General features: G+C 62.9%; 49 protein-coding genes (2 of these 49 only partly in view). 19 read left to right on the top strand and 30 right to left on the bottom strand.

Going from position 1 to position 57,139, the window contains the following annotated elements; all coding sequences use genetic code 11:
• From ACFY9W_RS07785 to ACFY9W_RS07760, 6 genes are all read left to right on the top strand, one after another.
• On the top strand, positions 1–1,393 hold the 3' portion of the coding sequence (locus ACFY9W_RS07785) for an ABC transporter substrate-binding protein (RefSeq protein WP_391128012.1). 443 nt of this gene lie to the left of the window's left edge; only the last 1,393 of its 1,836 coding nucleotides appear in the window; the start codon falls outside the window, past its left edge; the stop codon is at positions 1,391–1,393.
• Position 1,394: 1 nt separating this feature from the next.
• Positions 1,395–2,468: a microcin C ABC transporter permease YejB gene (locus ACFY9W_RS07780; RefSeq protein ID WP_027608722.1), complete on the top strand. Its 1,074-nt coding sequence runs from the start codon at positions 1,395–1,397 to the stop codon at positions 2,466–2,468.
• A gap of 1 nt (position 2,469) precedes the next feature.
• A complete protein-coding gene (locus ACFY9W_RS07775) occupies positions 2,470–3,489 on the top strand; it encodes an ABC transporter permease (protein WP_201199712.1) in 1,020 nt (339 codons plus the stop codon).
• Position 3,490: 1 nt separating this feature from the next.
• Positions 3,491–5,122 carry a dipeptide ABC transporter ATP-binding protein gene (locus tag ACFY9W_RS07770; protein WP_391128008.1) on the top strand — a complete coding sequence of 544 codons (1,632 nt, stop codon included), beginning with the start codon at positions 3,491–3,493 and terminating at the stop codon, positions 5,120–5,122.
• 584 nt (positions 5,123–5,706) lie between these two features.
• A complete protein-coding gene (locus tag ACFY9W_RS07765; protein ID WP_391128006.1) occupies positions 5,707–5,949 on the top strand; it encodes a hypothetical protein in 243 nt (80 codons plus the stop codon).
• 156 nt (positions 5,950–6,105) lie between these two features.
• Positions 6,106–6,369: a DUF3077 domain-containing protein gene (locus ACFY9W_RS07760; protein WP_391128003.1), complete on the top strand. Its 264-nt coding sequence runs from the start codon at positions 6,106–6,108 to the stop codon at positions 6,367–6,369.
• Positions 6,370–6,690: 321 nt separating this feature from the next.
• On the opposite strand, the gene ACFY9W_RS07755 is transcribed toward ACFY9W_RS07760, so the two are convergent.
• Complete coding sequence (locus tag ACFY9W_RS07755; protein ID WP_391128001.1) at positions 6,691–7,128, bottom strand: hypothetical protein; 438 nt, start codon at positions 7,126–7,128, stop codon at positions 6,691–6,693.
• Positions 7,129–7,211: 83 nt separating this feature from the next.
• On the opposite strand from ACFY9W_RS07755, the gene ACFY9W_RS07750 reads away from it, so the two are divergent.
• Complete coding sequence (locus tag ACFY9W_RS07750; protein ID WP_391127998.1) at positions 7,212–7,595, top strand: MerR family transcriptional regulator; 384 nt, start codon at positions 7,212–7,214, stop codon at positions 7,593–7,595.
• A gap of 11 nt (positions 7,596–7,606) precedes the next feature.
• Here ACFY9W_RS07750 and ACFY9W_RS07745 read toward each other — a convergent pair whose 3' ends face one another.
• Positions 7,607–8,770: an ATP-binding protein gene (locus ACFY9W_RS07745; protein ID WP_391127995.1), complete on the bottom strand. Its 1,164-nt coding sequence runs from the start codon at positions 8,768–8,770 to the stop codon at positions 7,607–7,609.
• A gap of 192 nt (positions 8,771–8,962) precedes the next feature.
• Here ACFY9W_RS07745 and ACFY9W_RS07740 point away from each other — a divergent pair, with 192 nt between their 5' ends.
• Both ACFY9W_RS07740 and ACFY9W_RS07735 read left to right on the top strand, forming a co-directional pair.
• Positions 8,963–11,893 (top strand): aminotransferase, encoded by a 2,931-nt coding sequence (locus ACFY9W_RS07740; RefSeq protein WP_391128250.1) that lies wholly within the window; start codon positions 8,963–8,965, stop codon positions 11,891–11,893.
• A 74-nt stretch (positions 11,894–11,967) separates the two neighbouring features.
• The gene (locus ACFY9W_RS07735; protein ID WP_391127992.1) at positions 11,968–12,873 is read left to right on the top strand and encodes a LysR substrate-binding domain-containing protein; all 906 of its coding nucleotides are present in this window, start codon (positions 11,968–11,970) and stop codon (positions 12,871–12,873) included.
• A gap of 77 nt (positions 12,874–12,950) precedes the next feature.
• Here the strand turns inward: ACFY9W_RS07735 and ACFY9W_RS07730 are convergent, their stop codons facing one another.
• The 6 genes from ACFY9W_RS07730 to kdpF form a co-directional block, all read right to left on the bottom strand.
• Positions 12,951–13,646 (bottom strand): response regulator, encoded by a 696-nt coding sequence (locus tag ACFY9W_RS07730; RefSeq protein ID WP_391127989.1) that lies wholly within the window; start codon positions 13,644–13,646, stop codon positions 12,951–12,953.
• Positions 13,643–16,303: a DUF4118 domain-containing protein gene (locus ACFY9W_RS07725; protein ID WP_391127986.1), complete on the bottom strand. Its 2,661-nt coding sequence runs from the start codon at positions 16,301–16,303 to the stop codon at positions 13,643–13,645. The genes ACFY9W_RS07730 and ACFY9W_RS07725 overlap by 4 nt, the downstream gene beginning before the upstream one ends.
• Positions 16,304–16,460: 157 nt before the next feature.
• Positions 16,461–17,012 (bottom strand): potassium-transporting ATPase subunit KdpC, encoded by a 552-nt coding sequence (gene kdpC / locus ACFY9W_RS07720; RefSeq protein WP_391127983.1) that lies wholly within the window; start codon positions 17,010–17,012, stop codon positions 16,461–16,463.
• A gap of 10 nt (positions 17,013–17,022) precedes the next feature.
• The gene (gene kdpB, locus ACFY9W_RS07715; RefSeq protein ID WP_391127980.1) at positions 17,023–19,077 is read right to left on the bottom strand and encodes a potassium-transporting ATPase subunit KdpB; all 2,055 of its coding nucleotides are present in this window, start codon (positions 19,075–19,077) and stop codon (positions 17,023–17,025) included.
• A 9-nt stretch (positions 19,078–19,086) separates the two neighbouring features.
• Positions 19,087–20,781 (bottom strand): potassium-transporting ATPase subunit KdpA, encoded by a 1,695-nt coding sequence (gene kdpA / locus ACFY9W_RS07710; RefSeq protein WP_391127977.1) that lies wholly within the window; start codon positions 20,779–20,781, stop codon positions 19,087–19,089.
• Positions 20,782–20,790: 9 nt separating this feature from the next.
• The gene (gene kdpF, locus ACFY9W_RS07705; protein WP_003251485.1) at positions 20,791–20,880 is read right to left on the bottom strand and encodes a K(+)-transporting ATPase subunit F; all 90 of its coding nucleotides are present in this window, start codon (positions 20,878–20,880) and stop codon (positions 20,791–20,793) included.
• Between the two features lie 316 nt (positions 20,881–21,196).
• Here kdpF and ACFY9W_RS07700 point away from each other — a divergent pair, with 316 nt between their 5' ends.
• The 3 genes from ACFY9W_RS07700 (at position 21,197) to ACFY9W_RS07690 (ending at position 25,231) form a co-directional block, all read left to right on the top strand.
• Positions 21,197–21,694 carry a sigma-70 family RNA polymerase sigma factor gene (locus tag ACFY9W_RS07700; protein WP_391127973.1) on the top strand — a complete coding sequence of 166 codons (498 nt, stop codon included), beginning with the start codon at positions 21,197–21,199 and terminating at the stop codon, positions 21,692–21,694.
• A 54-nt stretch (positions 21,695–21,748) separates the two neighbouring features.
• Positions 21,749–22,720, top strand: a complete 972-nt coding sequence (locus ACFY9W_RS07695; protein ID WP_391127971.1) for a FecR domain-containing protein — start codon at positions 21,749–21,751, stop codon at positions 22,718–22,720.
• A gap of 96 nt (positions 22,721–22,816) precedes the next feature.
• Positions 22,817–25,231: a TonB-dependent siderophore receptor gene (locus ACFY9W_RS07690; protein WP_391127968.1), complete on the top strand. Its 2,415-nt coding sequence runs from the start codon at positions 22,817–22,819 to the stop codon at positions 25,229–25,231.
• 233 nt (positions 25,232–25,464) lie between these two features.
• Here the strand turns inward: ACFY9W_RS07690 and ACFY9W_RS07685 are convergent, their stop codons facing one another.
• The 8 genes from ACFY9W_RS07685 to ACFY9W_RS07650 form a co-directional block, all read right to left on the bottom strand.
• Positions 25,465–26,505: an AI-2E family transporter gene (locus ACFY9W_RS07685; protein ID WP_391127965.1), complete on the bottom strand. Its 1,041-nt coding sequence runs from the start codon at positions 26,503–26,505 to the stop codon at positions 25,465–25,467.
• Positions 26,506–26,517: 12 nt separating this feature from the next.
• A complete protein-coding gene (locus ACFY9W_RS07680; RefSeq protein WP_391127962.1) occupies positions 26,518–27,312 on the bottom strand; it encodes a DUF4892 domain-containing protein in 795 nt (264 codons plus the stop codon).
• Between the two features lie 109 nt (positions 27,313–27,421).
• On the bottom strand, positions 27,422–28,276 hold the full coding sequence (locus ACFY9W_RS07675; RefSeq protein WP_391127959.1) for an alpha/beta fold hydrolase: 855 nt from the start codon (positions 28,274–28,276) through the stop codon (positions 27,422–27,424).
• Entirely contained in the window at positions 28,273–29,061 is a 789-nt protein-coding gene (locus tag ACFY9W_RS07670; RefSeq protein ID WP_391127956.1) for an alpha/beta fold hydrolase, read from the bottom strand. The genes ACFY9W_RS07675 and ACFY9W_RS07670 overlap by 4 nt, the downstream gene beginning before the upstream one ends.
• A 92-nt stretch (positions 29,062–29,153) precedes the next feature.
• A complete protein-coding gene (locus ACFY9W_RS07665; protein WP_391127953.1) occupies positions 29,154–29,540 on the bottom strand; it encodes a hypothetical protein in 387 nt (128 codons plus the stop codon).
• A gap of 99 nt (positions 29,541–29,639) precedes the next feature.
• Positions 29,640–30,098: a phosphohistidine phosphatase SixA gene (gene sixA / locus ACFY9W_RS07660; RefSeq protein ID WP_391127950.1), complete on the bottom strand. Its 459-nt coding sequence runs from the start codon at positions 30,096–30,098 to the stop codon at positions 29,640–29,642.
• Positions 30,095–30,442 carry a DUF4389 domain-containing protein gene (locus ACFY9W_RS07655; RefSeq protein ID WP_391127947.1) on the bottom strand — a complete coding sequence of 116 codons (348 nt, stop codon included), beginning with the start codon at positions 30,440–30,442 and terminating at the stop codon, positions 30,095–30,097. Before ACFY9W_RS07655 ends, sixA begins: the two co-directional genes overlap by 4 nt.
• 35 nt (positions 30,443–30,477) lie before the next feature.
• Positions 30,478–31,503, bottom strand: coding sequence for an NAD(P)H-dependent glycerol-3-phosphate dehydrogenase (locus ACFY9W_RS07650; protein ID WP_391127945.1), 1,026 nt, complete (start codon positions 31,501–31,503; stop codon positions 30,478–30,480).
• Positions 31,504–31,743: 240 nt separating this feature from the next.
• Here ACFY9W_RS07650 and ACFY9W_RS07645 point away from each other — a divergent pair, with 240 nt between their 5' ends.
• The 5 genes from ACFY9W_RS07645 to fabB all read left to right on the top strand — a co-directional run bounded on the left by ACFY9W_RS07645 (position 31,744) and on the right by fabB (position 38,664).
• Positions 31,744–33,891, top strand: a complete 2,148-nt coding sequence (locus tag ACFY9W_RS07645) for a TonB-dependent receptor domain-containing protein (RefSeq protein WP_391127942.1) — start codon at positions 31,744–31,746, stop codon at positions 33,889–33,891.
• Positions 33,891–34,781, top strand: coding sequence for an ABC transporter substrate-binding protein (locus tag ACFY9W_RS07640; RefSeq protein ID WP_391127939.1), 891 nt, complete (start codon positions 33,891–33,893; stop codon positions 34,779–34,781). Before ACFY9W_RS07645 ends, ACFY9W_RS07640 begins: the two co-directional genes overlap by 1 nt.
• On the top strand, positions 34,778–36,709 hold the full coding sequence (locus tag ACFY9W_RS07635; protein WP_391127936.1) for an ATP-binding protein: 1,932 nt from the start codon (positions 34,778–34,780) through the stop codon (positions 36,707–36,709). The genes ACFY9W_RS07640 and ACFY9W_RS07635 overlap by 4 nt, the downstream gene beginning before the upstream one ends.
• 207 nt (positions 36,710–36,916) lie before the next feature.
• Positions 36,917–37,432: a 3-hydroxyacyl-[acyl-carrier-protein] dehydratase FabA gene (fabA, locus tag ACFY9W_RS07630; protein ID WP_391127933.1), complete on the top strand. Its 516-nt coding sequence runs from the start codon at positions 36,917–36,919 to the stop codon at positions 37,430–37,432.
• An 11-nt stretch (positions 37,433–37,443) separates the two neighbouring features.
• Positions 37,444–38,664 carry a beta-ketoacyl-ACP synthase I gene (gene fabB, locus ACFY9W_RS07625; RefSeq protein WP_391127930.1) on the top strand — a complete coding sequence of 407 codons (1,221 nt, stop codon included), beginning with the start codon at positions 37,444–37,446 and terminating at the stop codon, positions 38,662–38,664.
• 175 nt (positions 38,665–38,839) lie between these two features.
• Here the strand turns inward: fabB and ACFY9W_RS07620 are convergent, their stop codons facing one another.
• Positions 38,840–39,844 (bottom strand): amidohydrolase family protein, encoded by a 1,005-nt coding sequence (locus ACFY9W_RS07620; RefSeq protein WP_391127927.1) that lies wholly within the window; start codon positions 39,842–39,844, stop codon positions 38,840–38,842.
• Positions 39,845–39,961: 117 nt separating this feature from the next.
• On the opposite strand from ACFY9W_RS07620, the gene ACFY9W_RS07615 reads away from it, so the two are divergent.
• Positions 39,962–40,825: a pirin family protein gene (locus tag ACFY9W_RS07615; protein WP_391127925.1), complete on the top strand. Its 864-nt coding sequence runs from the start codon at positions 39,962–39,964 to the stop codon at positions 40,823–40,825.
• A gap of 117 nt (positions 40,826–40,942) precedes the next feature.
• On the opposite strand, the gene ACFY9W_RS07610 is transcribed toward ACFY9W_RS07615, so the two are convergent.
• The 4 genes from ACFY9W_RS07610 to ACFY9W_RS07595 form a co-directional block, all read right to left on the bottom strand.
• Complete coding sequence (locus ACFY9W_RS07610) at positions 40,943–41,668, bottom strand: dienelactone hydrolase family protein (RefSeq protein WP_391127922.1); 726 nt, start codon at positions 41,666–41,668, stop codon at positions 40,943–40,945.
• 78 nt (positions 41,669–41,746) lie between these two features.
• A complete protein-coding gene (gene htpG, locus ACFY9W_RS07605; protein ID WP_391127919.1) occupies positions 41,747–43,651 on the bottom strand; it encodes a molecular chaperone HtpG in 1,905 nt (634 codons plus the stop codon).
• Positions 43,652–43,721: 70 nt separating this feature from the next.
• Complete coding sequence (locus ACFY9W_RS07600; RefSeq protein WP_391127916.1) at positions 43,722–44,204, bottom strand: hotdog domain-containing protein; 483 nt, start codon at positions 44,202–44,204, stop codon at positions 43,722–43,724.
• Positions 44,201–44,677, bottom strand: coding sequence for a hotdog fold thioesterase (locus ACFY9W_RS07595; RefSeq protein WP_391127913.1), 477 nt, complete (start codon positions 44,675–44,677; stop codon positions 44,201–44,203). Before ACFY9W_RS07595 ends, ACFY9W_RS07600 begins: the two co-directional genes overlap by 4 nt.
• 154 nt (positions 44,678–44,831) lie before the next feature.
• Here ACFY9W_RS07595 and ACFY9W_RS07590 point away from each other — a divergent pair, with 154 nt between their 5' ends.
• Positions 44,832–45,134 (top strand): hypothetical protein, encoded by a 303-nt coding sequence (locus ACFY9W_RS07590; RefSeq protein ID WP_391128247.1) that lies wholly within the window; start codon positions 44,832–44,834, stop codon positions 45,132–45,134.
• A gap of 67 nt (positions 45,135–45,201) precedes the next feature.
• Here ACFY9W_RS07590 and ACFY9W_RS07585 read toward each other — a convergent pair whose 3' ends face one another.
• The 9 genes from ACFY9W_RS07585 to sdhA all read right to left on the bottom strand — a co-directional run.
• The gene (locus ACFY9W_RS07585; RefSeq protein ID WP_391127910.1) at positions 45,202–45,951 is read right to left on the bottom strand and encodes a DUF599 family protein; all 750 of its coding nucleotides are present in this window, start codon (positions 45,949–45,951) and stop codon (positions 45,202–45,204) included.
• Between the two features lie 320 nt (positions 45,952–46,271).
• On the bottom strand, positions 46,272–47,585 hold the full coding sequence (gene brnQ, locus ACFY9W_RS07580) for a branched-chain amino acid transport system II carrier protein (RefSeq protein ID WP_391127907.1): 1,314 nt from the start codon (positions 47,583–47,585) through the stop codon (positions 46,272–46,274).
• Between the two features lie 482 nt (positions 47,586–48,067).
• Positions 48,068–48,952, bottom strand: a complete 885-nt coding sequence (gene sucD, locus ACFY9W_RS07575) for a succinate--CoA ligase subunit alpha (RefSeq protein WP_003254203.1) — start codon at positions 48,950–48,952, stop codon at positions 48,068–48,070.
• Complete coding sequence (gene sucC / locus ACFY9W_RS07570; protein WP_003254205.1) at positions 48,952–50,118, bottom strand: ADP-forming succinate--CoA ligase subunit beta; 1,167 nt, start codon at positions 50,116–50,118, stop codon at positions 48,952–48,954. Before sucC ends, sucD begins: the two co-directional genes overlap by 1 nt.
• 172 nt (positions 50,119–50,290) lie before the next feature.
• Positions 50,291–51,727, bottom strand: coding sequence for a dihydrolipoyl dehydrogenase (gene lpdA / locus ACFY9W_RS07565; RefSeq protein WP_284356601.1), 1,437 nt, complete (start codon positions 51,725–51,727; stop codon positions 50,291–50,293).
• A 93-nt stretch (positions 51,728–51,820) separates the two neighbouring features.
• Positions 51,821–53,044: a 2-oxoglutarate dehydrogenase complex dihydrolipoyllysine-residue succinyltransferase gene (gene odhB, locus ACFY9W_RS07560; RefSeq protein WP_391127902.1), complete on the bottom strand. Its 1,224-nt coding sequence runs from the start codon at positions 53,042–53,044 to the stop codon at positions 51,821–51,823.
• 42 nt (positions 53,045–53,086) lie between these two features.
• Positions 53,087–55,918 carry a 2-oxoglutarate dehydrogenase E1 component gene (locus ACFY9W_RS07555; protein WP_391127899.1) on the bottom strand — a complete coding sequence of 944 codons (2,832 nt, stop codon included), beginning with the start codon at positions 55,916–55,918 and terminating at the stop codon, positions 53,087–53,089.
• Between the two features lie 245 nt (positions 55,919–56,163).
• Positions 56,164–56,868, bottom strand: a complete 705-nt coding sequence (locus tag ACFY9W_RS07550) for a succinate dehydrogenase iron-sulfur subunit (protein WP_012315348.1) — start codon at positions 56,866–56,868, stop codon at positions 56,164–56,166.
• A gap of 11 nt (positions 56,869–56,879) precedes the next feature.
• A protein-coding gene (gene sdhA, locus ACFY9W_RS07545; RefSeq protein ID WP_346643265.1) for a succinate dehydrogenase flavoprotein subunit crosses the window boundary here: on the bottom strand, positions 56,880–57,139 show its end. Its footprint extends 1,513 nt past the window's final position; 260 of the gene's 1,773 nt are visible here — the last part of the coding sequence; its start codon lies off the right edge, out of view; it ends in the stop codon at positions 56,880–56,882.

Raw genomic sequence — 57,139 nt, 5'->3', positions numbered from 1 at the left:
CAAGGACGGTGCGCCGCTGTACCGCCAGTACTATGCCGACGTCGCCGAGGTGGTCGCCGAAGACCCGCTCAAGGTGTTGTTCACGTTCAAGCACAAGGGTAACCGCGAGCTGCCGTTGATTCTCGGCCAGCTACCCGTACTGCCCAAACACTGGTACGAAAATCGCGACTTCAACCGCGGCAACCTGGAGATCCCGCTGGGTAGCGGGCCTTACAAGGTCGCCGAGGTGAAGGCCGGGCGCTCGGTGCGCTACGAGCGGGTCAAGGACTACTGGGCCAAGGACCTGCCGATCAACCGCGGGTTCTATAACTTCGATGCCATGACCTTCGACTCCTACCGCGACACCACCGTCGCCCTGGAGGCACTCAAGGCCGGCGCCTTCGACTATGCGCTGGAAGTCAGCGCCAAGAACTGGGCCACCGCCTACAACGTACCCGCCGTGCGCGACGGCCGCCTGATCAAGGAAGAGCTGCCCAATGGCAACCCTACCGGCATGCAGGGTTTTATCTTCAATATCCGCCGCCCGGTGTTCCAGGACGTGCGTGTGCGCCAGGCCCTGAGCCTGCTGCTGGACTATGAGTGGACCAACAAGCAGCTGTTCAACGGCGCCTACACCCGCACCGGCAGCTACTTCGACAACTCGGAAATGGCCGCCCACGGCCTGCCCAGCCCGAACGAGTTGAAAATCCTCGAACCGCTGCGCGGCAAAGTCCCTGAGCAGGTGTTCTCCGAGCCCTTCAAGAACCCGGTCAGCGACGGCAGCGGCATGATCCGCGAGCAGCAGCGCCAGGCCTACAAGCTGTTGCAGGAGGCTGGCTGGAAGATTGTCGACGACAAGATGGTCGACGCCCAGGGTAAACCGGTAAGCATCGAGTTCCTGCTGGCACAAACCGAGTTCGAACGCATCCTGCTGCCATTCAAGCGCAACCTTGCCGACCTCGGCATCGACCTGAACATCCGCCGGGTGGACGTTTCCCAGTACATCACCCGCCTGCGCTCACGTGACTACGACATGATCGTCGGCGGTTACCCGCAGTCCAACTCGCCGGGCAACGAGCAGCGCGAGTTCTGGTCCAGCGCCGCCGCCGACAACCCCGGCAGCCGCAACTTCATCGGCCTGCGCGACCCGGCCATCGACCAGCTGGTGGAACAGCTGATCAACGCCGACTCGCGCCAGAGCCTGGTCGACCATTGCCGCGCCCTCGACCGCGTGCTGCTGTGGGGCTACTACGTGATCCCCAACTGGCACATCAAGACCTGGCGCGTGGCCTACTGGAACCACATCGGCCACCCGAGCCTGTCGCCCAAGTACGATATCGGCATCGACACCTGGTGGATCAAGCCCGGGGTAACCCCGGCGGTCAGCGAAACCCCTGCGGACGAGGCCAACTAAGATGCTGGCCTACATCCTGCGCCGCCTGCTGCTGATCATCCCGACCCTGTTCGGCATCCTGATCATCAACTTCATCATCGTCCAGGCTGCCCCCGGCGGCCCGGTCGAGCAGATGATCGCCAAGCTCGAAGGTTTCGAAGGTGCCACCAGCCGCATTGCCGGTGGCGGCGCCGAAGTGTCCGTTGCCGGTTCCAACTACCGTGGTGCCCAAGGCCTGGACCCGGCACTGATCGCCGAAATCGAACGCATGTACGGCTTCGACAAGTCGCCGCCCGAACGCTTGTGGATCATGATCAAGAACTACGCCCGGCTGGACTTCGGCGACAGTTTCTTCCGCGATGCCAAGGTCGTCGACCTGATTATCGAGAAAATGCCAGTGTCGATCTCGCTGGGGCTGTGGAGCACGCTGATCATGTACCTGATCTCGATCCCGCTGGGCATCGCCAAGGCGGTGCGCCACGGCAGCCACTTCGACGTGTGGACCAGTTCGGCAATCATCGTCGGCTATGCCATCCCGGCGTTCCTGTTCGCCATCCTGCTGATCGTGCTGTTCGCCGGCGGCAGCTACTTCGACTGGTTCCCGCTGCGTGGCCTCACCTCCAACAACTTCGACGAGCTGAGCACCACCGGTAAAGTGCTGGACTACTTCTGGCACCTGGTGTTGCCGATTACCGCGCTGGTCATCGGCAACTTCGCCACCATGACCCTGCTGACCAAGAACAGCTTCCTCGACGAAATCAACAAACAGTACGTGGTCACCGCCAAGGCCAAAGGCCTGAGCCGGCCAAGGGTGCTGTATGGCCATGTGTTCCGCAACGCCATGCTGCTGGTAATCGCCGGCTTCCCATCCGCCTTCATCGGCATTTTCTTCACCGGCTCCTTGCTGATCGAGGTGATCTTCAGCCTCGACGGCCTGGGCCTGATGAGTTTCGAGGCAGCCATCAACCGCGACTACCCGGTGGTCTTCGGCACCCTGTTCATCTTCACCCTGCTGGGGCTGGTGGTGAAACTGATCGGCGACCTGACCTACACCCTGGTCGATCCACGCATCGACTTCGCCAGCCGGGAGCACTGACATGGCCTTGTCCCCCCTCAACCGCCGGCGCTTCGAGCGCTTCAAGGCCAACCGCCGTGGCTGGTGGTCGCTGTGGCTGTTCCTGATCCTGTTCGGCCTGAGCCTGGGTGCCGAGCTGATCGCCAACGACAAGCCGATTGCCGTGCGTTACGACGGCGAGTGGTACTTCCCCGCGTTCAAGCGCTACCCCGAAACCACCTTCGGCGGTGAATTCCCGCTGGAAGCCAACTACAAGAGCCCGTACATCCGCGAACTGCTGGCAAAGAAAGACAGCTTCGTGCTGTGGGCGCCCATCCCCTTCAGCTACCAGAGCATCAACTACGACCTGCGCGTGCCCGCGCCAGCGCCGCCCTCGGCGGACAACTGGCTGGGCACCGACGACCAGGGCCGCGACGTACTGGCGCGGGTGATCTACGGCTTCCGCATTTCGGTGCTGTTTGCCCTCACGCTGACTGTGGCCAGCTCCATCGTCGGCGTTATCGCTGGCGCCTTGCAGGGCTTCTACGGCGGCTGGGTCGACCTGGCCGGGCAACGCTTTCTGGAGATCTGGTCCGGCCTGCCGGTGCTGTACCTGTTGATCATCCTCGCCAGCTTCGTGCAGCCCAACTTCTGGTGGTTGCTGGGCATCATGCTGCTGTTCTCGTGGATGAGCCTGGTGGACGTGGTACGCGCCGAATTCCTGCGCGGGCGCAACCTGGAATACGTGCGCGCCGCCCGCGCCTTGGGCATGCGCAACGGCGCGATCATGTACCGGCACATCCTGCCCAACGCCATGATCTCGACCATGACCTTCATGCCGTTCATTCTCACCGGCGCCATCGGCACCCTCACCGCCCTGGACTTCCTCGGCTTCGGCCTGCCCGCCGGCTCGCCGTCGCTGGGCGAGCTGGTAGCCCAGGGCAAGTCCAACCTGCAGGCCCCGTGGCTGGGCATCAGCGCCTTTGCCGTGCTGGCGCTGATGCTGAGCCTGCTGGTGTTCATCGGCGAATCCGCCCGCGATGCCTTCGACCCGAGGAAGTGACATGAGTGAACAGAACCTGATCGAAGTGCGGGACCTGGCTGTGGAATTCGTGACCGGGGACCAGGTGAACCGGGTGGTGGACGGTATCAGCTTTGACATCCGCAAGGGTGAAACGCTGGCGCTGGTGGGTGAAAGTGGCTCGGGCAAGTCGGTCACCGCGCACTCGATCCTGCGCCTGCTGCCCTACCCACTGGCCCGCCACCCCAGCGGCAGCATCCGCTACGAAGGCAAAGACCTGCTGCAGCAGAACGAGAAGACCCTGCAGCGCATTCGCGGCAACCGCATCGCGATGATCTTCCAGGAGCCGATGACCTCGCTCAACCCGCTGCACTGCATCGAAAAGCAAATCAACGAAATCCTGTTGCTGCACAAGGGCCTGACCGGCAAGGAAGCAACTGAGCGAACCCTGGAGCTGCTGGAGCTGGTCGGCATACCCGAACCGCAAAAGCGTTTGAAGGCCCTGCCCCACGAGCTGTCGGGCGGGCAACGCCAGCGGGTGATGATTGCCATGGCGCTGGCCAACGAGCCTGAATTGCTGATTGCCGACGAACCGACCACGGCGCTGGACGTGACCGTGCAGTTGAAGATCCTCGACCTGCTCAAGGAACTGCAAGCGCGCCTGGGCATGGCGCTGTTGCTGATCAGCCATGACCTGAACCTGGTGCGCCGCATCGCCCACCGCGTATGCGTGATGCAGCGTGGGAAGATCGTGGAGCAGGCCGAATGCGCCACGTTGTTCAACGCCCCACAGCACCACTACACGCAGATGCTGATCAATGCCGAGCCCAGCGGGCTGCCGGCGCATAACCCGGTGGGCGCGCCGCTGCTTGAGGTGGATGACCTCAAGGTGTGGTTCCCGATCAAGAAGGGGCTGCTGCGGCGCACGGTTGACCATGTAAAGGCGGTGGACGGGGTCAACTTCAGCCTGCCGCAGGGGCAAACGCTGGGCATTGTTGGCGAGTCCGGGTCGGGCAAGTCGACGCTCGGCTTGGCGATCCTGCGCTTGATTTCCAGTCAGGGCGGCATCCACTTCCACGGGCAGAACCTGCAAGGGCTGAACCAGAAGGCAGTACGGCCGCTGCGGCGGGAAATGCAGGTGGTGTTCCAGGACCCGTTCGGCAGCCTGAGCCCGCGCATGTGCGTGGCAGACATTGTGGGTGAAGGGTTACGCATTCACGGCATTGGTACCGCGCAAGAGCAGGAAGCGGCGATTGTTGCGGCACTGGAGGAAGTGGGGCTGGACCCGCGTACGCGGCATCGCTATCCGCATGAGTTCTCGGGTGGACAGCGCCAGCGCATCGCGATTGCACGGGCGCTGGTATTGAAGCCTGCGCTGATTCTGCTGGATGAGCCTACGTCCGCGCTGGACCGTACGGTGCAACGGCAGGTGGTGGAGTTGCTGCGTAATTTGCAGCAGAAGTACAACCTGACGTACCTGTTCATCAGCCATGACCTTGCGGTGGTGAAGGCGTTGAGTCACCAGTTGATGGTGATCAAGCATGGGCATGTGGTGGAGCAAGGGGATGCGCAGGCGATCTTTCATGCGCCGCAGCATCCGTATACGCGGCAATTGCTGGAGGCGGCGTTTTTGGAGGTTGAGGCTGGTTCGTCTGAAGCCTTGCATCGCCCTTGAGATCGAGCGCCGCCCGCGCGGCGCATCGCGAGCAAGCTCGCTCCTACATTTGTCTCGGGCCAGTATCGCCTGTGCCAATGCGCGCGACCGCCTTGTTTGTTCGACACGATTTCGAGGTGGACGCCAAGGGGCCGCGCGCGTCTGCCTCAGGATTAACTGGCCCGAAACAAATGTAGGAGCGAGCTTGCTCGCGATGCGCCGCGCGGGCGGCGCTCGATCTACGCAACACCGCAAAAACCAAGGCAGGCACCTCGCGGCCCTGATGCAATCGGGTGCAGAACGCCCTGCATGTCAGATTTAACCCCTTCCCTGTAGGCCATTTCCCAAACATACTCCTGCCGCGTATTTTCCGTTGCGGCTGCTCTGGCAGGGCTCTAGTCTCGGTCTGTCGTTGCTCATCAACGACACGGCTTTGACAGGCCGTAACGGTATTATGCGTACGGCTTGCCTGTTATGGCGGCTGTACTTGGGGCACGCTTGCGTGCGCCGGAACTTGCATAGTCCGCCGGTCTGTCAACCCATGTACAGCTGCCACCCAACTGTTTGACAGCAGGAAGGGGCAGCCCCATCAAAGGTACTATGCGATGTTGAAGATTGTCCCCGATCCACCCCACACCCCCCATTCCCTCGAAGACACCCTGATCCAGGCCACCGACTACGCGCTATGCGCAGCCACCGTGGTGCATCAGGCCTTGCTGCTGCAACCCAAATCACCGGCCTCGATCCTGATGATGACCTCAATGCATGAACTTGAGGCGCTGCGGGCTTTGCTTGAGTCGGCGTTGGCTCAGGTACAGATGCCTGCGGAGCCTCGGACTTCGCACTGAGGCTTGATTGATGTGTTGCCTGGGCTGGCCTCTTCGCGGGCACGCCCGCTCCCACAGGTACTCTGCAAGCCTTGAAGCCTGTGGTGATCCTGTGGGAGCGGGCTTGCCCGCGAAAGGGCCAGCCCAGGCAGTCGAGAATTTTCAGGGGATACAACAATGACCACAGAAGACACCCACTTCACCGTCGGCAAAACCACCTTCTGCCAAGGCGAAAACGGCACCCACCCACTGTTCCGCATCGAACCCGGCATCCCGTGCAGAGACGCCCGCGAGCAATCTTCGGAGCTGATGGGCTACGTCCGCGAACTGACCATCACCGGCCTGATGGACGAGAAACCGATGATGATCTGGGCTGCGCACTACCTGAGCGCAATGGCCAATGCACTGATGGATGACGCCGAACTGGGCATGATGCGCTGAGCATGTGGTTGCCCGGGATCAACTGGTAGGCGCCCTTCGAAAGCCAGCCACTCTCCGGGCAACCTACGCCTATGCGAAAGGCGAAAACCCACCGGGATTCGACTATGCGTTCAACCTGGAATATGGCCGCCGCTACACCGATGCCATTCCATTCCTGGCCTCCTTGCGGCACGCACTCGACAAGGAAACACGCAAACGCATGACCCGGTAGCGCAATCACTGTGGGAGCGGGCGTGCCCGCGAACACCGGCATGGCCGGTGCCATCCATCGCATCGCCTGCTTCGCGGGCTTGCCCGCTCCCACAGTGATCGCGTCAGCCCTCAGGTTTCGCGCAATACAGTTGCATCCACAGGGCTAGCGTGTGCCCGTGATACAGGTGCCGACTGGGCAATCGCCCACAGCACCTCCATCACCAGCACACCCCAGATCAACGCTGAAGCCCCATTGAGCAGCGCATACACCTGCCACGTTGAAAACAGTACCCTCCCCGCCGCATCGTAACGACCAAACAGCTGCTCCGGATGCCGAATCCGCAACCACGCCCACACGCACACGATCGACCCCATCAGGTTGGCCATCATCATGTGCATCGGTTCAAACACTGGTATCCCACCTGCCAGCCCAAGCGTGCCATTCAACCCGCTCAACCACCCATGCAACAGGGCAAAACTCCACGGCGTCGCAAAGCCGATGGTAACGACCAGGTCGTAGATGCCGCTGGCGCGCACCAGCTTGCGATACTGCGTGTTACTCCACATGTTCACTGCCCTCCCAATCAACGAAGGCAGCAGGCTAAACCGTGGAGTATGCTCCAAGGTCAAGCCCGAACAAGGATAAGACCGTGCGTATAGGTGAGCTCGCCCAGGTGTGTGGCATCAGCCGTGACACCCTGCGTTTCTATGAAGAGCGAGGGCTGATTCGGGCCCGCAGGTTGGCCAACGGCTACCGCGACTACCCGGATGAAACCGCGCAGTTGGTGATGTTCATCCGCACAGCACAGCGCCTGGGCTTCAGCCTGAACGAAATTGGCAGCAACGTGGAGCAACTGTGGCAGTCCGCCGAGCCGGACCGCGCAGTGGAGGAATTACTCCGCGACAAGCTGGCACTGGTTGAGCAACGGCTTGAGGAGTTGCAGCTGTTAAGAGCGACGTTGATGCAGCGGTTGACGCTGGCCTGCCCGTTGCGGTCAGCTCATGTCGAACCTCAGGCACCCAGCTCGCGGTAGCAGTGCGGGACTCAAAGGCGCCTCAACAGATCCTGCCGCTCACGCCAGATTTCCTGCACGAAGGGGTCAGTCACCCCGTAGACCCCATGCCCGCGGCGCATGATCAGGTTGGCTGCCAGTAACTCGTTGGCAACCGGCTGTATCTCTTCAACCCGAACTTCGCGCCCCACGACTTTCGAGTATTCGGCTGCCGCTTCATTGGAAAACACCCCACGCACGTCACCTTCAGCCGATGCAATCCGGGCGAAAATCGCTTCAGCCAAAACGCCCAGCTCTTCTACCTTCATCAGTTCCAGGTCGGCAGCAGCCGAACGCAAAGTGGCTGCGATGACTGGCAGCAAATCATCCGGCCCAGCACCCGACGCAGGCGAATGGATCAACTGACGAAGTGCACGAATGAACTCCTCTGGCCTGCTACCCAGCGTTTTGAATGCGAGCGCAGCAACATCCAGCGACGGTAAGTTGTCCAGCCCGTCATTCGCCAGCCGCTTGAGCCAGAATTCGACATAATCCCTGCCCAGTACCGGATAGGGCACGTTGGTAGCGCCAGCAAAAGCCTGGTTACGTCGAGCGGTCAATTCGTTGACCATCGCCCGGTGAGAGCCGGTACCGATAAACAGGAAATGCCCCGGTGTGTCAGGTCGCGGGTTGATGGCATCACGTGCAGCCTTCAACGCCAGCATCATCTGCTGCCCGTCCTCGGTGGTAATCGCTTGCTGTACCTCATCGATAACCAGCACGACGTCCGTCCGGGCTTGGTCGACGACTTCAGTCAGCGCCTCTGCCAGCGTCACGCCACCCTCAGTGCCCAAGGAATCGAGGTTGAATCCAAACTTGAGCCCGGCCATTTCGACTGCCGCACCCCGCAAGGTTTTCAGTTTCTGCAAGAACGCCGAGCCTGGGTGCTGCAGATCAGCAAGGGCTTTACGTACCGCTGCAAGGACAAGTGCCACAGGACTGGTCTGAGTATCGCTCCAGAGATCGACGTAGATCACCAGCGCACCCATTTCCTCCAATGCAGGGATCAAGTCGTTTTTCAGGAACGTGGTTTTGCCAGTGCGGCGCAGCCCCGAAAAGAACAAACCGGATCGCAGCCCGATATCCAGAGCAGACGGTTTCAACAGCTGCCTGGCCATGTCGGCAGCCAGTTCGCGGCGCGGAAATAGATCCAACATGGTTTTATCCAGAATTATTGAATACCAATAATTATTGGCAGAGAATAATTTTATGTAAAGTCACGCGCACTGCCATGCAGACACGATGAAGCGGGCTGTAATCAATTTTACTGACAACAATCGTCTTTCATCATCAGCCAGATCGGGCATAAATTCTCCTCCGTCCACTCCCAGCAGCAACGGTAGAGCCTCATATCCAGCCCACAGCACCCGTCCGCTTCCCCTGCCCTGACCACGCTGATCAGCCGTTCCGGCCTGCCCAGCCCCTCACTCAGCGAAACCCAGGCACACGCTGTATTGCAGGCGCACTATGGTCTCGACGGTGACCTGACGGCGCTGGGTAGCCAGCAGGACCTGAACTACCGCGTGGACGCACCCCAAGGCCGCTATGTGCTCAAGGCCTGCCACGGCAGCTATGCCCGGCTTGAGCTGGAAGCACAGCACGCCGCACTGGCCTACCTGCGCGAACTGGGCTTGCCGGTACCCGCCGTGCGCCACGCCGGCAACGGCGAGGGCTTGCTGGCACTGGACATCGACGGTCAACCCCTGCGCCTGCGCCTGCTCGACTACATCGAAGGCCAACCGTTGACCCGCCTCAAACACCTGGAACCACGCCTGATGGCTGAACTGGGCGGGCTCTGTGCGAAGCTGGACAGAGCGCTGGTCGACTTCGATCACCCCGGCCTTGTGCGCACCCTGCAATGGGACCCACAACATGCCCAGGCGCTGATCGACCACCTGTTGCCGGTGCTGCACGACAGCGGGCAACGCGCCCGTATCGAAAACGCCACTCGCCAGGCCTGCGTGCGCCTGTCGCCGCTGGTTGACCAACTGCCAATCCAGCCCGTGCACCTGGACATCACCGACGACAACACCGTCTGGGCTCGGGATGCCCAGCGCCAGTGGCAACTGCAAGGTGTGATCGACTTCGGCGACCTGCTGCGTACCTGGCGCATTGCCGACCTGTCAGTGACCTGCGCAGCCTTGCTGCACCACGCCGAGGGCAACCCGCTGCGCATCCTGCCGGCGATCAGCGCCTACCAGGTGCTCAACCCGCTGACCGAGGCCGAGCTACGCGCCCTGTGGCCACTGGTGATCAACCGCGCTGCGGTACTGGTGTTGAGCAGCGCGCAGCAACTGGCCGTGGACCCCGGCAACCAGTACACCCGCGACAACGTGGCCCATGAATGGGAAATCTTCGACACTGCCACCGCCGTGCCTTTCGCGCTGATGGAGGCCGCCATCCTGCAAGCGGCAGGCTTGCAACTGCACGTTCCAGACTTGAACCGGTGCGCCCTCCTGCTACCCGAGCTGGCCGGGCAGGCTGTAACACGGGTGGACCTGGGTGTACTCAGCATCCATTGCGAAGCGGGCAATTGGGAGCAACCCGGTTTTGACCAGCGCCTGCTGACCTCGCAAACGGCCCCGGCCTGCACCCTGCACGGGCAGTATCGCCTGTCGCAAACCCATATCGACCGGCCCGAAGAGCCCGCTACCTGCGCCCTGGGCGTTGAGCTGCATGTACCCAACGGCAGCCAGGTGCAAGCGCCAGAAGCTGGCACCTGGCAGCGCCATGGTGACGGCCGCGGTTGCCTGCGAACCGCGCACTGGGCCTTGTGGCTGCAGGGCCTGGAAGATGCCCCCGCCGATGGGCAGCCCGTGGCAAAGGGCCAGTCGCTTGGCAATAGCTGCGGTTTCCTCAGCGTACAGCTGTGCCTGGACCTCAGCATCCAGCCACCCTTCTTCGCCACCCCGTCCCAAGCCGATGCCTGGCTGGCCCTGTGCCCGTCGCCAGCCGCGCTGCTGGGCCTGGACTGCGATGCCGACCCGCTGCCCGACCCACAAGCCCTGCTGGCCCGCCGCGACGCCAGTTTCGCCCGTTCGCAGAAGCACTACTACGCGCAGCCACCGCACATCGAACGCGGCTGGCGCAACTACCTGATCGACATGCAGGGCCGCTCGTACCTGGACATGCTCAACAACGTCGCAGTGCTGGGCCACGGCCACCCGCGCATGGTCGCCGAGTCGGCGCGCCAGTGGTCGCTGCTGAACACCAACTCGCGCTTCCACTACGCGGCCATCACCGAGTTCTCCGAACGCCTGATCGATCTGGCACCTGAAGGGTTCGACCGGGTGTTCATGGTCAACAGCGGCACCGAGGCCAATGACCTGGCCATTCGCCTGGCCTGGGCCTACAGCGGCGGGCGCGACCTGCTGAGCGTGCTGGAGGCCTACCACGGCTGGTCGGTGGCCACCGACGCCATCTCCACGTCGATTGCCGACAACCCGCAAGCCCTTGAAACCCGCCCGGACTGGGTACACCCGGTCGAGGCGCCGAACACCTTCCGCGGCCGATTCCGCGGTGCCGACAGCGCGGCTGACTACCTGCGTGACGTCGATGCCAAGCTGGCCGACCTCGATGCCCGTGGCCGCCAACTCGCGGGCATCATCTGCGAGCCCGTGTACGGCAACGCTGGCGGCATTTCGTTGCCAGCGGGCTACCTGCGCGATGCCTACGCCAAGGTCCGCGCCCGTGGTGGCGTGTGCATCGCCGACGAGGTGCAGGTGGGTTATGGCCGCCTGGGCGAATACTTCTGGGGCTTCGAAGAGCAAGACGTGGTGCCCGACATCATCACCATGGCCAAGGGCATGGGCAATGGCCAACCACTGGGCGTGGTCATCACCCGCCGCGAAATTGCCGAAGCGCTGGAGGCCGAGGGTTATTTCTTCTCATCGGCCGGTGGCAGCCCGGTCAGTTGCCGCATCGGCATGGCGGTGCTGGACGTCATGCAGGAAGAAGGCCTGTGGAACAACGCCCGCGACACCGGGCGCTACTTCAAGGCACGCCTGCAAGCACTGGTCGACAAGCATCCGCTGGCTGGCGCGGCACATGGGTCGGGCTTCTACCTGGGGCTGGAACTGGTGCGCGACCGCGAAACCCTGGAGCCGGCCACAGAGGAAACCATGGCCCTGTGCGACCGCCTGCGTGAGCTGGGTATCTTCATGCAACCCACCGGCGACTACCTGAACATCCTCAAGATCAAGCCGCCAATGTGCACCACCCGGGCGAGCGTGGACTATTTTGTCGACAGCATTGACCGGGTGCTGGGCGAAGGGCTGTAGGGGATTGTGGCGTAGGCCGTTGGGTGTTCATACTTTTCGGCCTCGATGCTCCCTCGTTATCAGGTTTTCTGACAATGGCCTTTTCCAGCGACTCCCTGGCAATCTTCCTCGCCGTGCTTGATGCCGGGTCGTTCTCGGCCGCTGCGCGCAAGCTGGGCCGTGTACCCTCGGCCGTGAGCATGGCAGTTGCCCAGCTCGAAGCAGAACTGGACCTGGTGCTGTTCGACCGGGCCACACGCAAGGCCTTGCCCACCAGCGCCGCACTGGCCCTGGAACCGCAGGCCAGGCAGGTGATCTGCCAGCTCAACCTGCTGGACGCGCAGGCCCTGCAACTGCACAAAGGCCTGGAAAAGCGCCTGACCATCGCCATGGCGCCCGAATTGCAAACCGGCCGCTGGAGCAAGCCACTGGAAATCCTCGCCCAGGAGTTCCCTAGCCTGGAAATCGAAGTGCGTTCGGCCACGCAGACCGAAGCTGTGCGCCTGTTGCATGAAGGTAGCGTGCAACTGGCGCTGGTGTTCGAGCGGCCCGGCATCGACGAGCGTGAGTCATTCCTGGAAGCCGGCAGCCAGTTGCTGGTGGCCGTTGCCTCCCCCCGCCACCCCGCCGGGCAAAACAGCGGCACGCCATTGCCTGAAGAGGCCTTTGCCGAACAGCGGCAGATCATCGTGGCCTCGGGCAAGGCCACCGGGTCTGACCCGCGCATGGTGCTGTCGCGACGCATCTGGCTGACCGACAGCTACCTGGCCACGCTGGACCTGGTGCAGTCCGGCCTGGGCTGGGCTTACCTGCCGCAGCCACTGGTGGAGCCGCTGATTGCCTCGGGCGCACTGGCCGAGGTGCGCTTCGACAACATGGCCAGCCGCCTGCGGCTGTGGGTGGACATCATCTGGATCAAGTCGCGGCCGCTTGGCCTGGGGGCAAGGCGCTACCTGGACGTGATGCGTCAATGCTTCGAAACAGAATCCCCGAGGTCCTGAGCGAAACCCGACTACTCTTCGAGCAAACCAATGATTCGCGGGTAACCACGCTCCCACAGGGTCGGCGTGGATCCATATCAAACGGCCGGCGCCACCAACCTGTACCCCACGCCCGCCTCGGTAATGATGAACCGAGGCGCGGTGGGGTCATCACCCAGTTTCTGGCGCAGGTGCCCGACCACAATCCGCAAGTAATGGGTGTCTTCCACATGGGTCGGCCCCCAGATGTCCTTGAGCAACTGCTGTTGGGTAATCACCCGCCCCGAGTGCCCGGCCAACATCGCCAGTAACGCATATTCCTTGCGCGTCAGCGCCACCTCGACGCCTTCCAGCGTCACCCGGCGAAAGGCAAAGTCCACCGTCAGCGGCCCGAAGCTGGCCGCCACTTCCGAACCACCGGCCTGCGGTACCTGGCGCAGCAAGGCCCGCACCCTTGCCAGAAACTCCTGAATGCCAAACGGCTTGGTCACGTAGTCGTTCGCCCCGCCATCCAGCGCATCCACCTTCTGCACTTCACTGGCGCGGACCGACAGCACCATCACAGGCACCGCACTCCACTCGCGCAGCTCCCGCAGCACCTGCTGGCCATCCATGTCCGGCAGGCCCAGGTCGAGCACCACCAAGTCCGGCTTGCCCAGTGCCGCCTGGGCCAGCCCCTCTTCACCGGTAGCGGCTTCGATCACCTTGTAGCCCTGCGAGGCCAGGCTGATGCGCAGGAACTTGCGGATCTGCGGTTCATCGTCGATGACCAACAGGGTGGCGGACTGGCTCATGGGGTTTCGGTTTCGCTTTCGGCTTCAGGTTGAGGGGGCAGCGGCAAGCATAGAGTGATGCCGGTGCCCTGGCCATCAATGCCTTCGCCTACCAGGATCTGCCCGCCATGGGCGCCGATCATACCCTGGCAGATGGCCAGGCCCAGGCCAGTGCCCTGCCCGCCCCGGTCACCACGGGCGGCGGTGTAGAACATGTCGAAGATCTTCTCGCGGTCGGCCACCGGAATGCCAGGGCCTTGGTCAAGGACGGCAAGACGCAACTGCATGTCCTGCACCGATACGTGCAGCTCAAGCCGGCCATTTGCCGGCGAGAAGCGTGCCGCGTTTTCCAGCACATTGACCAGCGCCTGTTCAATCAGCGCTGCATGCACGAACAGCAGCGGCAGCTCGGCCGGCACATCAGTGTGCACGCGCAACGGGGCGAGTACTACGCGCAGGCGGTTGAGCGCACTGCCGACGATGTCGCCCGGCGCCACCCAGTCGCGCGCCAGCTTGAGGCCGCCGTGGCCCAGGCGGGTCATGTCCAGCAGGTTCTGGATGTAGCGGTCGAGGCGCTCGGCTTCGTTGCGGGTGCCTTCCAACAGCTCGCGGCGGTCTTCCGGCGGGATGGCGTCGCCCAACGCCAGCAAGCTGTCGATACTGCCACGCATGGCGGTCAACGGGGTGCGCAAGTCGTGGGAAACGGACGCCAGCAAGGCACTGCGCAACTGCTCGGTTTCGCCATGCAGCCGTGCGGCCTCCAGTTGCTCGGCCAGGCGGGCGCGGGCCAACGCTTGTGCCAGCGGCTGGCCAAGGGCGGTGAGCAGGCGCCGGCGCGGGTCGCTTAGCGGCTGACCGGAACGCGGGCGAACACCGAGCAGCGCCAGGGGTTGTTCGTCTACCGCCAGCGGCCACCACCACCAGCGGCCATTGGGTAGGGTGTCACTGCCATGCCCGGCGGCCTGGCCATGCTGCCAGGCCCATTGCGCGGCGGCGCGTTCGTTGTCGCTAAAGGCGTGGGCTTCACCACTGGCCACGTGCAGCTGGCCTTCGGCGTTGCGCTCCAGCAGGCACACCTGCATATCCTGCCAGCCATCCAGATGCTGGCCGGCGGCATTGAAGACGGCCTGGCGGTCGGTGGCCACCGTCAGCCGGCGTGACAGGTCGAGCAACTGGCTGGTTTGTGCCTGCGTCTCGCGCAGCGCCTGCAACTGCCGGCGCTGGCGGGCAGCCAGGTTGCCGGTGAGCGCAGCCATCAGCAGGAAGAACACCAACGTCAGCACGTCTTCTTCGCGCTGGATGCTGAACGAGAAATTGGGCGGGATGAACAGGAAATCGTAGGTAAGAAACGACAGCGCGGCGCAGGCCAGCGCTGGCCCCAGGCTGCTGCGTACCGCCACCAGCAACACCGCTGCCAGGAACACCAGCGAGATGTTGGGCAGTGCCAGCACACTCGACACCGCCCAGGACAGCCCCGCCGCCATGACGGTGGCCAGCAGCGCCAGCAGGTAATGCCGCCATACCCACACCCGCCGCACCGCCGAACGCGGCGCCTGGGGCTGCACATCGCGGTCCAGCACGTTGATTTCCAGGCCATGGCTTTCACGCAACAGCCGCGCGGCCACACCGGCACCGAACAAGCGCCGACGCAGGCGGTCGCGGGACTGCCCCACCAACACCAGGCTGGCCCGCCGTTCGGCGGCATGCTGGATCAAGGTGCGCGCCACTTCGCCGGCACGCAGCAGCACCACTTCCCCACCCAGGCGCTCGGCCAGTTGCTGCGCAGCCTGCAAACGATGGCGTGCGGTTTCGTCACGCAGGCGGCCGTTGTCCACATGCACCAGGCTCCAGGGCAGGTGGCGGCGCTGGGCTACGCGGCTGGCATGACGCACCAGGCGCTCGGCTTGGTCGTCACCATCAACGCCAACCAGCAACCGGCCACGCAAGGCCGGGGCCTCCTGGCCGCGCTGGCGATAGCCGTGGGCCAGGTCGGCATCCACCTGGGCGGCAGCGGTCTGCATGGCCAGCTCGCGCAGGGCGGTCAGGTTGGTTTGTGAGAAGTACGCGTCGATCGCGGCCCGCGCCTGCTCTGGCACGTACACCTTGCCTTCGCGCAGCCGTTCCAGCAGCTCGCGCGGCGGCAGGTCGATCAGCACCAGCTCGAAAGCTTCCTGCAATACCCAGTCCGGCAGGGTTTCGCGCACCAGCACGCCGGTAATGTCGCGCACCTTGTCGTTGAGGCTTTCCAGGTGCTGGACGTTGACCGTGGTGTAGACGTCGATGCCCGCGGCCAGCAGCTCCTGTACGTCCTGCCAGCGCTTGGCATGGCGGCTGCCGGGGGCATTGGTATGGGCCAGTTCGTCGACCAGGACCAAGGCCGGTGCTGCCTTGAGCAGGCCGTCGAGGTCCATTTCTTCGAGCGTGACGCCACGATACTGGCTACGCAGCAGGGGCTGCTGCTGAAGGCCGCCGAGCAACGCTTCGGTTTCGGCGCGGCCGTGGGTTTCGACAACCCCGGCCAGCACTTGCACGCCCTGGCGTTGCTGCGTGTGGGCGGCCTGGAGCATGGCGAAGGTCTTGCCGACCCCGGGGGCGGCGCCGAGGAACACTTTCAACCGGCCCCGGCCCGTGCGTGGGAGGGTGGCCAACAGCGCGTCGGCGCGGGCGGAGTCACTCATGTTTCATCCTTCAGAATTTGCAACGGTCGACCAAAGGGCCTGCTTTGCAGGCCTTCGCGGGCACGCCCGCTCCCACAGGTACAGCGCCCCCTTCGAACATGGCGCTGTACCTGTGGGAGCGGGCGTGCCCGCGAAGGGCCGCAGAGCGGCCCCAATATCAGTGGCTCAGTCGCTCAAGCGCCCGGTTCAGCGCCAGCACATTGACCACTGGCGGGCCGATCAATGGATGGAGGGTGGCCTCTTCCAGCAAGGCTTGCAAGCGCTCTGCCGGCAGTTGCCGCGCCGCCGCCACCCGCGGGATCTGGTAGGCCACAGCTTCGGGTGGAAGCTGCGGGTCAAGGCCGCTGCCCGAGGTCGTCAGCAACGCCTGCGGCACCGGCCCCAGCTGCGCCTGGTAAAGCGCAGCCGCATCACCCTTGACCCGCTCCGCCAGCGCCGGGTTGCTCGGCGACAGGTTGCTGGCACTGCTCGCCACGGTGGCGTAGGCGCCGGCCGAAAGCCGTGAATGGAACCAGCCATCACCTTTGAATTCCTGCGCGATCAGTGCCGAACCCCGCACCTGGCCCTGGTCATCGCGCACCAGGCTGCCATTGGCCTGCTCGGGGAACGCGACCTGGGCAATGCCCGTCACCGCCAGCGGATACAACACGCCGGTCACCAGCGTCATCAGCAGGGCCAGGCTCAACGCCGGGCGTACATAAGCATTCATGGCGGCCTCCTCAGACCAGGTTCAGGGCGTTGAGCAGCAGGTCGATCAGCTTGATCCCGGCAAACGGCACCACGATGCCGCCCAGCCCGTAGATCAGCAGGTTGCGCCGCAACAGGTGCGCCGCACTGGCCGCCTGCACCCGCACGCCACGCAGTGCCAGCGGGATCAGCACGATAATGATCAGCGCGTTGAACACGATGGCCGACAGGATCGCGCTCTGCGGGCTGGCCAGGTGCATCAGGTTGAGCACGCCCAGCTGCGGGTAGATCGCGGCAAACAGCGCCGGCAGGATGGCGAAATACTTGGCCACATCGTTGGCGATAGAGAACGTGGTCAACGCGCCGCGGGTGACCAGCAGCTCCTTGCCGACCTGTACCACGTCCAGCAACTTGGTCGGGTCGCTGTCCAGGTCGACCATGTTGGCCGCCTCGCGTGCAGCCTGGGTACCGTCGTTCATGGCCATGCCCACGTCCGCCTGGGCCAGGGCCGGAGCGTCGTTGGCGCCGTCGCCGCACATGGCCACCAAGCGCCCGTCGTTCTGCTCCTGGCGAATACGCGCCAGTTTCTTCTCGGGCGTGGCCTCGGCCAGCACATCATCCACCCCCGCTTCGGCCGCGATGGCGGCGGCGGTCAGTGGGTTGTCGCCGGTCACCATCACCGTGCGGATGCCCAGTTTGCGCAACTCGGCAAAGCGCTCACGGATGCCAGGCTTGACCACATCCTTGAGGTGGATCACGCCAAGCAGGCGCTTGTCGGTGCACACCAGCAGCGGCGTGCCACCACTCTGGGCAATGCGCTCCACTTCGCGGGCCAGCGCCGGGGGCATTTCCAGACGCTGCATGCCGACGAATGCCAGCACCGCATCGACGGCCCCCTTGCGATAGCGGTGCTGCTGGAAGTCGATGCCCGACAACCGGGTCTCGGCGCTGAAGGCCACGGCTTCGAACTGCCCGGCAGCGGGCTCGATAAAGTCGTGCAGCTGGCGCAGGTACTCGACAATCGACTTGCCTTCGGCGGTGTCATCCGCCAGCGAGGCCAGCAAGGCGCCCTCCCCCAGTTCCCTGGCAGTAATGCCCGGTGCCGCATGCAACGCACTGCAACGGCGGTTGCCAAAGGTGATGGTGCCGGTCTTGTCGAGCATCAGCGTGTGCACGTCACCCGCGGCTTCAACCGCCCGACCTGAACGAGCGATCACATTCAACCGCACCAGCCGGTCCATACCGGCAATACCGATGGCCGACAGCAGGCCGCCGATGGTGGTGGGGATCAGCGTCACCAGCAATGCAGCCAGGAAGATCAGCGGCAGGCTGCCACCGACGAAGTGGGCGAACGGCTGCAAGGTCACCACCACGATCAGGAAGATCAGTGTCAAACCGATCAGCAGGATGTCGAGGGCGATCTCGTTCGGGGTCTTCTGCCGCTTGGCACCCTCGACCAGGGCGATCATACGGTCGAGGGTGGACTCACCCGGGTTGCTGGTGATGCGGATCAGCAGCCAGTCGGAGACCAGCCGCGTATTGCCGGTTACGGCTGAGCGGTCGCCACCGGACTCACGGATCACGGGCGCAGATTCACCGGTAATGGCGGCTTCGTTAACGGCCGCGATACCTTCCAGTACCTCGCCGTCACCGGGGATCATCTCGCCAGCTACCACAAGCACCACGTCATCCTTGCGCAACGCGCTGGCCGCAACCGTCTCGTAGCTACCATCACGCTTGCGGCGCTGGGCAGTCAGGCCCTGGCTGCCAGCCTTCAGGCTGTCTGCACGCGCTTTCCCACGGCCCTCGGCCAAGGCTTCGGCAAAGTTGGCGAACAGTACGGTAAACCACAGCCACAGGGCGATCTGCACGGCAACCCCGGTGCTCACGCCACTGCCGGGGGAGAAGCACAGCACCGTGGTCAGCACCGCAGTAAGGGCCACCACCAGCATCACCGGCGAGCGCTTGAGCTGGCGCGGGTCAAGTTTCACGAACGCCTGCACCAGCGCCGGGCGCCATAGCGCGGCGAAGCGGGTCTGGTCCTTGGCGGTATGCCGCGCTTTTACTTCAGGAATGGGCATGTTCATGGTCAGTCCTCAGAAACCCAGGCTCAAGTGTTCAGCGATTGGCCCCAAGGCCAGGGTCGGCAGGAAGGTCAGGCCACCCACCAGCAGGATGGTCACCAGTAGCAGGCCGGTGAACAGCGGGCCGTGGGTGGGGAAGCTGTTCTGCCCCTGCGGCGCGCTTTTCTTCGCTGCCAGGCTGCCGGCCAAGGCCAGGATTGGCAGGATGTAGCCAAAGCGGCCGATGAGCATCGCCAGGCCGATCATCACGTTGTGGAACACCGTGTTGGCGCCGAACCCGGCAAACGCCGAGCCGTTGTTGGCAGTGCCCGAGGTGTAGGCGTACAGCAACTGGCTGAAGCCATGCGCCCCCGGGTTGCTGACCGCACTCGCCGGGCCTGGCAGGCTGGCGGCGATGGCGCCAAGCACCAGTACGCCGACCGGCATCACCAGCAGGGTTGCCACCAGCAACTGCACCTCGCGGGCTTGCAACTTCTTGCCCAGGTATTCCGGGGTGCGGCCAATCATCAACCCGGCCAGGAACACAGCAATCAGCACGAACAGCAGCATGCCGTAGAGGCCGGCACCGACTCCGCCAAAGATCACCTCGCCCACCATCATGTTGACCATCGCCACCATGCCGGTCAGCGGGTTGAGGCTGTCGTGCATGGCGTTGACCGAACCATTCGAGGCCGCGGTCGTGGTCACTGTCCACAACACCGAACCGGTTGTGCCGAAGCGGCTTTCCTTGCCCTCCATGGGGGCGGCCTGCTGCACCTGGGTGCTTTCGAGCGTGGGGTTAGGCTGGTATTCCGACCACAACGCAGTGCTGCCACCCACCAGGAACAGGGCGAGCATGCAGGCGAGGATGGCGCGGCTCTGGCGCAGGTCCTTCACGTAGTGGCCGAAGGTGAACACCAGCGCCACCGGAATGAGGATGATCGACGCCACCTCGAACAGGTTGCTCCAGGCCGTGGGGTTTTCAAACGGGTGCGCCGAGTTGACGCCGAAGAAGCCACCACCGTTGGTGCCCAGCTGCTTGATGGCGATCTGGCTGGCGGCCGGGCCCAGCGGGATGGTCTGGTCAGCCCCTTGCAAGGTCAGCGCATGGGCATAGTCGGCAAAGGTCTGCGGCACGCCCTGCCACACCAGCAACAGCGCCAGCAGCACGCACAGCGGCAACAAGCCGTAGAGCGTGGCACGGGTCATGTCGACCCAGAAGTTACCCAGCGTCGTTGCACTGCGCCGGGCAATGCCGCGGCACAACGCAACCAGCACGGCCAGGCCGGTGGCAGCGCTGACAAAGTTCTGCACGGTCAGGCCGAGCATCTGGCTGAAGTAACTGACCGACGCTTCACCGCTGTAGGCCTGCCAGTTGGTGTTGGTCACGAAGCTGACCGCGGTGTTGAACGCCAGCGACCACTCCTGGCCTGGCAAGTGCTGCGGGTTGAGCGGCAGGTAGCCCTGCAACAGCAGCACGGCGAACAGCAACAGGAACCCGGCCAGGTTGAAGGCCAGCAAGGCCAGCGTGTATTGCCGCCAGCTCTGCTCTTGGCTGGCGTTAACGCCCGCCAGCCGGTAGCAGGCCAGCTCGACCGGGCCCAACACAGGCGACAGCCAGGTGCGCTGGCCTTCCATGACCTTGAAGTAGAACCGCCCGAGCCAAGGTGCCGGTAGCAGCACGATGGCGAAGAACGCCAGAAGCAAGGCGAAATCGTAACTGTGCATGGCCGCTCCCTAGCTGCGATCGGCGCGCAGCAGCGCCACCAGCAAGTAAAACGCCAAGGCCACTGCCAGCAGCAGTGACAGCCCGTCGAGCATGTTCATGAGTGGTTCTCCCCGTGGTGCGGCTTGGGCCGCTTTGGGGAAATTGTCCGAGGGAGGGGCGTAAAGGGGCGAGATCGGGGGATGGGGGTGGGTATAAAGAATGCGTAAAGATCAGGGTTTCAGGTTTTCTGTACTGGCCTCTTCGCGGGCACGCCCGCTCCCACAAGTACAGCACCGGCATTGAATACTGTGCTGTACCTGTGGGAGCGGGCGTGCCCGCGAAGAGGCCAGTACAGGAAAAACAACCGCATCAATCAAAACAATTCTCATTTGTGGTATTTTGCCGCCCTCGCTCGCTCGTCCGCCAAGGTGGCCCATGTCCGGTTCAGATCTGAAGGCACTCTATCTCGCCCACCGCGAAGAGATTCAGGAGTACCTGGACCGTCGCCTGCGCTGCAAGGAAACCGCCGCCGACCTGACCCAGGACGCGTTCATCCGCCTTTCCGAGCAGATGGGCCGCAGCCGTATCGACAACTTCCGCGCCTACCTGTTCTCCAGCGCGCGCAACCTGTTCATCGACCACACCCGCCGTCAACAGCACCGCAAGAGCGAGCCACTGGATTCGCCCGAGGCCAGCGCTGTAGCGCAGCCAAGCGCAAACCTGGAACAGGCCGCCATCGCCAACCAGCAACTGGCTGCCTTGAACACCGTGATCCAGAACATGCCCGAGCCCTGCCGCGAAGTGTTCCTGATGGTGCGGGTCGAAGGCATGACCTATGTCGACATCGGCGCCCGCCTGGGGATTTCCCCCAAGACCGCCTACAGCCGCATGGTCAAGGCCCTGGAACTGTTGAAACAAGGCATGTCCCGGTGACCGCCGGCCTGCCACAATGCACCACTCCTGCGCTGCCTGTGAAACGTTGAACCGATGAATCGCGAACCGCCATTTACCGACCCTGCCACGCCCGCCGATGACATCGATCATCAGGCCAGCGCGTGGTTCGCGCTGTTTCATGGTGCCACCCCCACTGCGGAGCAGCGCGAGGCCTGGGCGGCGTGGATGGCGGCGGATGTGCGCCATGCCCAAGCCTACGCCGAACTGGAGAACCTGTGGGCAGCGTCGGCGTTGCTGATACCGCCCGCCGCAGTTGCAACGCCGGCTCCCGCACGGCTGTCACGCCGCCGATTCGTCGGCATGGGCCTGGCTGCCAGCGCCGCAGTAGCCAGCGCAAGTGCCGGGCTTTTCTGGCTCAAAGGCATGGACACCCCCTTCGCCGACCTGAGCACGGCGGTGGGTGAGCGCCGCATCGCCCGCCTGCCAGATGGCTCGACCGTGGAGATGGCCGGGCACACAGCGATGAACCTGGATTTCTCGCCAACCCGCCGTGTTGTCGAGTTACTGCAGGGGCAGGCGTTTTTCATGGTGCGCCCCAGCAGTGCCGGCCCGTTCGCCGTGGTCAGCCGGGCGGGTGAAGTGCGCTGTAGCGAAGCCGAGTTCTCCTTGTCGTGCCACGCTGATGCCGCGCAGGTAGCGGTGCACCGCCATCGCGTTCAGGTGCTGGCAGCCACCCAGCAGACCGAGCTGGACGAAGGCCTGGCGCTGCGTTTCAGCCCGCGCGCAACCGGGGACATCCAGCGCGCCGAACTGGAGCAGGTACTGGCCTGGCGCAGCGGGCGCCTGGTGTTCTTCAACGAACCGCTGCAATCAGTGGTCGAGGAACTGCAGCGCTGGCGTGAAGGGCGCATTTTCATCATGGACAAGCAACTGGCGGCCCGGCGGGTGAGCCTGATCCTCAACCTGGAACAACCCGAGCAGATGCTCGACGTGCTGTCCCGGGCGCTGGCCGTGCGCACGGCGCGCTACACCGAGCTGGTTACCCTGCTCTACCCCGCTGCCTGAAAATAATTCTACGCCCCATCAGGCATTCAAATGCTTCATGCGTCTTAACGGCACTGAGAGTTATTCGCATATCTGCACTTGCATGGGGCACACCGAATGGTAACGCGACACAACCCACACACCACTTTCCAGCCACGCTGGCAGCGCAGCGTGCTGAGCGCAGCAATGGCCTGTGCCTTGCTGGCCGGCGCGGCACAGGCACCGGCTGCCCCCGGCCAACCGGCCGCAAGCGCGCACAGGCTGTCGCTGAACATCCCGGCCCAGCCCCTGCGCCAGGCCCTGTTGGTATTCAGCCAGCAAACCGGTCAGAACGTACTGCTGGACGGCAACGTCGATGCCACCCTGCGCAGCACGGCAGTGGTCGGCAGTTACTCGGCCGAAGACGGCCTGGCCAGGTTGCTGCAAGGCAGCGGCTTCAATTTTGCCCGCACTGATGCCGCCACCCTGTACCTGTTGCCCAGCGAGACGCAAGGCGCCGACCGTGAGGTAACCCTGGCCCCCACACAGGTGCAATATCAACTGGCCGCCGACAGCCAAAGCCGTAGCTACCAGGCAAGGCCTGCTTCCAGCACCACGCGCCTGGGCCTGAGCAACCGGGAAACCCCGCAGGCAATATCGTCGGTTACCCGCGAACAGCTCGACGACTTCAAGCTCAACAGCGTGAAAGACGCGCTGCGCAACGCCCCCACCGTCACCGTCGAGCAGTTCGAAACCGACCGTACAGCCTTTACGTCGCGCGGCTTCACCATCGACAACTTCGAGTACGACGGCATGGGCATGCCATTTTCGTCCGGTGTGATGTTGGGCGACCAGGACCTTGCCGAATTCGAACAGATCGATGTGCTGCACGGTGCCAACGGCCTGATGAGCGGCGCGGGCAACCCGTCGGCAACCGTCAACTTCGTGCGTAAAAGGCCGACCGATACCTTCCAGGCCAGGATCGGCACCAGCATCGGGGCATGGGACAGCCGCCGCGCAGACGTCGATGTCAGCGGCCCGCTGACCAACAGCGGCAACGTACGTGGGCGCTTCATCTATGCCCATGACAAAGGCAACTCGTACCTGGACCGCTACAGCCACGAACTGAACGTCATGGCTGGCCTGCTGGATTTCGACTTGAGCGACGCCAATACCCTGACCGTGGGCTTTTCCGAACAGAAGAGCGACGCCAACGGCAGTACCTGGGGTGCGTTGCCGATGGCAGATTACCAAGGTAACCCGATCCACTACAGCAGCCGCAGCGCGAGTATCGGCCAGCCCTGGACCTACTGGAATATCCACACGCAACGGGCTTTCGCGGAACTGGCCCATGACTTTGGTGAAGGTTGGCAAGGCAAGGTCACCGTAACCGGGGTCAACCAGCATCAGGATACCCAGATGCTGTACGCCATCCCCTTCACGGCCGATGACGTGTTCGCCTACATCAACCGCACCACCAGCAGCGAACACCAACTCATTGGTGAAGCGCAGTTGTCAGGCCCCTTCGCCCTGTTCGGGCGTCAACATGAGCTGACCCTCGGCGCCAACTACGGCCGTAGTCGCCACGATGAACGCGGTCATTACCGCAACAGTTCCGGAAGCGAAATCGTCAGCCTCGCCGATGCACTGGCCGGCGCCGTGGTGAAACCACCGCTGACCTACACCGACGAACTCAATACCCAGCACTTCACCGACCGCCAGAAAAGCCTGTATGCCGGTGCGCGTTTCAGCCTGGCCGATGACCTGCACTGGATTGCCGGTGCCCGTATGCTCAGTGCCGATGGTGAAGGCATGGGTTACGGTTCGGCCCACGATACCCGGGTGCACGGCAAGGTCACCCCCTACACCGGGCTGGTGTATGACCTGAATGGGCAATGGAGCCTGTATGCCAGCTGGACCGAGATCTTCAAGCCACAGTACCTGCGCAGCAGCGCCGGGGGTGTGATCGAGCCGCTGGAAGGCAAAAGCACTGAAGTAGGCATCAAAGGCAGCCTGCTGGAAGATCGCCTGACCGTCAGCGCCGCCCTGTTCAAGACCGAGCAGCAGAATGTGGCGGTGACCACTGGCGAAATCATCAATGGCCAGTACGCCTACCGCGGTGAGGACAACAAGAGCCATGGTGTGGAGCTGGAGGCGTCGGGCGAAGCCATGCCTGGGTTGGACCTGGCCGCTGGCTACACCTATGTGCACATCGAGGATGATGACGGCAACAAGACGCGCCGCTATGTGCCAAGCCACAGCCTGCGTGGCAGTGTCACCTGGCGCCTGCCGAGCCTGCCCCAGGCCCGTATCGGCACGCGCGTTCAATGGCAAAGTGCAACGCAGGCCGATGGCAACAGCCGGGTACGCCAGCAGGCCTATGCGCTGGCCGACCTGATGGGCAGCTACGAATTCGACGAACACTGGAGTGCGTCGTTGAACCTGAACAACGTATTTGACCGCAAATATCTGCTGTCGCTGTACCAGTCGGCGGGCTCCACCAACTACGGTGCGCCCCGCAACCTCACCGCATCGGTAACCTGGAAGTACTGAGCAGCGTGTTGCCGTAGGGCTGCTCCGCAGCCCGTCCGACCTGTCCGGCGCCCCGGCAAGTTCACTCTGTGGGAGCCGCGCTTGCCGGCGATGGGCTGCGAAGCAGCCCCAATGCAGGCGACATAAAACTGACCGATAATGTTTGACTTGAGACTTTGGGGCCGCTCCGCAGCCCATCGCCGGCAAGCGCGGCTCCCACACCGAATGCGAAGATGCAGACGTGATGGGCGGGGTTACGGTTGCGCGGCGTTGCGGCTCCAGTCCAGCAACAGGCTGTAACCCACCGCCAGCAAGGTCGGGCCGATGAACAGGCCAATGAAGCCAAAGGCGAGCAGCCCGCCGAACACCCCAAGCAACACGATCACCAGCGGCAGGTTGCCGCCGCGGCTGATCAGGTACGGTTTCAGCACGTTGTCCACGCCGCTGATGACGAAGGTGCCCCAGATACCCAGGAACACCGCCATGCCGTACTCGCCCTGCCACACCAGCCAAGCGGTGGCCGGGATCCACACCAGTGGCGGGCCCATGGGGATCAGGCTGAGCATGAAGGTTACCAGGCCCAGCACGATGGCCCCCGGCACACCAGCGATCAGGAAGCCGATCAGCGCCAGCAGGCCCTGCGCGGCCGCCGTGCCGATCACCCCGTTGACCACCCGCTGCACGGTACCGGCTACCAGCTCCAGGTAATACTCGGCGCGCTCGCCCATCAGGCGGTGCAGCAAGCGCAGCACGAACGCCGACAAACGTGGCCCGTCACGGTAGAAGAAGAACACGAACACCAGGCTCAGGGTCAGTTCCAGCACACCACTGCCGATCTGCGCACTGCGCGCCAGCAGCCAGTTGCCCACCTGCCCCAGGTACGGCTTGACCGAGGCCAGCAAAGCCGCACCCTGCTGATCCAGCGACTGCCACCAACTGACCAGGCGCTCGCCAACGAACGGGATACCGCCCAGCCAGGCCGGCGCGTCGGGCAGGCCGTCGACCTGCACATCACGCACGAACGCCGTGGCGTCGCGAATATGATCGGCCAGGTTGAACCCCAGCCACACCAGCGGCAGCGCCACGATGAGGATCCAGGCCGTGGTCAGCAGGCTGGCCGCCAGTGTTTCGCGCCCGCCCAGCACACGCGTCAGCAAGCGCATCAACGGCCAGCTGGCAAAGGCCAGGATTGCCCCCCACAACAGCGCCGAGATGAACGGCGCCATCACCCACAGGCCGGCGCCCAGCAACGCCAACAGCAGAATCTGGACCAGCAGGCGATCATTGTTAACCATGATGGTGCTCGTTCAACGGATCAGTTCAAGGTGCAGGCCGTCGGTGGGCGCATTGCCCACTTCAAGGCGGCCGTTACGCACGCCTGCCTTGGTCAGCGCCTCGCGCCAGGCCTCGGCCTGGGCCCCACTGAGGCTGGCGCGCAGGGTGCTGTCGAGGTTCAGGCTGCGCGCCAGCAAGCTGACCCAGGTGTCTTGCGGTGCGGCCAGGTCGGGGTAATCAAGCTTGCCGGTATCGCGCATTTCGCGCAGTACCGTGGCGGCGGTCGGCAGCAGGTCGCCCAGCGGGCTGCCGGCAACGAACTCTTCCACGTGCAGATAGGCGCGGCGGTTGCCACGGGTAACGCTGTACAGCGCGACCAGCGTGTCGGCCTCTGCTGCCGAACGGCGCAGCAGGATGAATGCCTGTTGTTCGTCACCACCGTTGAGGCGGGCATTGGCGAACACATCGTTGGCCCACAGGCTGGCCTCGCCGCAATCGCGGCCCTGGCACCAGAACAACGGGTAACCGCCGTCGCGTTGCAGTTCTTCACGGGCAGTGGTGAAGGCTTCGCGGGCAGTGCGCTCGACGGGCAGTTCGTAGGTGACCGAGCTCACCTGGCCGCGGCTTTCAACCTTGTCGTCGACCCGCAGGCGGCCGCTGATCTTGCGCAGCGGGCCCATCGGGTAGATGCGCTCCTGCTCCACGGCCGGGCGTTGATCGACCACTTTGGCGTCCACCGGTACCGGCAGGCTGCCGGCCCACAACAGCGGGCTGGCGAACACCAGGCAAGCGGCCACGGCATTACGGATGGCAACAGGCGCGCTCATTGGCGACCCAGGCGGCGCCCTGCGCCGAAGTGAAGCTCCAGGATGTCTGGCAGTTGCATGGTTGTCTCCCTGTTCAACCCGCCAAGCCTCGACACTTGTCCGGTGCAAGTCAAGCAAAGCCAAAGAAGCGATTGAAACAGTCTGCGACAAGGGCCGCGCCCTGCTCATCGTTCAGGTGCAGGTGGTGACCACCGGGTAGCGTCACCTGCTCAAAGGGTAGCTGCTCCAGCAAGCCGGTGTGGCGCGCCAGCATGCCGTCGGCGGCCACCACCAGTTGCGCCGGGCAATTCACCCGGCGCACATGGGCCATGGCCTGGGCTTCGCTCAGGCGCACGGGTGATGGCAGGGTCAGGCGGCTGTCGCTGCGCCAACTGTAGCCACCGGGCACCGGCATGAGGCCACGCTGGGCCAGCAACTCGGCCGCTTCGCGGCTGACTGCCACCATGCCCTTCATGCGGGCATATACGCCCTCTTCCAGCGTTGCGTACACCGACTTGCGTTTGCCATCCAGCCGCAGCTGGGCCTGAAGTGCCATTCCCAGGCGTTCGCCTGCGTCCTGCTCGGCCCCCGTTGGCGGGATGACGCCGTCGATCAGCGCCAGGTGGCTGACCCGGTCGGGCAAGGCGCCGGCCAGTTGCACCGAAATGATTGCACCTAGCGAATGGCCCAGCAGGGCGAAACGCTGCCAGCCCAGTTGCTCGGCCACACGCAGCACATCATGGGCGTAGTCGGCCAAGGCATAGCCGGCGCCGAGCGGGCGGTGTTCCGAGTAACCATGCCCGGCCAGGTCCAGGGCGACGATGCGCAGGCCCTTCAGTTGCGGCGCCAGGCGAGCCAAGCTGTTGGCGTTGTCCAGCCAACCGTGCAAGGCGATCACCGGCAACCCGTCCTCGGGGCCGAACAGGTGCGCAGCCAATTCGATATGGCCAAGGCTCAGGCGGACTTCCTCGACCTGCGCGCTCATGCCTGGCTCCAGCGGTCGAACAGGCCCTTGATAAGGCTGGCGGTGTCGGTCGGGCGCTCCAGCGGGAACATGTGCCCGCCAGGTACGCTGTGATATTCCCCCCTGGGCATACCACGCACCGCCAGGGTGTGGTGACGGCGGATAACGTTACTGCGCTCGCCACGCACCATGGCCAGCGGCACTTGCAACTGCCGTGCAGGCGCCGGGCTGGTGTGCGGGATGCTGCGGTAGATGCTGATTTCGGTGGCTGGATCGAAGCGCAGTTGCAGCCCCTGCTCCATCGCTTGCAGGCCGTGGTCTACATAGGCATCGAGGCACTCGGGGTCAAAGTGGCGAAACAGTGACTTACCGGCAAAATAGTCGCGCGCGCTGTCACGGTCGCTGAAGGTTTCGCGGCGCCCCAAGGTGCGGCCGGCCGGGGTGATGCGGTCAATGAAGCCGAATCGCTTGGCCGTGCGCAGCAGCCACTGGTCGGCACGGGTGAGTACCGGCGAGTCAAGCATGACCACGCCACGGTAGTACTCCGGGCGGCGCAGGGCCGCGTGCAAATGCAACACCCCGCCCAGCGAATGCCCCACGCCCCATACCGGCCCATCCTGCTGCGCCAGATGGTGCAACAGTTCATCCACCAGGCTTTGCCAGTTGTCGTCCACCGGAAAGCGCGGATCGTGCCCGTGCTGGGCCAGGTGCTGCACCTGGTAGTCCGGCGCCAGGGCAGCAAACAGCTTGCCGTAGGTAGCCGAGGGGAAACCGTTGGCATGAGCGAAGAAGATCTGCTGCGACATGGCGCCTGGTCCGGACGGGAATGATGGCCCATTGTCGGCATCGGGGCCCCGTTCGGCAATGTCCGGAAAGGTCATCGGCGAGGGCTATCAGGTCACGCCGACGGGTCGAAACTGGCAAGCGAACGATGCAGGCAGGCTTGCACGTAGCCCAGCTGGCTCTCCAGCGCTTCGCGGGCCTGACGCTGCTCCGTGTAGTCAAGCTGCAAGCGGCGCAGGGCCAGGCAGCTGGTTTGCAGCAAGCGGGACACCTGCAGGCAGGCATCCTGAAGGACAAGCAAGTCCTGCAGGCTGTTCTCTCTGTCAGCAGCGTTCAGCACGCTGCTGGTGTTGACCGTTTTCATCAGGCTGTAGAGCTTGGCATCGGCCGAGTCTCGCAGCAGGCTGTATCGGGCAAAGTCCAGTGCAATGCCTTGCTCGACCATGTCCAGGGTGGGCTGCAGATCCATGGAGCTCAACAGCTCCCCCATAACACCCTTCATACGCCGCTCCCTGCTTTGTGCCTTTCGGGCAACGCTAGCAAGGGGCCATCTACTGCGGCAACTGACAAAAATGCCAGTTGCCTTGCCGGTTTCAGGGTTTCAAGTTGGATAACTGATCCCATTGAGGGTCATCAACCCGGCCAGTGGCCAATCCCCTTCAAGCTCCGCCAGGCTGGCGGTGCTCATGGCTGCCGGCTGTTGCTGGTGACCATGCTCCAGCAACCCGACCAGGGTGCCCACCAGCGGCTGGTGGCTGACCAGCAGCACATGCTCCAGCCCCAACCGTTCAATTTCGCCGATCACCTGCTGCACGTCACTTTCGGGGGTCAGCCAGGGCACGGTACGCACCGGCTCGCTGAAACCCAGTGTGTCATGCACCAGCGCCGCCGTTTGCTGGGCGCGCACGTAGGGGCTGGCGACAATCGCCAGCAGCGGCTGCCCAAGCAGGCGTGCAGCGCTGTGCAGCACTTGCTCGCGCCCATGCGCCGTCAGCCGGCGCTCGGCATCAGTGTTGGCTCGCGGCTCGGCTTCACCGTGGCGCAGCACCCACAGCTTCACAGCTTGGGCTCCTCGTCCCGCACCGGGTGCGCAGCCGGGGCCACGGCATGCGGCGCCTCGCCTTCCGGGGCACGCGGTGCGGGCCAGTCGGCAAACGGCCAAGGCTTCTGGTCAGTGTGGAAGCTGCCGAAGCGGCCGATCTGCGCCAGGTACTGGCTCAGGCTGTCGCCGAAGTTCATCAGGCTGGCGCTGGGCGCACCATAGATCAGGCGGTAGATCAGCTGTACCAGCACCAAGCCACCGAGCAGCAATTCGGCCAGTTGCCAGACCACCAGGAACACCAGCATCCACAGGACCCGCAGGATGATCGACTCGCGCTGGGCGCGTTCGGGCGTATCGTTCATGTGTTGCTCCTTGCTGTGTCAGAGCCGCCAAGGGCTCAGTTGAAACCGCTGATGGAAATGAAATCGACATCGGTCTTGGGCTCGGCGCGCATCAGGTGCTCGATGACCTGGTTCAACGTGCGGCCTTCGAACAGGATGGCATGCAGGCCCGCTACCAGCGGCATGTAAACCTGCACTTCCTGGGCCTTGGCCTTGAGCACCTTGATTGTGTTGACGCCTTCGGCCACCTCGCCCAGGCGGCTGACCGCCTGTTCCAGGCTCAGGCCCTGGCCCAGGGCATGGCCCACCTGGTAATTGCGGCTCTTGGGTGAAGAGCAGGTAACGATCAGGTCACCAACGCCGGCCAGGCCCAGGAAGGTCATGGGGTTGGCCCCCTGGCTGACGGCAAAACGGGTCATCTCGGCCAGGGCGCGGGTAATCAGCATGCTCTTGGTGTTCTCGCCCATGCCCAGCGCCACGGCCATGCCGGCGATGATGGCGTATACGTTCTTCAGCGCCCCGCCCAGTTCGACGCCGAAGCGGTCAGTACTGGCGTAGACACGGAACGTACGGCCGTGCAGCACGGCCTGCACTTGCTGGCAGAGTTTTTCGTCCTCGCTGGCGACCACGGTAGCGGTGAGCGCGTGCTCGGCAATCTCACGGGCCAGGTTGGGCCCCGACAGCACGCCAATGCGGGCCTCGGGGGCGATCTCTTCAAGGATCTGGCTCATCAGCTTGAAGCTTTGCGCCTCGATACCCTTGGTCAGGCTGACCAGGCCCTTGCCGCGCAACAGCTCGGCGTGGGGGGCCAGCACACTGCGCAGGGCGCTGGATGGCAGGGCGACGAAAATCAGTTCGCTGGCCTGCAAGGTGGCCAGCAGGTCATTGACCGGTTCCACGCCATCATGCAGGCGGATGCCTTTGAGGTAGCGCGGGTTCTCGCGATTGACCCGCATGGCCTCGGCCTGCGCCGGGTCGCGCATCCATTGGCGCACCGGCATACCGTTTTCTGCCAGCAGGTTCGCCACGGCGGTGCCGAAGCTGCCGCCCCCCAGAACTGCAACAGGTTGCTGTTCAGTCATATCCAATCCGTTAAAGCCAAAAGTTAAGTGGCGACACCGCCATTATACGGCTCGCCTGCCATGCGCCAAGGCTAGCGATGCAGATGACACTGTCATGGCCACGTTGCAACAAATGTAGGAGCGAGCTTGCTCGCGATGCGCCGCGCGGGCGGCGCTCGGTTTCCGCCCCCATAAATGCGTCAAGACAGACACGCTGCAAAACACTTCACATCGCTGGCAAAACCCCCAAGGTCAGTTACCATGCCTGTTTCAATCCTGATACAAGGCCGCCCCGTGTTCCCTGGCACGCCCCCGTTCCCGCGCCTGCTCATACTGACCGCCCTGCTCGGTGGCCCAGCCATGGCCGACGATCTGTTCATCGACAACAGCGACCTGCCGCAGGTTCTGACTGCCACGCGCCTCAAACAATCCCCGGCGGCCGTCCCGGGCAGCATGACGGTGCTCGACAGCGACCTGATCCGCGCCAGCGGCGCTCGCGACATCCCCGAACTGCTGCGCCTGGTGCCGGGCATGATGATCGGCTACAGCGCCGGCAACCAGCCCACGGTGAACTACCACGGCAGCAACGCCAGCGAAGCGCGGCGCATGCAGGTACTGATCGATGGCCGCTCGGTGTACCGTGCCGGCCTGGCCACGGTGGACTGGAGCGATATTCCCCTGGCCATGGAAGACATCGAGCGCATCGAAGTGTTTCGCGGCCCCAACACGGTCAGCTACGGCGCCAACGCGCTGATGGCAGTGGTCAACATCCTCACCCGCAACCCCGCCGACAGCCATGGCACACGGATGAAAGTGACCCGCGGCCAGGATGGCATCAACGACTTCTATGCCAGCCACGGCTTCGGCTGGGACGGCGGCGACATGCGCCTGTCGCTGTCTGGCCAACAGGACGACGGTTTTGACCACGACCAGTTCGGCCAGGATTACCGCGACAGCCGCCGACTGACCCGTTTCAACCTCAGCGCCAGCCACAACCTGGCGGCCGACCAGACCCTGGAATGGCAGCTGGCAGCAAAGGAAGGCAGCAACCAGCGGCCCTATACCTATCAACCGGTATTCGCCAGGTACGAGGCCGGTAACAACGCGGACGTTAATGCCAAGGACTATGCCGGTTCGTTGCGCTGGACCAAGGATTTCAGTTCCGAGCACAGCCTTTATATCCAGGGCTCTGCGCAGCACTTCGACCGCCAGCAAGTGTGGCGTGCGTGTGACGCCTTGCAGTCATTCAGCCCGGAATTGACCCAGATCTGGCAACTGAACCCTGACTTCGCCGAAAAAGTGGCGCGAGGCATTGCTACCGGCGCCCCCCTTTCGACCAGTGACCCCGTGCTGGGTGGGCTTTTGCAGAAGGTGCAGCAGCAATGGGAAAACGGTGGCAAGCAGCAGGTGTGCGGCGACGTTGACCAGAGCACCCGCGAAACCCGTTATGACCTCGAAATCCAGGACACCCTGAGCCTGACCGACAGCCTGCGCCTGCTCAGCGGCATGAACTACCGCTATGATCGTGCCGACTCGCAGACCTATTTCAACGGCAGCATCGACGACCAGACATGGCGCCTGTTCGGCCAGCTGGAGTGGCGCGCCGACGAGCACTGGATCCTGCAGGGTGGAACAATGTTCGAAGACTCGCGCCTGTCCGGCAGCTCGCTGACCCCGCGTGTTGCGGTCAACTACCTGATCACCCCGCGCCACGGCCTGCGTGCGGTGTACTCCGAGGCGGTGCGCTCACCCGACATGTTCGAGAACAACATCAACTGGAGTTATACGGTCAAGAACCTGACCCCCAATGCATTCGGGCTGCAAAACGGCCAATACTTCGTCAAGACCCGCGGCCCGGGCGACCTCGACCAGGAGCGCATGCGCTCGCGCGAGCTGGGCTACAACGGTTACTTCAGCGACATCGACCTGAGCATGGATGTGAAGCTGTTCTACGACGAGATCACCGGAATGATCAGCGAGCCCCTGAAGAACAACCAGTACATCGCCAGCAACGCAAACAAGGCCAGGTTCAGTGGCAGCGAGGCGCAACTGGACTGGCGCCCCACCCTGCGTGACCGGCTGCGCCTGACCTACGCCTACGTCGACGCCTGGGCCAGCAACCCCAACGACAGCCGCCTCACTGCCCGCAACAGCGGCTCGGCCGGCTGGATGCGCGAATGGGGCGAGGGCTGGTCGAGCGCGCTGTTCTACTACGGCGACGATGCGCTCAACCAGTACCGCTACGAGCGCGTGGACCTGCGCGTGGCCAAGCGTTTTCGGGTGCAGGGCAGCAATCTGGAGCTGGCAGCGCTGTGGCAGCAGCGGCTGGACGATGAGCCGACCACCTACGTACAGAACCTTTACGACAGCCGCCACCGCTTCAGTGTCAGCGCGGAGCTGGAGTTCTGATGGCCCTGCTGCTGCGCCTGTTGTTGCTGTGCCTGTGGCCGCTGGGGCCGCTGTCTGCCAGCGAGATTCTGCTGGTAGGCGCCGAGGACCAGCCCGGCATCCGCAGCTTCGTCGCCGCACTCGAAAACCGTCGACCGCACGATCACGTACATTTCCAGGCCATCGCCGACCTGCCCCGCCCCGGCAAGCTCAAGGCCGACCAGCGCCTGATTCTGCTCGACAATGCCGCGCTGGAGTGGCGCCTGGGTGAAAACGCCGGCCCGCCGGCCCTGGTCATGCGGGTCAGCCGGGTACAGGCTGAACAGCGCCTGGGAAAGTCGCGCCCCGCGTTCCTCACCCTGCTGTGGAGCGACGCGCCGCTGGGCCGGCAATTGCGCCTGGCGCGTTACCTGTTGCCACAGGCACAGCGCATTGGTGTGCTGTACGGCGAACACAGTGCCTTCCTGCTTGAAGAGCTGCGCCATGCGGCCCGCCCGCTAGGCCTGGAGATCATTGCCCAGGACTGGCCCGACCTGCGTGACAGCCGGCCCCTGCAGCACCTGCTGGGCAACAGCGATGTGTTGCTGGGCCTGGACGACCCCGACTTGTACAACTCCAAGACGGCAAAGAACCTGCTGTTGAGCAGCTATGGCCGGCAAATGGCACTGATCGGCCCAAACGCCGGCTTCGTGCGCGCCGGTGCGCTGGCCAGCACCTACAGCGACCAGGATGACTGGCTGGCGGTGCTCGACCAGTTACTCGACCAACCCCCTGCGCGCTGGCCGCGCAGCCTGTACCCGGCACACTACGGGGTCAGCGGCAACCAACAGGTAGCCCGCGCCCTGGGCCTGGAACCGATCGATCCGAACGCCGCCGCCAAGGCCCTGGCCGAAGGAGAACCCACCCCATGAGCAAGCGCCTGAGCTGGGACATCCACACCCGCACCCAGATCATCAGCCTCGGCCCTGCCCTGCTGCTGACCCTGCTGCTGATCAGCTTCTTTACCTTCGTGCGTATCCAGGACTTGCGCCAGGAACTCAACCATACCGGGCAATTGATCGCCAACCAGCTGGCTCCGGCCTCGGAATACGGCGTGATTTCGGGCAACAACGAAGTGCTTGAAGGCCTGATGCGGGCGACCCTCAGCATCCCCCACGTGCGCTTCCTCGAAGTGCAGGACAGCCGCAACCACATCCTGGTGTACGTCGAGCAGTCCGATGAAAGCGCCAACCGTGCGCAGCGCGTCGAAGTGTTCCAGGCGCCCATCCGCCTGCAGCAGATTCGCCTGGACAGCGACTTCCTGCAGCAGGGCAAAGCCACCACACCTGCCATCGGCGATGACTACCTGGGCCGGGTGATCGTCGGCATGTCCGATGACGCCTTCAGCCAGCGCCAGCAGGAAATCGTGATCAAGGCCGGCATCCTGGCCCTGTTTGCCTTGCTGTTCACCTTCCTGCTGGCGCGCCGCCTGGCCCTGAGCCTGGCCAAGCCCATCAGCGACATGGGCCATGCAGTCAAGGCCATTCAACAAGGCGAATACAACACCCCGCTGCCCGTGGTGGATGACAGCGAGCTGGGCCACCTGGCGAGCCACATCAACAACCTGGCCAGCGCCCTGGAGCAGGCCAGCGATGAACAGAAGCAGGCCATCGCCGAGCTGATCCAGGCCCGCGAGGAGGCCGAGCAGGCCAACCGCGCAAAATCGGACTTCCTGGCAATGATGAGCCACGAGTTGCGCACGCCGATGAATGGCGTGCTCGGCATGCTGCAACTGCTGGAAACCACACCGCTGAGCAGCGAGCAGGCCGAATACACCGCCGTAGCCAGCGAATCCACCGGGCATTTGCTGAAAGTCATCAACGACATCCTCGATTTCTCGCGCATCGAGCGCGCCGCGCTGCAACTGGAATACATCGACTTCAACCTGGGCGACCTGATAACCAGCAGCGTCCAGTCGTTCCAGCACAGTGCCCAGCAACGCGGCCTGGACTTGCACCTGCAACTGCCAGCCGGCATCGAGCCGTTGCAAGTGAACGGCGACCCCACGCGCATACGCCAGATCCTGCTGAACCTGGTCGGCAACGCACTGAAGTTCACCGAGCGTGGCCAGGTACAGGTGGAGGCGCGCTGGCAGGTGCTCGACCGGCAGTTGATCTGGCTGACCTGCAGCGTGCGCGATACCGGTATCGGCATCGACAGCGACCGCCTGGAAATGATGTTTGTCGCCTTCCAGCAGGCCGACAGCTCCATCTCCCGCCGTTATGGCGGCACCGGGCTGGGCCTGTCGATTGCCCGCACCCTGGCCGAACGCATGGGCGGCAAGCTTCGCGGTGAAAGCCGCGCGGGCCTTGGCTCCACGTTTACCCTCGAGATGCCCCTGGCCCTGGCCGGCCCTCCACCCAGCCCGCCGGCCTTGCCAACCCACAAGGCTACGACCATGCCCGGCAGCGACCAGGTGCTCCTGGTAGAGGACAATCCGGTCAACCAGAGCGTCATTGAAGCCATGCTTCGCAGCCTGGGCCTGGCGGTATGCACGGCGGAAGATGGCCTTGAGGCAGTGGACCTTGTCAGCCGCCAGCGCTTCGCTGCCGTGCTGATGGACTGTCGCCTGCCACACCTGGACGGCTATGAGGCGACCCGGCGTATCCGCCAGCTGGCCAACGGCGCCGGGTTACCGATCATCGCCCTGACCGCCAACGCCTTGCAGGGCGACCGCGAGCGTTGCATCGCCGCCGGCATGGATGACTACCTGAGCAAACCCTTGCGCCGCACCGAACTGCAGCAAGTGTTGCAGCGCTGGCTACCCGGTCGGACAACCGCGACTGGCGATAAATGCTAAAGTGCGGCAGTCTTAAGGACTGGACAGGACCGTCGTCGGACCTGAAAATAGACGTTTCAGTGCACACCTGTACTTCTTTCGCCAGGTGCGCTGTGACTTTCACCACAACGCAATAGTCTACCTGTAGGCTGCCGCCCCAAAGCTTTTGCTTTTCGGGACGGCCGGGAAGATTCATCCCCTGCCACAGGGGGTTATTGAGGAGCTCGCATGACCAAACAACACGCCTTTACTCGGGAAGACCTGCTGCGCTGCAGTCGCGGTGAGCTGTTCGGCCCAGGTAATGCGCAACTGCCCGCGCCGAACATGCTGATGGTCGATCGCATCACCCATATCAGCGAAGAAGGCGGCAAGTACGGCAAAGGTGAATTGGTCGCCGAGCTGGATATCACCCCGGACCTGTGGTTCTTTGCCTGCCACTTCGAAGGCGACCCGGTAATGCCGGGCTGCCTGGGCCTCGATGCCATGTGGCAGCTGGTAGGTTTCTTCCTCGGCTGGCAAGGCCTGCCGGGCCGCGGTCGCGCCCTGGGTTCGGGCGAAGTGAAATTCTTTGGCCAGGTATTGCCGGTTGCCAAGAAAGTCACTTACAACATTCAGATCAAGCGCGTCCTGAAGGGCAAGCTGAACATGGCCATCGCCGATGGCTCGGTCAGCGTCGACGGCCGCGAGATCTACACCGCCGAAGGCCTGCGGGTCGGCGTGTTCACCTCCACTGACAATTTCTAAGGGTTATTCGCATGCGCCGCGTCGTTATCACTGGTCTGGGCATCGTATCGTGCCTGGGCAATGACAAAGCTACCGTCACCGAAAACCTGCGCAACAGCCGTCCGGGTATCCGCTTCAACCCGGAATACAAGGAAATGGGGCTGCGTAGCCAGGTTTCCGGGTCCATCGACCTCAACCTCGAAGAACTGATCGACCGCAAGGTCTACCGCTTCGTCGGTCACGCTGCTGCTTACGCCTACCTGGCCATGCAGGACGCGATCAAGGACGCTGGCCTGACCGAAGAGCAGGTTTCCAACCCGCGCACCGGCCTGGTAGCCGGCTCCGGCGGCGCCTCGACCCTGAACCAGATGGAAGCGCTGGACACCCTGCGTGAGAAAGGCGTCAAGCGCGTCGGCCCATACCGCGTAACCCGCACCATGGGCAGCACCGTTTCGGCGTGCCTGGCCACCCCGTTCAAGATCAAGGGTATCAACTACTCGATCTCGTCGGCCTGCGCCACCTCGGCACACTGCATCGGCACCGCCCTGGAGCAGATCCAGTGGGGCAAGCAGGACATCGTCTTCGCCGGTGGCGGTGAAGAAGAGCACTGGAGCCAGTCGTTCCTGTTCGATGCCATGGGCGCCCTGTCGACCAAGCGCAACGAAACCCCGGAACTGGCCTCGCGCGCCTACGACGCCGACCGTGATGGCTTCGTCATCGCGGGTGGTGGTGGCATGGTAGTGGTCGAGGAACTGGAACACGCCCTGGCCCGTGGCGCCAAGATCTACGCCGAAATCGTTGGCTACGGTGCCACTTCCGACGGTTACGACATGGTTGCCCCGAGCGGCGAAGGTGCCATCCGCTGCATGCAGCAGGCACTGTCCACCGTCGACACCCCGATCGACTACCTGAACACCCACGGCACCTCGACCCCGGTCGGTGACGTTGCCGAGATCAAGGGCGTTCGCGCAGTATTCGGCGACAAGGCACCGAAGATCAGCTCGACCAAGAGCCTGTCCGGCCACTCGCTGGGCGCCGCTGGCGTGCACGAAGCGATCTACTGCCTGCTGATGATGGAAAACAACTTCATCGCCGGCTCCGCCAACATCGACGAACTGGACCCGGAAGTCGCTGACCTGCCGATCCAGCTTAAAACCGAAGAAAACGCCAAGATCGACACGGTCATGAGCAACAGCTTCGGCTTTGGCGGCACCAACGCCACCCTGGTGCTCAAGCGCTGGGAAGGCAAGTGATTCGCTGATGCGGTAATCGAAAACGCCCCGACTGGTTCGGGGCGTTTTTATTTGTGTTGCCTGTGCTGGCCCTATCGCCGGCAAGCCAGCTCCCACAGGACTCCACGGGGCCCGAAGCTTGTGCAGGACCTGTGGGAGCTGGCTTGCCGGCGATAGGGCCAGCACAGGCAACCCATTACTTCTGCTTAGGCAGTACAGCCAGAAAATTCTCCTTGGCCACTTTGTTGGCTACCGCCTCCGGCAACGCATCCAGAAACGGCCTGAACCCGTGCATCTGCTCCCCCAGGCTGCCAAACCGCCCCACCACATCCGACCCCAGCATGAACCGCTCCGGGTACTTCTCGACCAACGCCAGCCATTGCTTGCGCGGCACACCTTTAGCATCCAGCAGGTAAGGCTGCAGCACACTCCACGACAGGTCCACATACAGGTTCGGGTAATCCTCCAGCAACCGCGTCAGCACCGGCAGCAGAAAATCCATCTGCGTCTGGTGCCGGTGTATCTCCATGCTGCTGCCGGCGTGCGCCCAGATAAACCGGGTGTGCGGGTGGTTGCGCAGCGGCTCTTCGATTTCAGCCAGGTACAGCGGGTTGCGCTCGCGCTTGGAGGTGATGTTGGAATGCAGCAACACCGGTAAGTCACGCTCAGCGGCCAAATGGTAGATACGCGTCATGGCTTCGTTGTTGGCCCGTGGCGTGTCACCACTGGTGAGCGCTGTCAGGTCATCGTGACGGGTAAACACCTCGCCAATGCCCTGCCACAGCCCTGGATACAGCTCCAGCATCCGCTCGATGTGGCTGACCGCATTCTTGTCCACCGGATTGAAGCCGGTCAGGAACGGATGAAAGCGCTTGCGCTGCTCAGCCGGCAACTGCTGCAGGGCTGCGGCCACATAGGTGTCGGTGGCGCTGTACCAGTAGGCATCGGCGTCGTCACCGGCGTAGTAGCGCGGGCGCTTGGGCTCGTCTTCGTGCCACTTCTTGGCCACCGGTATGCCGGAAATCATCGATTGCTCGATGCCTGCGGCGTCCATGGCCTTCAGCAACGCTGGCATGCCTTCGCTCTCCTGGAAGAAGTCGACGTAATGCAGGTGGGCATCGCTGTAGCGGTAGTCACGCGCGTGTGCCGCCTGGCACAGCCAGCCCATCAACAACACGCAGAACAGCGCTTTGGCAAGCATGGGCAACTTCCTTATCCGAGTGCGGGAACAGTAGACCTGCCGGCAAACGGGACGGTTCAGCCGAGGCAGGTAAACCGCTATGCTTGAGGCATTTCCAACTCAACTGGAGCCCGCCCCATGAGCAGCCCCTTGATCATCCGCCCGCGTGCCGAATCGGTCGAGGGCCAGCCGATCCTGCGCCCGCTGCCGGCAGCCCAGTGCCGCAGTGTCGGCCCGTTCGTGTTTTTCGACCATATGCTGGAAACCGACTATGCCCCAGGGCATGGCATGGACATCCGCCAGCACCCGCACATCGGTTTGTCGACCCTTACCTACCTGTTCGAGGGGGCGATCCTGCACAAGGACAGCCTGGGCTCGGAGCAGCGCGTACTGCCCGGCGATGTCAGCTGGATGACGGCGGGCAGCGGCGTGGCCCATGTCGAGCGCACGCCTGCCGATGCCCTGGCCCATGGCTCGCGCCTACACGGCTTGCAGGTGTGGCTGGCCTCGCCGCGTGAACATGAACAAGGCGCGGCAAGCTATAGCCATCACCCGGCGGCAAGCCTGCCAGTCAGTGACAGCCTGGGGGTGCGCATTTGCATGATTGCCGGTAGCGGGTTCTGCCTGGAGTCACCGGTGCCAGTGCTGTCCCCTACCCTTTATGCGCATGTGCGGATGCAGCCCGCGACTACCCTGCTGGTGCCGAATGAGCATGCGCAGCGGGCGCTGTATCTGCTGGATGGGGAGTTGTTGATGGATGAGGAGGACGTGGAGCCGTGCAGCCTGGTGGTGCTGCCGGAGGGTGAAGAGGTAACGCTGTATGCGGAGGAAGAATGCCAGTTGGTGCTGATTGGTGGCGCGCCGCTGGATGGGCCGCGGCGGATGAACTGGAATTTCGTGGCCAGTGAACCGGAGCTGATCGAGCGGGCCAGGGCGCGGTGGGCGGCGGGGGATTGGCCGGTGGTGCCGGGGGAAATGTCGAGGATAGAGTTACCCAGGTGATTTTGGGGCTGCTTTGCAGCCCATCGCCGGCAAGCCAGCTCCCACAACAACGACGTACGCTGTACCTGTGGGAGCGGGCGTGCCCGCGAAGGGCTGCAAAGCAGCCCCAATTCACAGTCAGCGGTGGAACACTTCAGTCAGCAGGTTATGCATCGAGCGGAACGCCCGTTCCGAAGTACGCCGGTCATACTGCATCTTGCCCGGCACATTGGCGCCCGGGTCGGTAAACGAATGCACCGCCCCACCATAGCTCAGCAACTGCCAGTCCACCTTGGCCGCGTTCATCTCGTCTTCGAATGCCGGCAACTGCTCCTTCGGCACCAGCGGGTCGGAAGCACCATGCAGCACCAGCACCGAGCCCTTGATGCGCTTGGCATCTTCCGGGTTCGGCGTGTCCAGCGTGCCATGGAACGACACCGCTGCACGCAGGTCGGCACCGGTGCGCGCCAACTCCAGCGCACAGCAGCCACCAAAGCAGAAACCGAACGTGGCAACCTTGCCCGGCTCCAGCAGCGCCTTTGACTGCCCCAACAACTGCGCCAAGGCTTCCTGCATACGCTTGCGCAGCTCGCCCCGGTCGTTCTTCAGCGGCATCATCGCCGCGCCGGCCTCATCAGCATTGGACGGACGCACTGACTGCCCGTACAAGTCGGCAATCAGCACCACATAGCCTTTTTCGGCCACTTCCTTGGCAATGCGCTCAGCCCCTTCGCCAATGCCCATCCAGTTCGGCGCCATCACCAGGCCAGGCCGGCCCAGCGCCCCTGGCTCATAGACCAGGCGGCTTTCGTAGCTTTTGCCGGACAGGTGATAAACCAGCGATTCGACGATTACCTTGCTCATCAAGCACTCCTTAGGCACTTACTATAAAAAGCCTGCCATGAAAAAAGCCCGCCGAAGCGGGCTTTCCTTTACATCAACTCAAGCAGACAGCTCGACCAGCAGCTTGTTCAGGCGACGAACGTAGGCCGCCGGGTCCTTCAAGCTGTCACCGGCCGCCAGGGCCGCCTGATCGAACAGGATGTGCGACAACTCGGCGAAGCGGTCTTCGCTCTGCTCGTTATCCAGCTTCTCGATCAGCGGGTGGCTCGGGTTGAACTCGAAGATCGGCTTGGACTCCGGCACTTTCTGCCCGCTGGCCTCCAGGATCTGGCGCATCTGCAGGCCCAGGTCCTGTTCGCCAATGGCGAGGATCGCCGGCGAATCGGTCAGGCGGTGCGAAACGCGCACTTCGGCCACGCTGTCACCCAGCGCACCCTTCAGGCGCTCGACCAGGCCTTCCTTGTCCTTGGCCACTTCTTCCTGGGCCTTCTTGTCTTCTTCCGAATCCAGGTTGCCCAGGTCCAGGTCGCCACGGGCGACGTCGACAAAGGCCTTGCCGTCGAACTCGTTAAGGTAGCTCATCAGCCACTCGTCGATGCGGTCGGTCAGCAGCAGCACTTCGATGCCTTTCTTGCGGAAGACTTCCAGGTGCGGGCTGTTCTTGACCTGCGCGTACGACTCGCCGGTGAGGTAATAAATCTTGTCCTGGCCTTCCTTGGCACGGGCCAGGTAGTCGGCCAGGGCGACGCTTTGCTCGCCGCTGTCGTCCTGGGTAGAAGCGAAGCGCAGCAGGCCGGCGATCTTTTCCTTGTTGGCGAAGTCTTCGGCCGGGCCTTCCTTCAGCACCTGGCCGAAGTTTTTCCAGAAGCCCTTGTACTGCTCAGGCTCGTTCTTCGCCAGCTTCTCCAGCATGTCCAGCACGCGCTTGGTCAGCGCGGTCTTCATCGAATCGATGATCGGGTCTTTCTGCAGGATTTCCCGCGACACGTTCAGCGACAGGTCGTTGGAGTCGACCACACCCTTGATGAAACGCAGGTACAGCGGCAGGAACGACTCGGCCTGGTCCATGATGAACACGCGCTGCACGTACAGCTTCAGGCCGCGTGGCGCTTCGCGCTGGTACAGGTCGAACGGCGCACGGGCCGGCACGTACAGCAGCGAGTTGTATTCCAGCTTGCCTTCGACCTTGTTGTGGCTCCAGGCCAGCGGGTTTTCGAAGTCATGGCCGATGTGCTTGTAGAACTCCTGGTACTCCTCGTCCTTCACCTCGGTGCGCGAACGGGTCCACAGGGCGCTGGCGCGGTTGACGGTTTCCCATTCTTCGGCCGGCTGCTCTTCGCCTTCGGCGCCAGCCTGCTCTTTCGGCAACTGGATCGGCAGGGCGATGTGGTCGGAGTACTTCTTGACCACGTTGCGCAGGCGCCAGCCATCGGCAAATTCTTTCTCTTCCTGTTTCAGGTGCAGGACGATACGGGTGCCGCGCTGTGGCTTGTCGATCGTGGCGACTTCGAACTCACCCTCGCCTTTCGACGACCAGTGCACACCTTCAGCGGCTGGCTGACCGGCACGACGGCTGTATACGTCGACTTTGTCGGCCACGATGAACGCGGAGTAGAACCCTACGCCGAACTGACCGATCAGGTGCGAGTCCTTCTTCTGGTCACCGGTGAGGTTTTTCATGAAGTCGGCGGTGCCGGACTTGGCGATGGTACCCAGGTGGGCGATGACGTCTTCGCGGCTCATGCCGATGCCGTTGTCCTCAAGGGTAACGGTACCGGCATCCTTGTCGAAGCTCAGGCGAATCTTCAGGTCGGCGTCATTTTCGAGCAGCTCTGGCTTGGCCAGGGCTTCGAAACGCAGCTTGTCGGCGGCGTCGGAGGCGTTGGAAACCAGCTCCCGCAGGAAGATTTCCTTGTTCGAGTACAGCGAGTGAATCATGAGGTGCAGCAGTTGCTTTACCTCGGTCTGGAAGCCCAACGTTTCCTTTTGTGTTTCCACAGTCATGGTCTTCGAAACTCCGATCTGATGGCAGTTGGCGCCTGGCGGCCGACTCGGCCTGCGTTAACGGCGGATGTCATTCAGATGGGGGCTGCCCGGATGATTTCAAGGGCTTTTCCGGCTCGATCTTGAAATGCGCCCGGGCCGTGGCAATCGGCGCCTGCCGGTCACCTTGCCAGGCGGTGATGGCCACGTTGGTTACCCGGCGGCCCTGGCGCCACAGTTGGCACTGTGCGTAGGTATCGCGCAAATGCCCGGCGCGCAGGTAGTCGATTGAAAAGTCGATGATCTTCGGGATGCTCACGCTTTCGCTGTAGATCAACAGGTACAACGCGGCGGACAGCTCCATGAAACCCGCTATCACACCGCCGTGGATGGCAGGGAGCAACGGATTGCCGATGTTGTCGGGGTTGGCCGGCAAGCGGAAAAGCAGGTCATCGCCCTGGCGTTCGCATACGATGCCGATCAGCCCGGCATAGGGGATCAGCGCCAGCAATGGCCCGTAGTCTCCCACCGCGTGGGCGGCGTTGAGTTGCTGGCGAACCGCGTACGGAATCATGCCCCACCCTCCTTCAGGCTGTTGCCGAAACGGATACCGCCCTTGATCTCCTGCCCCAGGCGCATGAACGTGCCCACCACCTGGCAGATCGGCTGGTCGGGGTCATCCTGGTAGGCGGTTCCACGGGTGAATATCACATCGCGGGTGACCCGGTAACACTGGGCGTGGCCATAGATGTCCTTGCCGGCCTCGGCCGGGTGCATGTAGTCGATTCGCAGGTCCAGGGTGGGGCACACCTCGAAGCGCGGCAGTACGCACAGCGTGGCCATGCCGCAGGTGGTGTCCATCAGCGTGGTCAGCGCGCCGCCATGCACGGCGCCGGTTTGCGGGTTGCCGACAATCGCTGGCGACCAGGGCATGACGAGGGTCATGCCATCGCCATCAGCCAGCGCTACATGCATCTGCAACAACTGGCAATGTTTGAGGGCCGAGAGAAAACGTTCGGCCATGGCCATCAAGGTTGAATCGCTCATTCGCTGTTTCCACCCGTACTGCCGCAGCGGCATAAAAACGTTAAAAAGTCTATATAGAACGGGGCGTTATATATCTGTAACCTTCGCGGAACTTATTCCGCGTAGTTGCACTCGAAGGAACAAGTCACTTATTCCACCAAGGAGAAACACCCCCATGCGTAAACCTTTTGCTTTTGCTCTGATGCTGGCCGCTGCCATGGGCCTGGCCGCTTGCGATAAAGCGAGCGAAGACAAAGCCCAGGACGCACAGCAACACGCCGAGCAAGCCCAGGAAAAAATGGGTGAAGCTCAGGATAAAATGAACGAGGCCGCCAAGGAAAACGCCGAAGCCGCCAAAGATCAGGCTGAAGCCGAGCAGAAAGCTGCCGAAGAGGCCGCACCGGCTACTCCGGCTCCAGAAGCCGCACCAGCCGCTCCGGCGACCGAAGCTGCTCCGGCCGAACCTGCCAAGCAGTAATTGGCTAAAACAAAAAAACCCGACTTTGTCGGGTTTTTTTGTATCTGTATTTAATGGGTTAAACGTTTTAGCTAACTGGTTGGGTAGTGTCCTTGGCCGGTTCGCCCGGCATACTTTCGGTCGGTGTGAACACCATCACATCCAGCACATCCGAATGGAACTCGCGACGGTACAGGATAAAAACCACCCCGACACTCATGACCATGAACAACCAAGGGCTGATGAACCAGCTCAGCATGGCCATACCGAAGTAATACGAACGCAGCCCCAGGTTGAACTGGTTAGCCGCAAGCGACAACACGCGCGCTGCCCGCAAAGCGAATGCCTTGCGCTCCAGTTCATTGACCAGGCGTTCACCAATCATGGGCGCCGACCCCACCAGCACAGCGGCAAAGTTGTACTGACGCATGCACCAGCTGAAGGTGAAGAAGGCATAGACAAAAACCGTCGCCAGGCACAGCAGCTTGATCTCCGACATGCCCTGGGAGGCCTGCTGTACCAGCGGCAGGTCGGCCAGCAGCGACAGCGCCCGGTCAGAAGCGCCAAGCACGGTCAGAATGCCGGCAAGGATGATCAGGGTACTGGAGGCAAAGAACGAAGCGTTGCGCTCAAGGTTGCCGATCACGCTGGCATCGGCAATGCGGTTATCGCGCAGCAGCATGCGGCGCATCCAGTCTTCGCGGTACAGGTGCAACACGCTGGCCAGGCATGCCGTGTCGCGCCCTTTCCAGATGGCATAGCGGGTGTAACCGCCCCAGCACAGGGCAAACCAGGCAATGGCCAGCAGGTTGTTGAAGTTGCTTTGGATGAAGTTCATGTAATGGTTCCCGAAAGGGCCAGGTGCCTATTGGATAGGGACCGGGTTTCGACGCTGGCAAGCCGCAAAAGGCACATACCCACCGTGAATTCTGCACTGCTCATGCAGGCCTCTTCGCGGGCGCGCCCGCTCCCACAGGTACAGCGCCAACGCTGAGGCTTGCGCTTGACCTGTGGGAGCGGGCATGCCCGCGAAGAGGCCGGAACAGGCAAACAAAAAGCCCCGCATCCTTTCGGATACGGGGCTTTCAAGTTTTCACCCTTGGCGGGCACCCTTTTGGCTTGTGGCCGGTGCCGCCCTCAGGCTTCAACTTTACCGGGTCAGGCCAGCGCCTCGCGCGGCTTGCCAAGCATGCGGTCGCAGACCACGGCGCCAGCCAGGGTCACCACCGAAGGTACCAGCCAGGCCAGCCCCTGATCGCTCAGTGGCAGGTGCGCCATGAAGTCTGGCAGCACATGGGCAATGCTGCTGCCCTTGATCGCGTCAACCATGCCGAACACCAGCGACACCAGCATCACCGGCGCCAGGATGCGGGTCGGCGAGTTCCACAGGTCTTTCACGAAGCTCAGGCCGACCACCACGATGCAGGGTGGGTAGATGGCGGTGAGCACCGGGACCGAGAACATGATCAGCTTGGTCAGGCCCAGGTTGGAGATCAGCAGCGAGGAGCCTGCCAGGATCACCACCAGCGCACGGTACGACAGCGGCAAGATCTGGCTGAAGTACTCGGCACAGGCGCACGTCAGGCCAACCGCGGTCACCAGGCAAGCCAAGGCGATCAGCACGGCAAGGAAGCCGCTACCCAGCGAGCCGAAGGTGTGCTGCACGTAGGCATGCAGTACTGCCGCACCGTTGGTGGCGTCAGCCGCAATGTCGTGGCTGCCGGCACCCAGGCGGAACAGGCTGATGTACACCAGGGCCAGGCCGACACCGGCGATCAGGCCGGCGATGACGGCGTAGCGGGTGATCAGCTTCGGCGACTCGACACCGCGCGAGCGAATGGCGTTGACGATCACGATACCGAATACCAGGGCACCCAGGGTGTCCATGGTCAGGTAGCCATCGGAGAAGCCCTTGGAGAACGCGGCGGCGGCGTAGGCCGGCTGTGCCTCACCAATGGTGCCGGCCGGCAGCGCGAAGGCTGCAATACCCAGCACGGCCAAGGCGATGATTTTCAAGGGTGCCAGGAAGCGACCCACGGTATCGAGCAGTTTGCCCGGATACATGGACACGGCCAGGACCACGGCGAAATACACCAGGCTGTAGATGAACAGTGCCAGCGGGCTTTCACCGGTCAGCGGTGCAACGCCCACTTCGAACGACACGGTCGCCGTACGCGGGGTAGCGAACAGCGGGCCGACCGACAGGTAGCACACGGCCGCCAGCAGGCCGCCGAAGAACTTGCCAATCGGGCTGCTCAAGGCATCCATGCCGCCACCGACCTTGGCCAGAGCGACCACGGTGATGACCGGCAAGCCCACGGCGGTCACCAGGAAGCCCAGTGCAGCCATCCATACGTGCGGGCCAGACTGCAGGCCAACGATAGGCGGGAAGATGATATTGCCTGCACCGACGAAAAGCGCAAACGTCATAAAGCCAAGCGCCAGGATATCCTGGCCTTTGAGAACTTTCATTTAAGGTAGTACCACACTGCTGAAATCGGGATTCGAGAGGGGATTTCCCTATGGGTGAGGGAAATGCTGCCCGGCTTGATAGGCCAGACCCGTTTAGCGTGTCGTTCCCTTTTGGGGAGCGGGCACAGAGTGAACGCGTAGATTAACCGTTTTACCGGGTAAACGCACTGGCACAGTGCTGCTTGTCCGATGTGCGTACATGTTTGTCGTCTGTGCGACCGAGAACAGTAGGAATTATCCTCGGATTGAAACATTCGTCTGCATGAAAATTCCTATCAAACCCATCGAAAAATCCATGTCGCCTCCTCTGGCCTCTTCGCGGGCTTGCCCGCTCCCACAGGGATCACCACAGGTTCTGAATGCGGCGATCTTCTGTGGGAGCGGGCAAGCCCGCGAAGAGGCCAGCACAGGAATAACCAACGCCCAGAAACGACAAAGGCCACCCGAAGGTGGCCTCTGTGCGCGTGGGGGGTGTAGCAGTATTACTTCTTGGCTTCCCAGCCAGTCAGCTCGGCCAGGGCCTTGCCGATGTCAGCCAGGGAACGCACGGTTTTCACACCGGCGTCTTGCAGGGCGGCGAACTTCTCGTCCGCAGTGCCCTTGCCGCCAGAGATGATGGCGCCAGCGTGGCCCATGCGCTTGCCCGCAGGTGCAGTAACACCGGCGATGTACGAAACGACTGGCTTGGTCACGTGGGCCTTGATGTAGGCCGCCGCTTCTTCTTCAGCCGAACCGCCGATCTCACCGATCATGACGATCGCTTCGGTCTTCGGGTCTTCCTGGAACAGCTTCAGGATGTCGATGAAGTTGGAGCCCGGGATCGGGTCACCGCCGATGCCGACGCAGGTCGACTGGCCGAAGCCGGCGTCGGTGGTCTGCTTCACAGCTTCGTAGGTCAGGGTGCCGGAACGCGAAACGATACCGACCTTGCCTGGCAAGTGAATGTGACCTGGCATGATGCCGATCTTGCACTCGCCCGGGGTGATGACGCCTGGGCAGTTAGGGCCGATCAGGGTAACACCCAGCTCGTCGCACTTGACCTTGGCATCCAGCATGTCCAGGGTAGGAATGCCTTCGGTGATGCACACGATCAGCTTGATGCCGCCAAAGGCCGCTTCCAGGATCGAGTCTTTGCAGAAAGGAGCCGGAACGTAGATGACCGAAGCGTCAGCGCCGGTAGCTTCTACAGCTTCTTTTACAGTGTTGAACACTGGCAGGCCCAGGTGGGTGGTACCACCCTTGCCTGGGGTCACGCCGCCGACCATCTTGGTGCCGTAGGCGATGGCTTGTTCGGAGTGGAAAGTACCCTGCGAGCCGGTGAAGCCCTGGCAGATGACTTTGGTGTCTTTATTGATCAGGACGCTCATTACTTGCCCTCCGCAGCTTTTACAACTTGTTGAGCAGCGTCGGTCAGGCTGGTGGCCGCAATGATGTTCAAACCGCTTTCTGCCAGTACTTTAGCGCCCAGTTCAGCGTTGTTACCTTCAAGACGAACAACAACCGGAACTTTAACGCCAACTTCTTTCACTGCACCGATGATGCCTTCGGCAATCATGTCGCAGCGAACGATGCCGCCGAAGATGTTGACCAGAACGGCCGCGACATTGCTGTCGGACAGAATGATCTTGAACGCTTCGGTAACGCGCTCTTTGGTAGCACCGCCGCCAACGTCGAGGAAGTTGGCTGGCTTGCCGCCATGCAGGTTGACGATGTCCATGGTACCCATGGCCAGGCCGGCACCGTTGACCATGCAGCCGATGTTGCCTTCCAGGGCAACGTAGTTCAGTTCGAACTTGGCAGCGTGGGCTTCACGGGCGTCGTCCTGCGACGGGTCGTGGAAGGTTTTCAGCTTGGGCTGACGGTACATGGCGTTGGCGTCGATGTTGATCTTGGCATCGAGGCAGTGCAGGTCGCCATCGGCCTTGATCACCAGCGGGTTCACTTCCAGCAGGGCCAGGTCGTGATCCTTGAACAGCTTGGCCAGACCCACGAAGATCTTGGCGAACTGTTGTACTTGCTTGCCTTCCAGACCCAGCTGGAATGCCAGCTCGCGACCCTGGAACGGCTGAGCGCCGACCAGCGGATCGATGGTGGCCTTGAGGATCTTCTCAGGTGTTTCGTGAGCAACTTTCTCGATGTCCACGCCACCTTCGGTGGAAGCCATGAACACGATACGGCGGCTCGAACGATCGACTACAGCGCCCAGGTACAGCTCTTTGGCGATGTCAGTGCAGGATTCGACCAGAATCTTGGAGACAGGCTGACCGTTGGCATCAGTCTGGTAGGTAACCAGATTCTTGCCCAACCACTGTGCAGCGAACGCCTTGGCGTCTTCCTTGCTGCGAACCAGCTTTACGCCGCCCGCTTTGCCGCGACCACCCGCGTGAACCTGGGCTTTGACAACCCACTCGTTCCCGCCGATCTTGTCGCAGGCTTCTGCAGCTTGCTCAGGGGTATCGACTGCGAAACCCTTGGAAACTGGCAGGCCGTATTCAGCGAACAGCTGCTTACCCTGATACTCGTGAAGATTCATGCTTTTTACCGTCTTCGTTAGGTACTGCGCTTCGGCGCTGCGCCATTACTGGCGCCGCACCACCTGTGACCGTTGACCCCGGGTTTTCCCGTGTGATCCGGTCCGGCGGACGTTCCGCGGTGAGTCATGCACGCAAGACTCACGACGGGCTGCCCGCCGTGGTTTCTTATAATTAACGCTTCTTACGGTTGGCCACGTGAATGGCGCCGCCATTCACCGCCAGCGCTGCTTCATGCAACGCTTCGGACAGGGTTGGATGGCTGAAGACCATCATGCCCAGATCCTCGGCACTGGTGCCGAATTCCATTGCGATTGCACCCTGCTGCACCAGTTCGGCAGCCGATGGGCCAATCACGTGTACACCCAGGACGCGGTCGGTCTTGGCATCGGCGATGACCTTGACGAAACCACCGGTGTCGTTGGCCGCCATCGCACGGCCGCTGGCCGCGAACGGGAAGGTGCCTACGTTAACCTCAACACCCTCGGCCTTCAAGGACTGTTCGGTCTTGCCGACCCATGCAATTTCCGGGTGGGTGTAGATAACCGACGGGATCAGGTCGTAGTTCATCTGGGCCTTGTGGCCCTTGATGCGCTCGACAACCATGATGCCCTCTTCCGAAGCCTTGTGGGCCAGCATCATGCCGCGTACCACGTCACCGATGGCGAACACGCCCGGAACGCTGGTGGCGCAGTGGTCGTCGACGAAGATGTAGCCACGCTCGTCGATGGTCACGCCGCTGTCGGCAGCCAGCAGGTCGGTGGTGACAGGGCGACGGCCGACCGCAACGATCAGCTTGTCGAAGGTGATCTTCTGCTCGCCTTCGGCGTTGGTGTAGGTCACTTCGACTTCGTTGCCGTTGACTTTCGAGCCGGTGACGCGAGCGCCCAGCTTGATGTCCAGGCCTTGCTTGGTCAGGGTCTTCTGGGCTTCTTTCGACACGGCGGTGTCGGCAGCCATCAGGAAGGTGTCCAGGGCTTCCAGGACGGTGACTTCAGCACCCAGGCGAGCCCATACCGAGCCCAGCTCCAGGCCGATCACGCCGGCACCGATAACGCCCAGGCGCTTCGGTACGGCCTGGAATTCCAGGGCGCCGGTGGAGTCGACGATGACATTCTGGTCGACCGGAGCCGGCGGAATGTCGATCGGGCGCGAGCCGGAGGCCAGGATCACGTTCTCGGCTTCGATGACTTCGGTGGTGCCGTCAGCCTTGGTGACTTCGACTTTCTTGCCAGCCAGCAGTTTGCCGTGGCCCTGGATCGAAGTAACGCCGTTGGCCTTGAACAGGGTGGCAACGCCACCGGTCAGGTTCTTGACGATGCCAGCCTTGCGGCCAACCATCGCGGCAACGTCCATCTTCACTTCGCCAGTGGAGATACCGTGGACGTTGAAGCTCTCTTTGGCTTCCTTGTACTTCCAGGAGCTGTCCAGCAGCGCCTTGGATGGGATGCAACCTACGTTCAGGCAGGTGCCGCCCAGGGCCAGCTTGCCCTCGGCGTCGGTGTACTTCTCGATACAGGCAGTCTTCAGACCGAGTTGGGCAGCCTTGATGGCAGCCACATAGCCGCCAGGACCTGCACCAATCACCACTACGTCGAATTTCTGGGTCATAAAAGATTCCTTATCAGCTACAAGCTACAAGCCGCGAACCGCGCGGCATGGCTTCTTGCGAAGCCAAGGCCGGCACGGTACGCAGCCAGAGGGTTAGATGTCCAGCAGCAGGCGAGACGGATCTTCCAGCAGGTTCTTGATGGTGACCAGGAAGGTTACCGCTTCCTTGCCGTCGATCAGGCGGTGATCGTACGACAGCGCCAGGTACATCATCGGGCGAATCACGACCTGGCCATTGATGGCCATCGGGCGCTGGATGATGTTGTGCATGCCGAGAATGGCAGCCTGCGGCGGGTTGACGATCGGGGTCGACATCATCGAGCCGAAGGTACCACCGTTGGTGATGGTGAAGGTGCCGCCGGTCATTTCTTCGATCGACAGCTTGCCGTCACGGGCCTTCTTGCCGAAGGTGGCAATGCCGTTCTCGATTTCAGCCAGGCTCATCGACTCTGCGTTACGCAGTACCGGTACCACCAGGCCACGGTCGCTGGACACGGCAACGCCGACGTCGGCAAAGCCGTGGTAGACGATGTCGTTGCCGTCGATCGACGCGTTCACGGCCGGGAAGCGCTTGAGGGCTTCGGTGGCAGCCTTGACGAAGAACGACATGAAGCCCAGGCGCACACCATTGTGGGTCTTCTCGAACAGGTCCTTGTACTTCGAACGCAGCGCCATGACTTCGGTCATGTCCACTTCGTTGAAGGTGGTCAGCATCGCCATGTTGGACTGGGCTTCAACCAGACGCTCGGCGATCTTGGCACGCAGACGGGTCATCGGCACGCGCTTCTCGGTGCGGTCGCCAGCAGCGACGACAACCGGGGCAGCAGCAGCGGCAGCTGGCTTGGCAGCCGGCGCAGCGGCAGGCGCCGACTTCTTGTTGGCGACGGCAGCGACGACGTCTTCCTTGGTGATGCGACCGCCTTTGCCAGTGCCGGCAACGGTAGCCAGGTCGATGCCGTTCTCTTCAGCCAGCTTGCGGGCAGCTGGCGCGGCGACCGGGTCGTCTTCGCCAGCGTCGGCAGCGGCAGCAGCCGGGGCAGCAGCGGCCGGAGCGGCAGCTGGAGCAGCGGCGGCAGCGCCGCCTTCAACGATCGAACCCAGTACTTCGTCGGACAGGACGGTGTCGCCCTCGCCCTTGACGATGGCGCCCAGCACGCCGTCGGCGGTGGCCAGTACTTCCAGGACGACCTTGTCGGTCTCGATGTCGACGATCAGCTCGTCACGCTTGACGGCTTCGCCCGGCTGCTTGTGCCAGGTGGCAACGGTGCCATCGGCAACCGATTCCGGGAAGGTTGGGGCTTTGATCTCGATAGCCATTGTCAGTGTTTCCTTAAATTCGGTTTCAGGTGCGCGAAGGCGTTAGACAGTGAAGGCGTCTTGCAGCAGTTTTTCCTGCTGTTCGGCGTGCTTCGATGCGTAACCACAAGCTGGCGCGGCGGAAGCGTCGCGGCCGGCGTATTCCAGGACCAGTGCCTTGTTGTGGCGGCCCAGGATACGGCGCATGTGGTGCTGGCTGCTGTACCAGGCGCCCTGGTTCATCGGCTCTTCCTGGCACCAGACGGCATGCTTGAGGTTGCTGTATTGCGCCAGGATTTCGACCAGGTCGTCCTCCGGGAACGGGTACAGCTGCTCGAGACGCAGGATGGCGATGTCTTCGCGGCCTTCGGCACGGCGTTTTTCCAGCAGGTCGTAGTAGACCTTGCCACTGCACAGCACCAGGCGCTCGACCTTGGCCGGATCGATTGCATCGATTTCCGGGATCACGGTCTGGAACGAGCCTTCTGCCAGGTCTTCCAGCGTCGAGATGGCCAGCTTGTGGCGCAGCAGCGACTTGGGCGTCAGGACTACCAGCGGCTTGCGCAGCGGGCGAATGACCTGGCGACGCAGCAGGTGGTAGATCTGTGCCGGGGTGGTCGGTACGCAAACCTGGATGTTGTGCTCGGCGCACAGCTGCAGGTAACGCTCCAGACGCGCGGAGGAGTGCTCCGGGCCCTGCCCTTCGTAACCGTGTGGCAGCAGCATGGTCAGACCGCACAGGCGGCCCCACTTGTGCTCACCGCTGGTGATGAACTGGTCGATCACCACTTGCGCACCGTTGGCGAAGTCGCCGAACTGGGCTTCCCAGATCACCAGCGCGTTCGGCGTGGTGGTGGAATAGCCGTATTCGAAGGCCAGTACCGCTTCCTCGGACAGGAACGAATCGTACAGGTCGAAACGTGGCTGGCCCGGGAACAGGTTCTGCAGCGGAATGTAGGTGCTGGCGTCCTTCTGGTTGTGCAACACCGCATGGCGGTGCGAGAAGGTGCCACGGCCGATGTCCTGGCCGGTCATGCGGATCGGGTGGCCTTCGAACTGCAGGGTGGCGTAAGCCATGGTCTCTGCATAACCCCAGTTGATCGGCAAGCCACCGGCCTGCATCTTCTGGCGATCTTCGTAGATCTTCGAAACCTGACGCTGAACGACGAAGCCTTCTGGCAGTTCCAGCAGCTTGGCCGACAGGTCCTGCAGGGTCTTGAGGTCGAAGCGGGTGTCGTGACGCGCGGTCCAGGCGTGGCCCAGGTACGGACGCCAGTCGACGAACAGCTCGCGGTTCGGCTCCTTGACCAGGCTTTTCACCACGTGCAGGCCATTGTCCAGCGCGTTGCGGTACTCGTCGATCTTGGCCTGAGCGCGCTCGGCGTCGATGCGACCGGCCTGGATCAGCGCCTCGGCATACAGTTCACGGGTGGTGCGCTGCTTGCTGATCTGCTGATACATCAGCGGCTGGGTGCCGTTCGGCTCGTCGGCCTCGTTGTGGCCACGACGACGGTAGCAGACCAGGTCGATGACCACGTCACGCTTGAACTGCATGCGGTAATCGATGGCCAGCTGGGTGACGAACAGCACGGCTTCCGGGTCATCGCCGTTCACGTGCAGGATCGGCGCCTGGATCATCTTGGCAACGTCGGTGGCGTACTCGGTAGAGCGCGCGTCCAGCGGGTTGCTGATGGTGAAACCAACCTGGTTGTTGATCACGATGTGCACGGTACCGCCGGTCTTGAAACCGCGGGTCTGCGACATCTGGAAGGTTTCCATGACCACGCCCTGGCCGGCGAATGCTGCGTCGCCGTGGATCGAGATCGGCAGCACCTTGTCGCCAACGGTGTCGTTGCGGCGGTCCTGACGGGCGCGTACCGAACCTTCGACCACTGGCGAAACGATTTCCAGGTGGGACGGGTTGAACGCCATGGCCAGGTGCACTTCGCCACCCGGGGTCATCACGTTCGAGGAGAAGCCCTGGTGATACTTCACGTCACCCGAGCCCAGCTCGTTCATCTTCTTGCCTTCGAACTCGTCGAACAGCTCGCGCGGGTTCTTGCCGAAGGTGTTCACCAGTACGTTCAGGCGGCCACGGTGAGCCATGCCGATCACGACTTCCTTGGTACCGTAGGAACCGGAACGCTGGATCATCTCGTCCAGCATCGGGATCAGGCTTTCGCCGCCCTCAAGGCCGAAACGCTTGGTGCCTGGGTACTTGGTGCCCAGGTATTTCTCAAGGCCTTCACCGGCAGTCACACGCTCGAGCAGGTGAGTTTGCACATCGGCGGAGAACTCCGGACGGCCGCGCACGCTTTCCAGGCGCTGCTGGAACCAGCTGCGCTGCTCGGAATCGACGATGTGGGTGAACTCGGCGCCAATGGTGCGACAATATGTCTTCTGGAGCGCCTCGGCGATCTCGCGTAGGCTCGCCTCCTCTTTGCCGATGAACAGGTCGCCGGCACGGAAAGTCGTATCAAGATCGGCATTGGTCAAGCCGTAGTGATTGATCGACAGGTCTACAGGCGCCGGACGCTGCCACAACCCCAACGGGTCGAGCTTGGCAGCCTGATGGCCGCGCATACGATAGGCCTGGATCAGTCGCAGAACTTCAACCTGCTTCTTCTCGTGTTCACTGCTCACGCTCCCGGCAGATACCGGTTGAGCGCGGCGCTGGTTCTTTGCCAGCAGTACGAAATGGTCGCGGATTGTCGAGTGCGATACATCAGTAGCGGTGCTGCCGTCGGCGGGCAACTTCTGGAAGTAGGTGCGCCACTCTTCTGGCACAGCGTTAGGGTCGTGCAGGTAGAGCTCGTAGAGCTCTTCCACATATGCAGCGTTACCACCTGAAAGGTGGGCGCTATCCCACATGCGCTGCATCACGCTTTCTTGCATGCTTGGTCACCCTCGGTTAGGGGACTGATCGGCGAGAGCCACAGCAAACCTGGAAAAGTCCGAATAAAGCGACTGAACCACGCCACTTGGATCCTGCTGATTTTCCGGGTACCAGCCCGGAAAGCCCCTGCTGGTCTCATATCTTCATAGGTATGAACGCGGGCTTTGTGGGCCCTTGTTCGGGTTTTACCTCAGTGCGGGCTCACCACCCGCACCTCGGCTTACTGCAGTTACAACAGGTTGTATCAGGTGCCGCTTTGCAGCAGCATGTTACGTACGTGACCGATTGCCTTGGTAGGGTTCAGACCTTTCGGGCAAACGTTCACGCAGTTCATGATCCCGCGGCAGCGGAATACGCTGAACGGGTCATCCAGGGACGCCAGGCGCTCCTGAGTCTTGGTGTCACGGCTGTCAGCCAGGAAGCGGTAGGCTTGCAGCAGCGCGGCAGGGCCCAGGAACTTGTCCGGGTTCCACCAGAACGACGGGCAGGACGTGGAGCAGCACGCGCACAGGATGCACTCGTACAGGCCGTCCAGCTTGTCGCGATCTTCCGGCGACTGCAGGCGCTCGATGGCCGGCGCCGGGGTATCGTTCTGCAGGAACGGCTTCACCTTCTCGTACTGCTTGTAGAAGATGCTCATGTCGACCACCAGGTCACGAATGACCGGCAGGCCTGGCAGCGGGCGCAGAACCAGCTTGTTGCCTTTGACCACACCCGACAGCGGGGTGATGCAGGCCAGGCCGTTCTTGCCGTTCATGTTCATGCCATCGGAACCGCAAACGCCTTCACGGCAGGAGCGACGGTACGAGAAACCTTCGTCCTTTTCCTTGATCAGCGCCAATACATCGAGAACCATCAGGTCCTTGCCGCCGGTATCGACGTCGAACGACTCCATCTTGGGCGCCGAGTCGGTATCCGGGTTGTAACGATAAACTTCGACTTTCAACATAGCAGCCACCCTTAGTAAGTCCGGACTTTTGGTTCGAAGGCTGGAACAGTCTTCGGCGCAAAGTTGACGCCACGCTTGGCAACGCGCTTCTCACCCGGGTAGTACAGGGTGTGGCACAGCCAGTTTTCGTCGTCACGGTCTTCGAAGTCTTCACGGGCGTGAGCGCCGCGGGACTCTTTACGGGCTTCGGCCGCGATGGCGGTAGCTTCGGCGACTTCCAGCAGGTTCTGCAGCTCCAGCGCTTCGATACGCGCGGTGTTGAAGGCCTGGG

This window comes from Pseudomonas sp. NPDC008258 (assembly GCF_042956345.1).
GTDB lineage: Bacteria > Pseudomonadota > Gammaproteobacteria > Pseudomonadales > Pseudomonadaceae > Aquipseudomonas.
The sequence above is the reverse complement of the archived record's forward strand: the minus strand, read 5'-3'. Positions and strand labels throughout refer to the sequence as shown.

What these genes read in the sequence shown, in the direction of transcription:
- ACFY9W_RS07780 (WP_027608722.1), top strand. Translation starts at nt 1,395, where the DNA reads ATGCTGGCCTACATCCTGCGCCGCCTGCTGCTGATCATCCCGACCCTG.
- ACFY9W_RS07775 (WP_201199712.1), top strand. Translation starts at nt 2,470, where the DNA reads ATGGCCTTGTCCCCCCTCAACCGCCGGCGCTTCGAGCGCTTCAAGGCC.
- ACFY9W_RS07770 (WP_391128008.1), top strand. Translation starts at nt 3,491, where the DNA reads ATGAGTGAACAGAACCTGATCGAAGTGCGGGACCTGGCTGTGGAATTC.
- ACFY9W_RS07765 (WP_391128006.1), top strand. Translation starts at nt 5,707, where the DNA reads ATGTTGAAGATTGTCCCCGATCCACCCCACACCCCCCATTCCCTCGAA.
- ACFY9W_RS07760 (WP_391128003.1), top strand. Translation starts at nt 6,106, where the DNA reads ATGACCACAGAAGACACCCACTTCACCGTCGGCAAAACCACCTTCTGC.
- ACFY9W_RS07755 (WP_391128001.1), bottom strand. Translation starts at nt 7,128, where the DNA reads ATGTGGAGTAACACGCAGTATCGCAAGCTGGTGCGCGCCAGCGGCATC.
- ACFY9W_RS07745 (WP_391127995.1), bottom strand. Translation starts at nt 8,770, where the DNA reads ATGTTGGATCTATTTCCGCGCCGCGAACTGGCTGCCGACATGGCCAGG.
- ACFY9W_RS07735 (WP_391127992.1), top strand. Translation starts at nt 11,968, where the DNA reads ATGGCCTTTTCCAGCGACTCCCTGGCAATCTTCCTCGCCGTGCTTGAT.
- ACFY9W_RS07730 (WP_391127989.1), bottom strand. Translation starts at nt 13,646, where the DNA reads ATGAGCCAGTCCGCCACCCTGTTGGTCATCGACGATGAACCGCAGATC.
- ACFY9W_RS07725 (WP_391127986.1), bottom strand. Translation starts at nt 16,303, where the DNA reads ATGAGTGACTCCGCCCGCGCCGACGCGCTGTTGGCCACCCTCCCACGC.
- kdpC (WP_391127983.1), bottom strand. Translation starts at nt 17,012, where the DNA reads ATGAATGCTTATGTACGCCCGGCGTTGAGCCTGGCCCTGCTGATGACG.
- kdpB (WP_391127980.1), bottom strand. Translation starts at nt 19,077, where the DNA reads ATGAACATGCCCATTCCTGAAGTAAAAGCGCGGCATACCGCCAAGGAC.
- kdpA (WP_391127977.1), bottom strand. Translation starts at nt 20,781, where the DNA reads ATGCACAGTTACGATTTCGCCTTGCTTCTGGCGTTCTTCGCCATCGTG.
- kdpF (WP_003251485.1), bottom strand. Translation starts at nt 20,880, where the DNA reads ATGAACATGCTCGACGGGCTGTCACTGCTGCTGGCAGTGGCCTTGGCG.
- ACFY9W_RS07700 (WP_391127973.1), top strand. Translation starts at nt 21,197, where the DNA reads ATGTCCGGTTCAGATCTGAAGGCACTCTATCTCGCCCACCGCGAAGAG.
- ACFY9W_RS07695 (WP_391127971.1), top strand. Translation starts at nt 21,749, where the DNA reads ATGAATCGCGAACCGCCATTTACCGACCCTGCCACGCCCGCCGATGAC.
- ACFY9W_RS07690 (WP_391127968.1), top strand. Translation starts at nt 22,817, where the DNA reads ATGGTAACGCGACACAACCCACACACCACTTTCCAGCCACGCTGGCAG.
- ACFY9W_RS07685 (WP_391127965.1), bottom strand. Translation starts at nt 26,505, where the DNA reads ATGGTTAACAATGATCGCCTGCTGGTCCAGATTCTGCTGTTGGCGTTG.
- ACFY9W_RS07680 (WP_391127962.1), bottom strand. Translation starts at nt 27,312, where the DNA reads ATGAGCGCGCCTGTTGCCATCCGTAATGCCGTGGCCGCTTGCCTGGTG.
- ACFY9W_RS07675 (WP_391127959.1), bottom strand. Translation starts at nt 28,276, where the DNA reads ATGAGCGCGCAGGTCGAGGAAGTCCGCCTGAGCCTTGGCCATATCGAA.
- ACFY9W_RS07670 (WP_391127956.1), bottom strand. Translation starts at nt 29,061, where the DNA reads ATGTCGCAGCAGATCTTCTTCGCTCATGCCAACGGTTTCCCCTCGGCT.
- ACFY9W_RS07665 (WP_391127953.1), bottom strand. Translation starts at nt 29,540, where the DNA reads ATGAAGGGTGTTATGGGGGAGCTGTTGAGCTCCATGGATCTGCAGCCC.
- ACFY9W_RS07655 (WP_391127947.1), bottom strand. Translation starts at nt 30,442, where the DNA reads ATGAACGATACGCCCGAACGCGCCCAGCGCGAGTCGATCATCCTGCGG.
- ACFY9W_RS07650 (WP_391127945.1), bottom strand. Translation starts at nt 31,503, where the DNA reads ATGACTGAACAGCAACCTGTTGCAGTTCTGGGGGGCGGCAGCTTCGGC.
- ACFY9W_RS07645 (WP_391127942.1), top strand. Translation starts at nt 31,744, where the DNA reads ATGCCTGTTTCAATCCTGATACAAGGCCGCCCCGTGTTCCCTGGCACG.
- ACFY9W_RS07640 (WP_391127939.1), top strand. Translation starts at nt 33,891, where the DNA reads ATGGCCCTGCTGCTGCGCCTGTTGTTGCTGTGCCTGTGGCCGCTGGGG.
- ACFY9W_RS07635 (WP_391127936.1), top strand. Translation starts at nt 34,778, where the DNA reads ATGAGCAAGCGCCTGAGCTGGGACATCCACACCCGCACCCAGATCATC.
- fabA (WP_391127933.1), top strand. Translation starts at nt 36,917, where the DNA reads ATGACCAAACAACACGCCTTTACTCGGGAAGACCTGCTGCGCTGCAGT.
- fabB (WP_391127930.1), top strand. Translation starts at nt 37,444, where the DNA reads ATGCGCCGCGTCGTTATCACTGGTCTGGGCATCGTATCGTGCCTGGGC.
- ACFY9W_RS07620 (WP_391127927.1), bottom strand. Translation starts at nt 39,844, where the DNA reads ATGCTTGCCAAAGCGCTGTTCTGCGTGTTGTTGATGGGCTGGCTGTGC.
- ACFY9W_RS07615 (WP_391127925.1), top strand. Translation starts at nt 39,962, where the DNA reads ATGAGCAGCCCCTTGATCATCCGCCCGCGTGCCGAATCGGTCGAGGGC.
- ACFY9W_RS07610 (WP_391127922.1), bottom strand. Translation starts at nt 41,668, where the DNA reads ATGAGCAAGGTAATCGTCGAATCGCTGGTTTATCACCTGTCCGGCAAA.
- htpG (WP_391127919.1), bottom strand. Translation starts at nt 43,651, where the DNA reads ATGACTGTGGAAACACAAAAGGAAACGTTGGGCTTCCAGACCGAGGTA.
- ACFY9W_RS07600 (WP_391127916.1), bottom strand. Translation starts at nt 44,204, where the DNA reads ATGATTCCGTACGCGGTTCGCCAGCAACTCAACGCCGCCCACGCGGTG.
- ACFY9W_RS07595 (WP_391127913.1), bottom strand. Translation starts at nt 44,677, where the DNA reads ATGAGCGATTCAACCTTGATGGCCATGGCCGAACGTTTTCTCTCGGCC.
- ACFY9W_RS07590 (WP_391128247.1), top strand. Translation starts at nt 44,832, where the DNA reads ATGCGTAAACCTTTTGCTTTTGCTCTGATGCTGGCCGCTGCCATGGGC.
- ACFY9W_RS07585 (WP_391127910.1), bottom strand. Translation starts at nt 45,951, where the DNA reads ATGAACTTCATCCAAAGCAACTTCAACAACCTGCTGGCCATTGCCTGG.
- brnQ (WP_391127907.1), bottom strand. Translation starts at nt 47,585, where the DNA reads ATGAAAGTTCTCAAAGGCCAGGATATCCTGGCGCTTGGCTTTATGACG.
- sucD (WP_003254203.1), bottom strand. Translation starts at nt 48,952, where the DNA reads ATGAGCGTCCTGATCAATAAAGACACCAAAGTCATCTGCCAGGGCTTC.
- sucC (WP_003254205.1), bottom strand. Translation starts at nt 50,118, where the DNA reads ATGAATCTTCACGAGTATCAGGGTAAGCAGCTGTTCGCTGAATACGGC.
- lpdA (WP_284356601.1), bottom strand. Translation starts at nt 51,727, where the DNA reads ATGACCCAGAAATTCGACGTAGTGGTGATTGGTGCAGGTCCTGGCGGC.
- odhB (WP_391127902.1), bottom strand. Translation starts at nt 53,044, where the DNA reads ATGGCTATCGAGATCAAAGCCCCAACCTTCCCGGAATCGGTTGCCGAT.
- ACFY9W_RS07555 (WP_391127899.1), bottom strand. Translation starts at nt 55,918, where the DNA reads ATGCAAGAAAGCGTGATGCAGCGCATGTGGGATAGCGCCCACCTTTCA.
- ACFY9W_RS07550 (WP_012315348.1), bottom strand. Translation starts at nt 56,868, where the DNA reads ATGTTGAAAGTCGAAGTTTATCGTTACAACCCGGATACCGACTCGGCG.